Below are 55,893 nucleotides of genomic sequence, written 5' to 3' on the forward strand. Positions count from 1 at the left end.
TTCGACGCCTGAGGTGCCGAAGCACTGGGGCGATTGCAGCGCCGCGGAAAAGACCTGCCTTGCCCTACCCAACGGTGTGCAGGAGCGCCTCGGTCCGGTCGAAGCGCCGCCGCCGGTCATGGACCTCGTGACCTTCTATTCGCAAAATCTTGCCGTGCCGGCCCGGCGCGATCTCGACAGACCGAACGTGCTCGCCGGCAAAAAACTATTCTACGATATGGGCTGCATCTCCTGCCATACGCCGAAATTCGTGACCCGTCGCGGCACCCCGAACAAGGCGCAGGCCTTCCAGCTGATCTGGCCTTATTCCGATTTCCTGCTGCATGACATGGGACCCGGCCTTGCCGACGGACAGGCGGTGGGCGAGGCCACGGGAAGCGAATGGCGCACGCCGCCGCTGTGGGGCATCGGGCTCACCCAGACCGTCAGCGGCAACACCTTCTTCCTGCATGACGGGCGCGCACGCAGCCTGGCCGAGGCGATTCTGTGGCATGGCGGCGAGGGCCAGAAGGCGCGTGACCGCTTTGCCGCTGCCGAAGCGGCCGACCGCGCCGCGCTGATCAAGTTTCTGGAGTCGCTCTGATGCGGAAGCGTCTTGCATTCGCTCTGATGCTGGTCCTCGCCGGTGCGCTGCCGGCATCCGCGGCGGTGAAGGCTTCGGATGTGGTCCAGCGGGCGATCGAAGGGTTCGTCCGCCCGGCCTATGCCAGGCTGCATGACCATGCGGACAGCTTGACCGAGGCCATGCACACGCTTTGCCAGACGCCCTCGCAAGACAATCTCGATGCGGCGCGCGCCGAATTCTCGGGTGTCGTGGATGCCTGGTCGGTGGTGGAAATCATCCGTTTCGGGCCGATCGCGGAAAACAACCGGCTTGAGCGCATGCTGTTTTGGCCGGACCGCAAGAGCATCGGCCTGAAGCAGGTGCAGGCAGCACTTGCCGGTAAGGATCCGACCGCCGCCGATCCGGCCCAGCTGGCGACAAAGAGCGTCGCCATGCAAGGGCTCGGCGCACTGGAATTCGTCCTCTACGGCGACAGCGCCGGTCAATTGGCCGGCAGGGACGACGCCTATCGCTGCGCCTACGGTGCGGCCATCGCCGGCAATGTCGAGGCAATCGCCGGCGAGGTCAGCGACGCCTGGAACAAGCCCGACGGCTTTGCCGCGTTCTGGGCCAATCCCGGTCCGCAGAACGCGCTCTACCACAACGGCACTGAAGCGGTGACGGAACTGGTCGGCGTCTTCATCAACGAACTGGAAATGGTCCGCGACGTACGCCTGAAGGGCTTCCTGGGTGCCAAGCCGGAGGCCGATAAACCGAAACAGGCGATCTATTGGCGCTCGCAAAACACCGCCCGCTCGCTGACCGGGAATCTGGCGGGCATGGACGCGCTGTTCCAGGCCTCGCAGCTTGGCGACGCGCTGCCGCCCGATGCGCGCTGGATGGCGGAATCGGTTCACATCCAGCTCACCAACGGGATCGAGGCGGCCAAGGCGATCAGAGGACCGATCGACAAGGCACTTGCCGATCCGGCGCTGCGCCGGAAGCTCGACTATTTCTCACTGGTGACATCCAGCCTGACGACCCTGATCGGCACCAGGCTGACCGCCGAATTCGGCCTGACTGCCGGGTTCTCGTCACTGGATGGCGACTGATGATGAGGACGCCGCTGATCGATCGGCGCGATTTCCTGAGGGCCGCGGGCGCTGGTCTCGTCGCGGCGATGGCGCCGTCGGCATGGGCAAAGACACTCGACGCCGAGGCGGTCTTCGCCACCGCTTTCGTCAAGCGCGACGGCAGCTATGGCGCGGCCGTCCTGTCCGAGGCCGGCAAGTTGTTGCATACGATCGATCTGCCCGATCGAGGCCACGACGTTACCTTCGACCCGGTGTCCAAGCATTCGGTGGTGTTTGCCAGGCAGCCGGGCACCTTTGCTGTCGTCTTCGACCATACCGGCCGCGATGAACCGCACACCATTGCCAGCGTTGCCGGCCGGCATTTCTTCGGCCATGGCGTGTTTTCGCCCGATGGCACGCTGCTCTACGCAACCGAGAACGATTTCGACAATGCCGCCGGCGTCGTCGGCGTCTATGACGCGCATGCGAAATTCAAGCGCATCGGCGAGTTCCCGACCTACGGCACGGGCCCGCACGAGCTTTTGCTGCTTTCCGATGGCAGGACGATTGCTGTGGCCAATGGCGGCATCGAGACGCATCCGGATTATGGCCGCGCCGAGCTCAACATCGCAACGATGAAGCCTTCCTATGTTCTGGTCGACCGCCTTACCGGCGATCTCATCGAAAAGCACGAATTGCCGCCGGCCCTGCACCAACTGTCGATCCGCCATATGGATGCCGACCGCTCCGGCACCGTCTGGTTCGGCTGTCAGTACAGGGGGCCGGGTACCGATCGTCCCCCGCTGGTCGGCCGCGCGGCGCGCGGCATGGACTTGAAATTGCTCGACATGTCGCAGGACGTGCTCTCCGGCTTCAGGAACTATATCGGCTCGGTCGCCGCCAATCCTGCCGCCGGCACCATCGCCGTGTCTTCGCCTGAAGGGAATTCGCTTGCCGTGATCGACGCGGCCAGCGGCCGCATCGTCGCCACCAAGGCGCTGGTCGAGGTCTGCGGCGTTGCACCCGATGCGGAAAGTTTCATGGCGACGACCGGCGCCGGCGAAATCGTCGAGGCCGGTGGCTCGATACGTTCCGAGCCGGACTATGTCTGGGACAATCACGTGGTGCGTATCGAGCAGGTCGGCTAAGTCCCGATACTTATTGTGGCGATTGCGTGCGTTGAAACTTACATTTTGGCCCGCGCCGAAGCCAGGTCGCCTGACGATTTATCCATTATTCCCTTGCGGGGATCAGCCCTGGCGGGCAGAGGGAACTTGTTTCGAAACTGTCTCAACCGGCCGCTTCATGAAATTGCTTGCCATCGACTGTGCCGCCAATCTCTGCGCCGCCTGCGTCTACGACGCGGCGGCCGGGAAAGAGCTCGGCCGTTCGGTGCACGATCTCGGTAAGGGTCATGCTGAGCATCTAATGGGTGTCATCGAAGGGGCATTGAAGGCGGCGGGAACGGAATTTACCGGCCTCGGCGCCATTGCCGTTTCCACCGGTCCGGGCTCCTTCACCGGTCTGCGCGTCGGCGTCTCGGCGGCGCGCGGCCTTGCGCTGGCGCTGAAAATCCCGGCGATCGGCGTGACGACTCTGGAAGCACTGGCGGCGCAAGCGAGAGTAACGTTTCCCGGCCGCGCCGTTCTCGCCGCGCTCGATGCAGGGCGCGAGGAAATCCATGCGGCACTTTACGATGAAGCATCCGTTTTGATTTACGGTCCCTCGGTGACCACGCTTTCGCAAGCCGCCGCCATCGCGGTCGACTGCTCTGCGGTTCTTGCCGGCACCGCGACGTCGCAAATTGCCGCCTCGGTCGGGCGCGCTTTTGACACCGGCCCGGTAGGGGCCACCGCCGACATCGCCGTCTATGCCCGGCTGGCGACTGCTAAAGACGATGGTGAAAAGCCGAAGCCGTTGTATTTGCGCGGCGCGGACGCCAAGCCGCAGGCCGGCTTTGTTTTGTCGAGGCAAAAAAACTGATGCGCATTCCCTTCCTCCAGCCGCGTCGCAGGGACTACGCGATCGAGCCGCTGACGATTGCCGACAGCACGGCAATGTCGGTGGTGCATCGCGAGGATTTCGCGCGGCCGTGGACCGACGACGAATTCGCCGCGCTGCTCGAGCAGGACACGGTGTTCGGCTATGCCGCGCGCGAGACCGGACAGGGCGCCAAGCCGCCGGTCGGCTTTGTGCTGGCGCGGCTGGCGGCCGGCGAGGGGGAGATCCTGACGGTCGCGGTGGCACGCTCGCATCGGCGCCGGGGGCTCGGCTGGCAATTGATGGATGCGGTGCTGCGTGAACTGCACGCACAGCGCGCCGAGGCGCTTTTCCTCGAGGTCGACGAGATCAATGTCGCCGCGATTGCGCTCTACCGGCGGCTCGGCTTCCGCGAGGTCGGCAAGCGCGCCAACTATTACAAGTCGCCGGAACACGGCCCGACCGGCGCGCTTGTTATGCGCCGCGATCTTCGCTAGCCAAACGCCGGGGTGGTGCGGATGATCGGAAAAATCAGGATTTTCCTGGCGCTTGGGTTGGTTGTCGTCGGCTCCTTGGTGCTTGTGCCGCTGCAGGTCCTGTCGATGAAGACCGGGTTCTGGCGCGAGACCTTCATCCTGAAGATCTGGCACAGGATGATCGTCAGGGCGCTGGGGCTGCGCATCCATGTCAAGGGGGCGCTGTCCGGCCAGCGCCCATTGCTGGTTGCCGCCAACCACATCTCCTGGACCGACATCATGGTGCTGGGGTCGATGGTCGACGTGACGTTCATCGCCAGGGCCGACATGGCCGGCTGGCCGCTGATCGGCATGCTGTCGAAGCTGCAGCGCACCGTCTTCATCGAACGTGAGCGCAAACGTTCATCGGGCGACCAGGCGAGCGAGATCGCCGCCCGCATGGCCAAGGGCGACGCCATGGTGCTGTTCGCCGAAGGCTCGACCGGCGACGGCAACATGATCCTGCCGTTCAAGAGCACGCTGTTCGGCGCCGCGACAATGGCGATTGCTGAAGGGGCGGCCGAACAGGTCTTCATCCAGCCGGTGGCGATCGTCTATACGCGCCTGCATGGCGTGCCGCTCGGCCGCCGGCATCGGCCGGTTGCCGCCTGGATTGGCGATGAGGAGCTGATGCCGCACCTCAAGGTGCTGATGGCCGAGGGCGCTCTCGACGTCGAAGTGCATTTTGGCGAGGCGATTGCTTTCTCCAAGGGCTCCAGCCGCAAGGAGACGGCAAAGCAGATGGAACGCCAGGTGCGCGAGATGGTGCAGGCGGCGCTCGCCGAACCGCTCCCGAGCCGGTAGTCTGCGCGGGTTCCGGGCAGATTCGTCTGTTTTTTGTCGGGGAAAGGCGCTAGAAGCCGCGAAATGGAATTGAACACGATAGAACGCGACGACATCGGCGCTGCCGCCGAAGACCTGGTCGTTCCGGCTGCCGCGACTAGGAAGGTCTTCGTCAAGACCTATGGCTGCCAGATGAATGTCTACGATTCGCAGCGCATGACCGATGCTCTTGCGGCCGACGGTTATGCCGCGACCGACGCCATCGGCGAGGCCGATCTGGTGCTGCTCAACACATGCCACATCCGCGAGAAAGCGGCGGAAAAGGTCTATTCCGAACTTGGTCGCATCCGTGAGTTGAAGGCGGAACGTGCCAAGGCCGGGCGCGAAATGCTGGTCGGGGTCGCCGGCTGCGTGGCGCAGGCCGAGGGTGCCGAGATCATCCGCCGCTCGCCGGCCGTCGATCTGGTCATCGGTCCGCAGACCTACCACCGGCTGCCCGGTGTGCTGGCGAGGGCGCGGAGCGGCGAAAAGATCGTCGAGACCGACTATGCCGTCGAGGACAAGTTCGAGCATCTGCCGCTGCCGAAGCGCGCCGAGCTGATCCGGCGCGGCGTGACGGCGTTCTTGACCGTTCAGGAAGGCTGCGACAAATTCTGCACCTTCTGTGTCGTGCCCTATACGCGCGGCTCGGAAGTCTCACGGCCGGTGGCACAGATCGTCGCCGAAGCCGAGCGCCTGGCGAATGCCGGCGTGCGCGAGGTGACGCTGCTCGGCCAGAACGTCAACGCCTGGCACGGAAGAGGTGAAAACGGCGAGGAATGGGGCCTTGGCCGGCTGCTGTTCAGGCTGGCAGAGATTCCAGGTCTGGCGCGGCTGCGCTACACGACCAGCCATCCGCGCGACATGGACGATGAATTGATCGCCGCCCATCGTGATTTGCCTACACTGATGCCCTATCTACATTTACCGGTGCAATCCGGCTCCGACCGCATACTTAAGGCGATGAACCGCAGGCATATGGCCAAGGACTATCTGACGTTGATCGACCGCATCCGTGCCGCACGGAACGACATCGCACTGTCCGGCGATTTTATCGTCGGCTTTCCCGGTGAGACGGAAGCGGATTTCGAGGCGACGATGCAGTTGGTCGAAGACGTCAACTATGCCTCGGCCTTCTCGTTCAAATATTCTCCGCGCCCCGGCACGCCGGGCGCGGAGATGAGCGATCACGTGCCGGAGTCCGTCAAGGACGAGCGCCTGCAGCGGCTGCAGGCGCTGCTTCTGAAACAGCAGCAGCATTTCGGCGCAAGCCTGGTCGGCAGGACTATCGACACGCTGATCGAAAAGCCCGGCCGCCAGGCCGGCCAGAAGGTTGGCCGCTCGCCCTGGCTGCAGCCGGTTATTGTTGATGAAAAGGCCGGCGAAATCGGTGACATTATCCAGGTACGAATCACGAAGACGGGCTACAACAGCCTGTTCGCCGAATTGGCCTGAAGGCCTCGGCAGATGAGGAGAGACGGTTGAGCGCTGCTGAAGTCAAGAACCTGCCCCAGAATCTACCCTCCGGGGCCTCGGATATGGCGCACATCGTACTGACTTTCGACAATAACAAGCTTGCCAGCGCCCTTTACGGCCAGTTCGACGAGAATCTGGCCAGGCTCGAGCAGAAGCTCGGCGTCGACATCCGCTCGCGCGGCAATCAATTGACCATCAAGGGCTCCTCTTCGGCCGCTGAGCAGGCGCGCCGTGCCTTGGACAATCTTTACGGCATTCTGCAGAAGGGCACCGATATCGGCCAGTCCGATGTCGACGGCGCCGTACGCATGGCGATCGCCTCCGACGACCAGCTGACGCTGCCGACGCTGGAGCGCAAGGGCAAGGTGTCCGCCGCCCAGATATCGACGCGCAAGAAGACCATCTATGCCCGCTCGCTCAACCAGGACGCCTACATGCGCGCGCTGGAGCGGTCGGAACTCGTCTTCGGCATCGGCCCGGCCGGCACCGGAAAGACCTATCTGGCGGTGGCGCATGCGGCAATGCTGCTCGAACGCGGCATGGTCGAACGCATCGTGCTGTCGCGCCCCGCGGTCGAGGCCGGTGAACGGCTTGGCTTTCTGCCGGGTGACATGAAGGAGAAGGTCGATCCCTATCTGCGGCCGCTCTATGACGCGCTCTACGATATGATGCCGGCCGACAAGGTCGAGCGGGCGATTGCCGCCGAGGTCATCGAGATCGCGCCGCTGGCATTCATGCGCGGCCGTACGTTGGCGCACGCCGCCGTCATCCTCGACGAGGCGCAGAACACCACGCCGATGCAGATGAAGATGTTCCTGACCCGGCTAGGCGAGAACTCGCGCATGATCGTCACCGGCGATCCGACCCAGATCGATCTGCCGCCGAACACCAAGTCCGGCCTGGTCGAGGCGCTGAGAATCCTCGACGGCGTCACCGGCATGGTGACCGTACGCTTCAATGAGGGCGACGTCGTCAGGCATCCGCTGGTCGCCGAGATCGTCAAGGCCTACGACCGTGACGGCAAGCTGGCCAGGGGCTTGGGTGTCGAAAGCTGATATGATTATGCGGCCGCATGGCTGAGGAGCAAAAGGCGGGGGGACTGCTTTCCGTCGAAATCGATATGGCGATCGCGGCGGGCGACTGGCCCGACGAGGCGGCGCTGATGCGGCTTGTCGACAGTGCCGTCTCGGCCGCCTTTGCCGAAACCGGCGCGGACGGCCGTTCCGAACTGAGCATCGTCTTTTCCGACGATGCGCATATCCGTACGCTCAATGCCGGCTGGCGCGGCAAGGACAAGCCGACCAACGTCCTGTCTTTCCCGGCTTTTCCGTTTGCCAGGGGCGGGCCTCTGCCGCCGATGCTCGGCGACATCGTCCTGGCCGCCGAGACTGTCGCGCGCGAGGCGGCACTGGAAGACAAGCCCGTCGAGGACCATATCTCCCATCTCGTCATCCATGGCCTGCTGCATTTGCTCGGCTATGATCACGAAACGGATGCCGAAGCGGAACTGATGGAAGCGACAGAGCGCGCAGCACTTGCGAGGCTTGCCATTCCCGATCCCTACACGTAATTACAAAAGACCAATTGACCGGACGATGATGAACGACAAACCAGAGACTGCCGCCCGCTCCGACGCCGGCAGTGCGATCAAGCCTTCCGAAACGACGGAAGAGGGCTCGAGTCCGAGTACCACGACCGGCAGCTTCGCCAGCGAGGCATCGCCTGCCGGTCCTTCCCTGTTCGATCGCGTGCTCGGGCTTTTCAGGCACCGCAACGGCACCAGCCTGCGCGAGGAGATTGCCGGTGCGCTTGCCGAAACGGCGAGCGATGCAGAATCCTTCTCGCCCGGCGAACGCGCTATGCTCAACAACATCCTGCGCCTGCGCGAAGTGCGGGTCGAGGACGTCATGGTGCCGCGCGCCGACATCGAGGCGGTCGAGATCACGACGAAGCTCGGCGACCTTCTGGGGCTGTTCGAACAGTCCGGCCACTCCCGCATGCCGGTTTATTCGGAGACGCTCGACGACCCGCGCGGCATGGTTCATATCCGCGACGTGCTGGCGCACATTACCAAGGTCGCCCGCGTCAGAAAGGGCAGGACGACCAAGAAAACTCCGGTCGCGACGGTTCTCGATCTCGCCCAGGTCGATCTGGCGCGCACCATCGGCGATCTCAACCTGATCCGACCGGTGCTGTTCGTGCCGCCGTCGATGCTCGCCTCCGACCTGATGGGGCGAATGCAGACGACGCGCACCCAGATGGCGCTGGTCATCGACGAATATGGCGGCACCGACGGTCTCGTCTCGCTCGAGGATATCGTCGAGATGGTGGTCGGCGACATCGAGGACGAGCATGACGAGGACGAGCCGATGATCACCCAGGCCGGCGACGGCGTCTTCATCGTCGACGGCAAAGCCGAGATCGACGACGTCGCCAAGATGATCGGCGAGGATTTCGCTGCCGGCGAGCACGGCGAATATGTCGACACGATCGGCGGCATGATCTTCAACACGCTTGGCCGGGTGCCGGCGCGCGGCGAAGTGGTGCAGGCCATACCCGGCTTCGAGTTCCATGTGCTCGACGCCGATCCGCGCCGCGTCAAGCGTGTGCGCATCGTCGAGACCTTGAAGGGCGAGCGGCGCCGCCGCGCCGTCCGCACCGAGCAGGCTTAGGGTTTGTTTGGAGCCAAGCCCGCGGCCTGATAAATCTTGCTTCCTGATTCGCACGACTCGGAAGCATTGATGGAGCGCCAGGCCGGCCGGATAATTCTGCTTTGGGGCTGGCGGCGCGCGCTGGTGGCGTTTCTTGCCGGGGCGCTGGCGGTTCTTGCCCAGGCGCCTTACGATTTCTTCGCCGTCTGTTTCGTTTCGTTCCCGCTGCTGGTGTGGCTCCTCGACGGCGCGACCGGCGAAGCCTCGGACGGTTTTCTGCGGCGCTTGCGGCCGGCTTTCGCCACCGGCTGGTGGTTCGGTTTCGGCTACTTTCTTGCCGGTCTCTGGTGGGTCGGCTCGGCGCTGCTGGTCGAGGCCGACAGCTTTGCCTGGGCCTTGCCGTTCGCGGTGGTCGGCATCCCCCTCGCGCTGGCCTTCTTTTACGGTTTCGCTGCCGTGGTTGCCCGGCTGTTGTGGAGCAACGACATTGGCCGCATCGCCGCGCTGGCCTTCGGCTTTGCGCTGGCGGAATGGCTGCGCGGCTTCCTGTTTACCGGTTTTCCGTGGAATGCCGTCGGCTATGCGGCGATGCCGGTGCCTTTGCTGATGCAGAGCGTATCGGTGACCGGCATGGTGGGCATGAACGCGCTTGCGGTCTTCGTCTTCGCGCTGCCGGCCCTGCTTGCGGCGCGCCAGCATCTTCGCCTCGGCGCGGCATTGCTTGTCGTTCTCGTCGCCGCCCATGCCGGCTTTGGCTATATCCGGCTCGCCGCCCCCGAAAAGCCGGCTGCCCGCAGCCTCGACGTCCGTATCGTGCAGCCTGCCGTCGACCTTACGGAAAAATGGGATACCTCGGTGCGTGACCGCATCTTCGCCACCATGATGGGGCTTTCGGCCAAGGCGCCGGAACCCGGCCATGACAGGCCGCAATTGATCCTGTGGCCGGAGACGTCCGTGCCGTTTCTGTTCACCGAACGTCCGGATGCCCTGCCTGCCATCGGAGAGATGCTTGGCGATGGCCAGATGCTGGTCGCTGGCGTCGTTCGCGAGGAAGGCGGCTCGGCGGCCGGCAGCCGTTACTACAACTCTGTGGTGGCGATCGACGAAAGGGGCGAAATCGTCGATGCCGTCGACAAGGTTCACCTGGTACCCTTCGGCGAATACCTGCCTTTCGCCGATCTGCTCGGCCGCTTCGGGCTTGAGCAGCTTGTTGCCGGTCCGATGACCTTCGCGGCGGGCAATGACCGGCACCCGATCGCGCTGCCCGGCGGTATCCGGGCGCTGCCGTTTATTTGCTATGAGGTCATCTTTCCCGATCTCGTCGCGGTTGACGCAACGGCAGCCGAGCTTATTGTGAACGTCACCAATGACGCCTGGTTCGGCGACACGCCGGGGCCGTACCAGCACTTCAGGCAGGCGCAGATCCGGGCGGTGGAGAATGGGGTACCCCTGTTGCGCGCGGCTAATAACGGCATTTCGGCCGTTGTCGACCCGCGCGGTCGCATCGTCGACGCGCTGGCAATCGATGCACGCGGTGCCATCGATGTGCGTGTGCCGATCTCCAACCAAGCCATCGTTTCCTCCAGCCAACGACGCATTAACGGAATGCTGATCATGTTTTTGCTTGCCGTTGCGGCATGCATTTTGAACGTAAGGCAAAGGCTACGGGCGAATTGACAGCCGACACATTAGAAACTCATACTGTAAGCGCCTGAAAATTTTCGAAGTCGATAAGGTCGTTCTGTTGGGGCACGGGCCGCGGCGTCGTTTGGGCAGCAAAATAGAAAAAGCCGGATAAATTCGGCGAGGAAAAAATGACAGAAGAAAACAAGAAAAAGCCGAATCCGATCGACATCCACGTCGGAAGCCGCATCCGGCTTCGCCGCAATATGCTGGGAATGAGCCAGGAAAAACTGGGCGAAAACCTCGGCATAACGTTCCAGCAGATCCAAAAGTACGAAAAGGGCACCAATCGCGTCGGCGCCAGCCGTCTGCAGGCAATCGCCTCCATACTCGGCGTGCCCGTCGCCTTCTTCTTCGAGGATGCGCCCGGTCAGGAGCCCGCGGGCACCCGTGGATTTGCCGAGGATGCGTCGATGACCTCTGCCGTCGAATTCTGCGGCAGCCCGGAAGGGCTCCAGCTGAACCGCGCCTTCGTCAAGATCGCCGACGTGAAAGTGCGCCGCAAGATCATCGAGCTGGTGAAGTCGCTCTCCGCCGACGAGGTCGATTGACCGGCCCGTGAAGAGATTGACTGGCCCGTGAAGTAGCTGGGCATGCAATTTCTCGCCGCTACACGTATCGAGGGATGTGTATTCCGCAGATACGCTAAAGCGCGGATCGATTTCGCTCGACACGCTTCCTCGAAGCCGTTTTCCTCAGTCTGTTGGTGCAACGGCTGATCGCAGTGCGCCCTGCCGCCGTCTCGGGATGCAAAGATAATAACGTCAAAATTCACGCCAGAACGGCTGCATGGCTTGACGAGCGGCGCCCGGCACCGTTAACAACTGGCGCGCCAAAATCGGCGGCCTGCCGATATTTTTTTCAAGAGGGGACACCCGTGACGCGGCACAATTACTTCTTCACCTCGGAATCCGTTGCCGAGGGCCATCCCGACAAGGTCTGCGACCGCATCTCCGACGAGATTGTCGATCTCGTCTATCGCGAAGCCAGAAAGACCGGCATGGACCCGTGGAAGGTCCGCGTTGCCTGCGAGACGCTTGCGACGACCAATCGCGTTGTCATCGCCGGCGAGGTGCGTGTCCCCGAGACGCTGCTCAAGAAGGACAAGGAGGGCAACGTCCTGAAGGATGCTGCCGGCCATCCGATTGTCAACCCGGCCAAGTTCAAGTCGGTCGCCCGCAAGGCGATCCGCGAAATCGGCTACGAGCAGGCCGGCTTCCACTGGAAGACAGCCAAGATCGAGGTCCTGCTGCACGGCCAGTCGCCGGATATCGGTCAAGGCGTCGATAACGCCTCCGACCGGCAAGGCGAGGAGGGAGCCGGCGACCAGGGCATCATGTTTGGCTATGCCTGCCGCGAAACCCCGGACCTGATGCCGGCGCCGATCTATTACAGCCACAAGATCCTCGAATTGCTGGCGGCTGCGCGCCATGAAGGCAGCGGTGATGCCGGCAGGCTCGGACCGGATGCCAAGAGTCAGGTCACCGTCCGTTATGTCGACGGCAAAGCGGCGGAAGTGACGCAGATCGTGCTGTCGACCCAGCATCTCGATGAGACGTGGGATTCGAAGAAGGTGCGCAACGTCGTCGAGCCCTATATTCGCGAAGCACTGGGCGACCTGAAGATCGCCGACAATTGCAACTGGTACATCAACCCGACCGGCAAGTTCGTCATCGGCGGGCCCGACGGCGACGCCGGCCTGACCGGCCGCAAGATCATCGTCGACACCTATGGTGGGGCTGCGCCTCATGGCGGCGGCGCCTTCTCCGGCAAGGACACCACCAAGGTCGATCGCTCGGCCGCCTATGCGGCGCGTTATCTCGCCAAGAACGTGGTTGCCGCAAAGCTCGCCGATCGCTGCACGATCCAGCTTTCCTATGCAATCGGCGTTGCCCAGCCGCTGTCGATCTACGTCGACCTCCACGGCACCGGCAAGGTCGATGAGGCAAAGCTCGAGCGTGCGCTGCGCACCGTGATGGACCTGTCGCCGTCCGGCATCCGCCGCCACCTCGATCTCAACAAGCCGATCTATGCCAAGACGTCGTCCTACGGCCATTTTGGCCGCAAGGCCGGCCGTGACGGATCCTTCTCCTGGGAGAAGACCGATCTCGCCAAGGCGCTCAAGGACGCTATCGCCGAACCAGTCGCCGAAGCAGTCGCCGCCTAACCGCGGCGCCTATGGACCCGAAGGACCGGCCAAGCCGTGCGACCGAGGCATTTTTCGGTCGCCGGCGCGGCAAGACCATTCGACCACAGCAGGCGGCGGCGCTGGAGAGCGGCTTCGCCGTTTACAGGCTTGATCTGACGATTGAACCGCCGGCCGATCTGCGCAGCCTTTTCGAAGCCGAAGTTTCGGCTGTCCACCTCGAAATCGGTTTTGGCGGCGGCGAACATCTTCTGCACCGTGCCACGGCCAGCCAGGCGACCGGCTTTATCGGCGTCGAGCCTTTCGTCAACGGCATGGCCAAGATGATGATGGCGGTCCGGGAGCGGCCGCTTGCCAATCTGCGCGTCTATGACGACGACGCCACACGCCTGCTGGACTGGCTGCCGCAGGCTTCCCTTGACGGCATTGATCTTCTCTATCCGGATCCGTGGCCGAAGAAGAAGCACTGGAAGCGGCGCTTCGTCAGCCCGGTCAATCTCGACCGCTTCGCGCGCGTCCTGAAGCACGGCGGAAAGTTCCACTTTGCGTCCGACATCGACAGCTATGTGAACTGGACGCTCCTGCATTGCCGGGCGCACGGCGCCTTCACGTGGCAGGCAAGCGAAGCAGCCGACTGGCATCGGCCCTATGATGGCTGGCCGGGGACGCGCTATGAGGCCAAAGCCATTCGCGAAGGCCGACGGCCCGCCTATCTCACCTTCGTGCGGAAATAAACGGGAAATCCGAGCTGGGCACAAGGCGAGCGGGCCGAAGGCCCTCGGCGCTCACCTGGCTCAGAAGCGACGGATCTTGTCGAAGGCTGCCGGCTCCATGCCGAGATTGCGCAAATCATGCGCACGCGGCTTGCGACCGCTTTCCACAGCCCGCGACGCTGCTACGGCGCTGCCGAACACGCTAAAGACATTGCCTATGGCTGAAAAAAATCGACGATCGTTCATGATGGTACCCTTTCGAGCGCAGCGAGCGCTCCAATTGTGCAATGCAACATGGATAGTCGTGCGTTGCCGGTGCTCAAAGGAGGATTACTGCATGGGCGCCATGCATTTGCGCAGCGCTGCGGACTCGGAGCCTTGCCGTCATGCACGACGGTCATGCGCCACCGGACTGTCGACACCGGGCTGTCGACAGCTGCTCGCTCGAAGGGCTACCCAGGTGATCGGCCGCATGCTATTTTAGGCGCCTCTAAAGGACAGGCGATGCGCGGCTTGCTTGCAATGGTCGGTCTGGCTTTCGCGGTTGTGACGGCCGCTGCAGACCCGTTGTTCGATGCCGTTGCCGCAGGAGACCCCAGCGCCGCCAAGGAGGCTCTGGCCGCCGGCGCCGCCGTCGACAGTCGCGCGCGCGACCAGGCAACGCCCCTCATCAATGCCGCGCTTGCCGATCAGCTGGCGATCGCCGAATTGCTGATCGCCAATGGCGCCGACGTTATGGCGCGCAATTCCGGTGGCTTCACGCCGCTTCATGCCGCTGCCTATTCCGGCAGCCTGCCTGTTGCCAAACTCCTGCTCGGCCGTGGCGCCGTGCTCGACGATGCGGCCAACAAGGCAGGCGTCACGCCGATGATGGTGGCGGGCGAGGAAAACCATCTAGAGGTGGTCGAGTTCCTCATCTCAAAGGGCGCTGACGTCGCCCATCCCGAGGTCCACGGCTACGCGCCGATCAGCCGCGCCTTCTGGAAGGGCAACTTGGAGGTCGTTCGCCTCTACAAGCGCCACGGCGCCGCTTGCCAGAAGCCGGAAGTGATCAAGGACACAGAAGAGAACTACAAACGGTGCATGGACATTCACGATTGACAGGAGACGCGCGATGCACGCAGCAGACGCAAGCAGATCTCTGAGCAACTTTATCCTGGCGGGCGCTTTAGCCTTCTCGGCTGTCGGCGCGGCCCCCGCGCATGCCGACGGCACGGTGAACACCGGCTACTTCGGCGGCGTGGCTATCATGGGTTATGATCCGGTCGCCTATTTCACCGACGGCAAGGCGGTCAAAGGTTCGGAGAAAATCGCTTACAACTGGCTCGGCACACCTTGGAATTTCGCAAGCGACGAGCACCGTAAGATGTTCATGAGCGAGCCTGTCAAATATGCTCCGCAATATGGCGGCTATTGCGTGGGCGAGGTTTCGCTGGATTCGGTGACGGTCAACGTCGATCCCGAGGCTTTCAAGATCATCGACGGCAAGCTCTACCTAGCCTACGACAAGCCTGACATGGAAAATATCGCCGCCCACGCCGACGAAGTTTTGCCAAAAGCGCAAGCCGCTTGGCCGGCGGTCAAGGCAAGGCTGGAGCGCGACCAGATCAATTGATCCGACCGCTCGGGCGCTTTGATGTCATGTCGCCCGACGTGTGCAGCGGTTTTGGTCTTCGCGCGACATGCTTTAGTCGAGCGGCGAGAAGTGAAAGACGACGCGCGAGTTCACGAAGCTGAACGCGAACTCGCCTTGGCGCCTATAGATCGGGCCGCAATCCGGTCGCCCAAATGCGTTTTCGCTTTGCTCGCAAAGCAGGCTCCCTTTAACGGATACGGTCTCGGTGATGAATTGGGCGGTAGAGCGGAAGGCCGCCCGGCCATCATTGCCGATCTGCATGATTGCCGGCCGCGGGCCCGGCTCCGCGACGCCCTTCAGCGTGTGGCCGATCACCAGGGCGCTGATCTCCTCACCCCTAAGCCGATCGCGCTCGTCGCCCTTGAAGGCATACGGCCATTCCGGCAGACCCGCCTGCTGCAACGCGCGGATCAAGGTTTCCAGATCATGCGGATTGCGAAAATGCCATCCCATCCTGATCGCGGCAATAGAGTCGTTGTTGGGAAGAAGTCGCAGCCCCTGGGTCACCGCCGCCCGCGCGTCTGCGATGCGGCCGGTCTGTGCATAGGCAGCGCCGAGCGAGATTAGGATGTTGCCGACCCCAGGCGCTTCGTCGCGAGCGCGTTCCAGCGCCGACACCGCGCGTTCACTATCGCCGTTGAAGAAAAAGACGGTGCCGGCGATCTGGCGATTGATCGGCGACATGTCGGGGTCGAGCCGCAATGCCGTTTCGACCGCCGCGGTGGCTTCAGGAAACTTGCCGTCAAATAGGTAGACGTACCCTAGCGCGACCTGCGCTTCGACGTCGCCCGGTCCGAGCGCCACGGCTTGCCTGGCCGACTCGATCGCTTCGTCGAAGCGCCGGTCCACGCTCTGCAGGATGGCAAGCATCGCGTAGGGCAGCGACAGATCGGGATTGAGCTGCAGGGCTCGCCCCGCGCTCTCATAGGCGCGCTTTCGCGCCGGGGCGGACTGCAACACGTCGTCATAGGCATTGCGCCAGACGTAGACGGCAGTGCGCGCATCGGCTGCGAATGCCGCGGCGAACGAAGGATCCAGCGCGATCGCCTTTGCATAGAAGTCCAGTGCGTCCCGCATGCCCGGCGGGCGGCCGGTGAAAGCGGCGTGCTCGCCGCGCAGGTAGTAGTCATACGCCTCGAGATCGGCGGTGGACGGGCGCTCCATCCTCTTGGTTTCCGTCGCCGAGGGCTCGACGTCGAGCGCGGCGACGATCTCTTTGCGCATCTCGTCCTGGACAGCGAACGTTTCGGCCGCGCGCCGGTCGAAGCGATTGGCCCACACATGCTCACCGTTTGCCGTATCGATCAGTTGCGCGTTGATCCGAATTAGGTCACCCGTCGGCCTGACGCTGCCCTCGACGAGGAAGTCGACGGCGAGCTCGCGCCTGATGTCGGCGAGATTGGGCGGCTTGCCCTTGTAAGCGGCGACCGAGTTGCCGGCGATCACGTCGAGGGCCGAAAGTTTAGCGAGGTCGGTGATCAGGTCCTCGGTTATGCCCTCAGCAAAATAGTCCTGCGCAGGATCGCCGCTCAAATTGGCGAACGGCAGTACCGCGACGGAAGGCCGTTGCGGCGCCCGCAGCCACTGCCAGGCAATCACGGTGCCGGCAACTGCGACGGCAACGAGCAGCACCGCCCCCGCCGCCAGGATCGTCGGCCGCAGCGGGCGGCGCGGGCCGCTCAGAACCTTGCCCGCCTTCGAAGGATCGAGGAGAACGCGATAGACGCGGACAGGGTCGGCGATGTTCTTCAGGCGCTGGTCGCCAAGGCTGGCGAAGCCGACGTCGCATTTGTGCACGGCGTGGTCGAAGGCCGTGCCAGAGATGCACACGCCGCCGGGCTCGGCCTGCGCTTCCAGCCGCGCGGCAATGTTGACCCCGTCACCATAGATGTCTTCGCCTTCGACAATGATGTCGCCGAGGTTGACGCCGATGCGAAAGCGGATGAGCCGGTCGTCTACTATACCCTTGTCACGCTCGGCCATCTTGCGCTGGATGTCGGCCGCGCATTGCACCGCATCGACGACGCTGCCGAATTCGACCAGCGCACCGTCGCCCATAAGCTTGATCATACGGCCGTGATGCCGGGCGATCGATGGATCGATCAACTCGCGGCGACAGGCCTTCAGCCGCTCCAGCGTGCCGACCTCGTCCTCGCCCATCAGCCGGCTGTAGCCGACCACATCGGCCGCAAATATGGCAGTTAGTCGCCGCTCCATGCGTCGCCTGTGTTCCGTTGAGGGCGCGTGATGGGTCACCCGACGCACTCTACACCGGCAACGCTCGCAACGCACCCGGTCCGAGCGGAGCTGCTACACGGGACGGAATGTGATCCGCTTTGGCCTGGGCGGGCCGTCACTTGGCCCGGCCGGTCCTGACTCTAGCCGATTCTTCTTCCTCTACCGACCTCTCCTTCTGAGCTTCTGATCTTGCATCGCGATTTAGAATCAGAACTTGCGCAGACCGGCGGCTCACGATGGAAGTCCAACTGCATGCCAGTATGGGCGCGTAGCAGTCTCCGCGCGCGCGACCGGTGAGATTTGTCTGCGCGGACGCCGCTTCTCAGTCAGTCGGCGGACTGGTCTGTATCGCCACACAGATGCCGTGAAGGGGCCCGAAAGGACCCGGGAGCTTTTTGACCGGGGGATGGCCGTGCTAGCATCGCAAGGATGTTGCGGGGACCGCCGCTGTCGATCTTTGAGGGGGTACAAGGCGCCATTGTCCCGCCGGCGCTCCCCAGGCGCTCCCCGGAAAACGCTCCAAATGGCTACTTTCCAGGTAATCCGGTCTTTTGCGCGCCGGCACCCTAACCTTTGTTGGGAGTATGCTGGGCATAGCGGATGGCCATTGGACTCGTCGCCGTCCTAGCTTGCGCGGTGCCTTGGCAGCCAAGGATCTGCAACGCCGGCGAAGACTATGGAATCGGCCAACCTACCACGATAAAAGCCGCTCAAACAGCTGGGTCTCTCTCTGTCGCCTTCAGCCCCCGCATTGCGAGTGCAAGAGCTGTCTCGGCTCCATTAGCATTGGTCGCTCCGTTTTCAAATTGCTTGCTCATTTCGGCCGCGAAGAGAGCCATCAAATCGCGCGTTCCAGCGTCGCTGACGGCCCAGAGGCTTACTACGACCTGGGACGCTCCAGCTTTCAGCCAAAAGTCGGTATATACGCCTCCCGGGAAAACCTTCCCTAGTCCCGAAAAGCAGGCGCTCATTACTACAATTGGCCCCTGGACGAATTTCAGCTTCATTTTGCGCAGGGCAGCGCCGGTGAGGTGACTTTTTGTCAAAGCCAAGAAGCTTCCATCCGCCGGGTTTTCTGGATCGGTCATCCCATTGGGTAGCGAAGTAAATCAGCCGAAGCGTCTTTTGCCCGGATTTCAGACTGGTCTTGACGAGATTGAAATCTGCACTCGCCCCCGTGGTGGCTTTGGTGCCCAGTTTGTCAGCTAATAGGGCAGCTTCCTTGCGCGCATGCGGCAGCTTTGGCCAGCAGAAGCTCTTGTCCCCAGAAAGGTCAGGATCACCGACCACCATAAACGTTGATTTCGCCTTGGCGCTGACATGCTCCAGTTGCGCGGCGATAATTATCCTCTGCGGCAGGCACGATCATTAGAGAATAGAGGTCAATCAAAGATTGATCACGCATCGGGAAAGCAGCAAATGGAATCTTTTGCGCAGATCGGGACGGTATGATCAACAGGCGTGCACCCGATGTTGATTCGCGCTCCAATTCCGATGCAATGCTGTCGGGTAGCAGGTAGGACTTTGCTTGCTGCAGAGACGTAAGTTCAGCGGCGATTTGAGCATCCGTCGGCGTGATGTCCGTGGCTGAACCATCGTCTTCGCATCAGTATCGCCCTCACGCTTGCGAGGCGCACGAGACGCTGAGCGTACGTCCACGCGCAAGCCGTTCCAAAAATGTAGCAAATCATCGTCGGCGACGTTGTCGGAGACCCTGATTTCGCGGCCTCAATTCGGTGTAAGCAACGAGGCCGGCAGAACTCGCGAGCCAAACGCAGGTGTAGAGCTGTCGACGGGCTTGAAACGAGGGCCATGATCGTCTATATCAGCTTCAAATTCTTGGTCGGTATGGCGAAGAGTGGGTCCACCCGGTCCCGCTCTTTTTTATTACCTGCCGACCAAACAGGAATCGAGCGACAGAGACCGAATGACAATGACGTCAAGCGAAGGCGACGACCGCATCATCCGCGAAAGCGGCATCGATGCGCGCATCGCGCTGATCGTTCAGCCGGTACTGCGCGCCATTGGCTTCCGCTTGGTACGTGTGCACCTGTCGGGCCAGAACGGGCTGACGCTGCAGATCATGGCCGAGCGCGAGGACGGCACCATGACGGTCGAGGATTGTGAAGAGGTCAGCCGGGCGGTGTCGCCGGCTCTCGATGTCGATGATCCGATTGAGAAGGCTTATCATCTCGAAGTATCGTCGCCGGGCATCGACCGGCCGCTGGTCCGCAAATCGGACTTTGCAGCCTGGACCGGCCATCTGGTGAAGATGGAAACGTCGGTTCTCGTCGCCGACCGCAAGCGCTTCAAGGGCAAGATTGCCGAAAGCGACGCGGACGGTGTGCTGATCGAGCGTGACAAGGCCGCTTACGGCGAGGAGCCGACGGTGCGCGTTCCCTACGATGCGATTGCCGAAGCGCGGCTGGTCCTGACCGACGATCTTATCCGCGATGCGCTTTCGAAGGACAATCGGGCGCGCAAGGAAGCCAGGAAACGCCGCGGCGAACCCGAAGACGCACCAGAGGGTGCGGAAGACGAAACCGAACAGGAAATGTGATTGGGCTGCCGGCCGTAAGGTCGGCAACAAGCTCGGGAGAAAGAAGATGGTTGTAAGCGCCAACAGGCTTGAACTGCTGCAGATCGCCGATGCGGTCGCGCGTGAAAAGTCGATCGACAAGTCGATCGTCATCGCCGCCATGGCCGATGCGATCCAGAAGGCCGCGCGCTCGCGCTACGGCCAGGAAACCAATATCCGCGCCGACATCAACGCCAACACCGGCGAGATGAAGCTGCAGCGGCTGATGGAAGTGGTCGAGAAGGTCGATGACTACGCGACCCAGATTGCCATTTCCTCGGCACGCGAGCGCAATCCGGACGCCCAGCTCGGCGATTTCATCGCCGAACAGCTGCCGCCGATGGATTTTGGCCGCATCGCCGCCCAATCGGCCAAGCAGGTCATCGTGCAGAAGGTGCGCGAGGCCGAGCGCGACCGGCAATATGACGAATACAAGGACCGTATCGGCGAGATCGTCAACGGTACCGTCAAGCGCGTCGAATACGGCAACGTCATCGTCGATCTCGGCCGTGGCGAAGCGATCATCCGCCGCGACGAGCTGATCCCGCGCGAGAACTACAAATATGGCGATCGCGTCCGCGCCTATGTCTATGACGTGCGCCGCGAACAGCGCGGCCCGCAGATCTTCCTGTCGCGCACCCATCCGCAGTTCATGGCGAAGTTGTTCACCATGGAAGTGCCGGAAATCTACGACGGCATCATCGAGATCAAGTCGGTCGCCCGCGATCCGGGTTCGCGCGCCAAGATCGCCGTCATCTCGCGCGACAGCTCCATCGATCCGGTCGGTGCCTGCGTCGGTATGCGCGGCAGTCGCGTCCAGGCGGTCGTCGGTGAATTGCAGGGCGAGAAGATCGACATCATTCCGTGGTCGCCTTCGGCCGCGTCCTTCATCGTCAATGCGTTGCAGCCGGCGGAAGTCGCCAAGGTCGTGCTCGATGAGGATGCCGAGCGCATCGAGGTCGTCGTCCCCGACGATCAGCTGTCGCTGGCCATCGGCCGCCGTGGCCAAAACGTCCGTCTTGCCTCGCAGCTCACCGGCTGGGACATCGACATCCTGACCGAGCAGGAAGAGAGCGAACGGCGCCAGAAGGAATTCGTCGAACGGTCGTCGCTGTTCATGGAAGCCCTCGACGTCGACGAGATGGTCGGCCAAGTGCTCGCTTCCGAAGGCTTCACCAGCGTCGAGGAGGTCGCGTATGTCGACTCCGGTGAAATCGCGTCGATCGACGGCTTCGACGAGGACACGGCTTCGGAAATCCAGACCCGCGCCCGCGAATATCTGGAAAAGATCGAAGCCGAGCATGACGAGAAGCGCAAGGCGCTCGGCGTCAAGGACGAATTGCGCGAGATTCCCGGCATCACCACCGCCATGATGGTGACGCTTGGCGAGGACGGCGTGAAGACGATCGAGGATTTCGCCGGCTACGCCGCCGACGACCTGACCGGTTGGAAGGAACGCAAGGACGGCGAGACGAAGGTATTCCCGGGTGTGCTCGCCAACCACGGCGTGTCGCGCGCCGATGCCGAGCAAATGGTCTTGGCCGCTCGCCTGAAGGCTGGCTGGATCACCGAAGACGAGCTTGCCGCCGAGGGCGCGCCGGCTGACGAAACCGTCGGTGCGTGAGGTGAAACCGCATCGCACCGAACCCGCCCTTGGACGAGATGAACGATCGCACCTGCATCGTCACCCGCAGGCAAGCCGAACCGGATGAGCTGATCCGTTTCGTCGTCGGCCCGGATTCGGCCGTCGTTCCGGACATCAAGAGAAACCTGCCCGGCCGCGGTTGCTGGGTGACGGCCGACCGCCTACATATAGAAAAGGCAGCGGCCAAAAACCTGTTTGCCCGCGCTTTTAAGGCGCAGGTGACCGTGCCGGCCGATCTTGGTGGTATGGTCGACGCGCTGCTTTCCAGGTCCGCTCTGGGCATGCTTGGCCTGGCCCGCAAGGCGGGCGCCATAGCGCTCGGAGCGACCAAGGTCGAGAGCGCCGTGCGCGGCGGACTTGCACTTTTCGTGCTCCACGCGACCGAGGCTTCCGACGATGGCGTCCGCAAGATAAGCCAGGCGCGACGGGCAACCGTCCACCTCGGCGGGCCTGCGATCCGCGCTTACAAACTTTTCTCCGAGGCCGAGTTGAGCTTGGCATTGGGGGGTACAAATGTGATACATGCTGCCGTTCTCGCGGGAGACGCGGGCAGGGCGGTCCAGAAGCGCATGGTTGCGCTCGACCGATATCGGGGCGGTTCCCCGGACGATCTGGCAATGCTTGCGGCCGTTGCTGACGAAGATGATGCCGCAGAGGATATGGAATGAGCGATACGAAATCGGGCGACGACAAGACGCTGAGTGTTACGCCGAAGAAGACCTTGACGCTGAAGCGCCCCGGCATGGAGCAGGGCACGGTGCGCCAGAACTTCTCGCACGGCCGCACCAAGTCGGTGGTCGTCGAGACCAAGAAGCGCAAGTTCTCGCTGCCCGGCGACAAGCCGGAGCCGGCGGCAGCGCCTGTGTCCGTCTTCACGCCGAAGCCGGTCGCGGCAGCGCCTGCCGTGCAGGAAGCTCCCAAGGCGCCTCCGCCTCCGCCGCCGGTCGAACGCGGCGGCATGGTGCTGAACGAGTTGTCGCGCCAGGAAATGGAAGCACGCCGCCGGGCTCTCGAGGGCTCGAAGGTCCGCGACGTCGAGGATCGCCAGCGCGCCATCGAGGAAGCCAAGCGCCGCAGCGAGGATGAAGAGCGCCGCCGCCGCGAGCGCGAGGAATCGGCTCGCCGTCAGGCCGAGGAAGAGGCACGGCTGCAAGCCGAGGCCGAATCCCGCCGCCGTGCCGAGGAAGAGGCGCGCCGCCGTGCGCCGCTGGCTGCCGAACTGGCGACAGTGGATGACGAGGAAGAGGTCAAGCCGAAGCGGACCGGTGCCGGTGCACCAGTGCGCCGTCTGGTCACGCCCGAAGTGGCGCGTCCTGCCAAGCCGACCAAGGGCGAGGAAGACCGCCGCCGCGGCAAGCTGACGCTGAATTCGGCTCTTTCCGACGAGGATGCGCGCGCCCGCTCGCTCTCGTCGATGCGCCGCCGTCAGGAGAAATTCAAGCGCGCGTTGCATAACGAGCCACGCGAGAAAGTCATGCGTGAAGTGATCCTGCCCGAAACCATCACCATCCAGGAGCTGGCGCAGCGCATGTCCGAGCGCGCTGTCGACGTGGTCAAGTTCTTCATGAAGCAGGGCCAGATCCTGAAGCCTGGCGACGTGATCGACGCCGACACGGCCGAACTCGTCGCCACCGAATTTGGCCACACGGTCCGCCGCGTCGCCGAGTCCGACATCGAAGAGGGCTTGTTCAACATCGCCGACCGTCCCGAGGACCTGCAGCCGCGTCCGCCGGTGGTAACGATCATGGGCCATGTCGATCACGGCAAGACCTCGTTGCTCGATGCCATCCGCAATGCCAACGTCGTGTCCGGCGAAGCCGGCGGCATTACCCAGCATATCGGCGCTTATCAGGTCGAGAAGAACGGTCACAAGATCACCTTCATCGACACGCCCGGCCACGCCGCCTTCACCGCGATGCGTGCCCGCGGCGCCCAGGCGACCGATATCGCCATCCTCGTGGTGGCGGCCGACGACAGCGTCATGCCGCAGACGATCGAATCGATCAATCACGCCAAGGCGGCCGGCGTTCCGATCATCGTGGCGATCAACAAGATCGACAAGCATGACGCCGACCCGCAGAAGGTGCGCTCGGAACTGCTGCGCCACGAGGTGTTCGTCGAATCGATGGGCGGCGAGGTGCTGGATGTCGAGGTGTCGGCGACCAAGGGCATCAATCTCGACAAGTTGCTCGAAGCGATCCTGCTGCAGGCCGAAATCCTCGACCTGAAGGCCAATCCGGACCGCACCGCCGAAGGCGTTGTCATCGAAGCCCAGCTCGACAAGGGCCGCGGCCCAGTCGCTACCGTGCTGGTGCAGACCGGCACGTTGATGCCGGGCGACATTCTCGTCGCCGGCAACGAGTGGGGCCGGGTGCGCGCGCTGGTCAACGATCGCGGCGATCAGGTCAAGGAAGCGCCGCCGGCAATGCCGGTGGAAGTCCTCGGTCTGCAAGGTACGCCGCTGGCCGGCGAACGCTTCGCCGTTGTCAACAACGAAGCCCGCGCCCGCGAGATCACCGAATATCGCCAGCGCCTGGCGCGTGAGAAGGCGGTGGCCAGGCATGCCGGCCAGCGCGGCTCGCTTGAACAGATGATGTCGCAGTTGCAGACCAGCGGATTGAAGGAATTCCCGCTGGTCATCAAGGGCGACGTGCAGGGCTCGATCGAGGCGATCAACGCGGCGCTCGACAATCTCGGCACCGACGAGGTGCGCGCCCGCATCGTCCATGCGGGGGCTGGCGGGATCACCGAAAGCGACGTGTCGCTGGCGGAAACTTCCGGGGCTGCGATCATCGGCTTCAACGTTCGCGCCAATGCGCAGGCCCGCGCGGCCGCGGCTGCGGCAGGCATCGAGATCCGCTACTATTCGATCATCTACAATCTGGTCGATGATGTGAAAGCGGCTCTTTCCGGCCTGCTCTCCCCGGAGCGTCGCGAGACCTTCATCGGCAATGCCGAAATCCTCGAGATCTTCGACATCACCAAGGTCGGCAAGATCGCCGGTTGCCGTGTTACCGAAGGCAAGGTCGAGCGTGGTGCGGGCGTCCGCCTGATCCGCGACAACGTCGTCATCCACGAAGGCACGCTGAAGACCCTGAAGCGCTTCAAGGATGAGGTTTCGGAAGTTCCGGGCGGCCAGGAATGCGGCATGGCCTTCCAGAACTACGAGGACATGCGCGTCGGTGACGTCATCGAGTGCTTCCGCGTCGAGATGGTGACCAGGACGCTCTGAGCTCGAACGTTCGAGTTCGGGCATCCATCGAGACCGGGCGGTGGTCGAAAGACCGCCGCCCAAACCATATGAGACATGTGGTGCGGTCCTATCCCGCGCCCCACGATTTCAGGATAGAGAAAAATGCCCCGTTCAACCATATCAGGCCCATCCCAGCGCATGCTGCGCGTCGGCGAGCAGGTGCGCCATGCGCTGTCCGAGACCTTGCAGCGCGGCGAGATCCTCGATCCGCTGATCGAGAATGCCGTGGTCTCGGTCTCCGAAGTGCGCATGTCGCCCGATCTGAAGATCGCCACCGCCTTCGTCTCGCCGCTTGGCGCCAAGGATGCCGGTGCGGTGGTCGAAGCGCTCAACAAGCATGCGAAGTTCGTCCGCGGCCGCGTCTCCGGCGCGCTGCGGCAGATGAAGTACATGCCGGAATTCCGCTTCCGGCTCGACACCAGCTACGACAATTTCCAGAAGATCAACGAATTGCTGCACTCGCCCGAAGTGGCGCGCGATCTCAGCGCCGACGACAAAGACAAGGACGACCGGAAGGACAGCGAATAGTGGCGCGCCGCGGCAAGAAGAAGGGCCGGCCGATCTCGGGCTGGCTGATACTGGACAAGCCGGTCGGCATGGGCTCGACCGAAGCCGTCTCCAAGATCAAGTGGCTGTTCCAGGCGGAGAAGGCCGGTCATGCCGGCACGCTCGACCCGCTGGCGTCCGGCATGCTGCCGATCGCACTTGGTGAAGCGACCAAGACGGTGCCTTACGTCCAGGACGGTGCCAAGGTCTACCGCTTCACGGTTGCCTGGGGCGAGGAGCGTTCGACCGACGACCTCGAAGGCCCGGCGACCAAAAGCTCGGACCGCCGTCCGGCGGAAGCCGACGTGCTGGCGCTGCTTTCGAAATATACCGGCGTGATCATGCAGACACCGCCGCAATTCTCGGCGATCAAGATCGCCGGCGAGCGCGCCTATGACCTTGCCCGCGATGGCGAGACGGTCGACATTCCAGCACGCGAGGTCGAGATCGGCCGGCTCGACCTGGTCGAGCATAAGGCCGATCGCACCATCTTCGAGGTCGAATGCGGCAAGGGCACCTATGTCCGCTCGCTGGCCCGCGACATGGGCCGCGACCTCGGCTGTTTCGGCCACATCGCCGAGCTGCGGCGGGTCGAGGTCGAACCGTTTACGCAGGAAGATTTCGTCACGGTGGCCGAGTTGGAAGCCGCCCGCTTCGGCGAGCAGGGCGAGCCGCAAGCCGCAGACGCCCCGATCGACTTCGGTGCCATCGATGCACTTCTGGTTGACACCGCCGCGGCACTCGAATGCCTGCCACAGGTCGCGATCAGCGATGATGCGGCAACCAAAATCCGCCTCGGCAATCCGGTCATCATTCGCGGCCGTGACGCGCCGGTGGAGGCAGAGGAGGCCTGCGCCACCGCGCGCGGCAAGCTGGTCGCCATCGGCGCCATCGAGCAAGGCATGTTCAAGCCAAAGCGGGTCTTTATCGGGTAACAGCTGTCTCTCGGCGTATGATCTCCAAACCGGATTCTATTTTGGGAAAGGATCATGCGCTAAATCAACAAGGCTACGGCGTCGTTTGCCGTCGGAAGGGATGCGCGGCGCCGTAGGGCCATCCGACGCTGCACTCGAGGGGGCACATGGCAAAGGCTGAGACGGGCCGGAAGCGGGCGGTGCTCAATACACGGCGGCCGCCGGTCGGGGCTTCGCCCGGCACGCTGATCGCCGACCCGGCGGCACGCCGTTCCGAGCTCAGGCTGACGTTGATCTCGCCCGAGAAGTTCAAGACGATCGACAATGCCAGCATCGACGACGTCAACACCCATTGCCACAATTGGCCGGTCATCTGGCTCGACTGCACAGGCCTCGCCAACATTCAGCTGATCGAGGAGATCGGCCGGATTTTCAACCTGCATCCGCTGGCGCTGGAAGATGTCGTCAACACGGGCCAGCGGCCGAAGGTGGATTTCTTCGAGGACCATGCCTTTGTCGTCGTCAGGATGATCGACGATGTCACCGCGCATCGCTACGAACAGATCACGGTCTTCTTCGGCAAGAACTTTGTCGTCACCTTCCAGGAGCGTGAAGGCGACCCATTCGATCCCGTGCGCAAGCGGATCGCAAGCTCGGTGCCTAACCGGTTACGCTCGCGCGGCGCCGACTATCTCGCCTACGCTTTGATCGACGCCATCGTCGACAGCTATTTCCCGCCGATCGAGGCTGCCGGCGAATTGGTCGACAGCATCGAGGACCAGATGCTGAACCAGGCGCACAAGCACCAGATGCGGCAGCTTCACGAATTGCGGCGCGATGCCAATGTGCTGAAGGGCGTGCTTTGGCCGATGCGCGATGCACTGGCGACCATGATCCGCAACGACGTGCCCTATGTGAAGGCCGAGACCAAGATATTCCTGAACGACACGCTCGATCATTCGCTGCGATTGATCGAACTGGTCGAAACCCAGCGCGACATGCTGACCGGCTTGATCGAGATGCACTTGTCGCTCAGCCAGGCGCGCACCAACGACGTCATCAGCTATCTGACGATCGTCTCGGTGATCTTCATGCCGCTTACCTTTCTTGTCGGCGTATGGGGCATGAATTTTGACCCCGACACCTCGCCCTGGAACATGCCGGAGCTGAAGGCCTATTACGGCTATCCCCTGTCGCTCGCCTTCATGGCGGTTGTTGCGGTCGGGCTCTTTGCGTACTTCAAATGGAAGAAATGGCTCTGACTAGGCGGAAGTGCCCGTTTATGCAGCAAAAAGCCGGCTTGTGAATTAGGCTGGCCTTTTTGTCGGAATTGCACTATATGCGCCGCAGCTTCGCGCTTTGACGCGTGGCTTGCACCGGCCCCTGCTGGACGACATCCCGGCTGAGGGCGTCCCGTTTCCTCAAACAGACAAGGAAAAACACGATGTCGATTACTGCCGAACGCAAGAAGGAATTGATGGGCGAATTCGCAACCGCCAAGGGCGACACCGGGTCTCCGGAAGTCCAGGTGGCTATCCTTTCCGAGCGCATCAAGAACCTGACCGACCATTTCAAGGACCACAAGAAGGATAACCATTCCCGCCGTGGTCTGCTCGCTCTCGTTTCCCAGCGCCGCAGCCTGCTTGATTATCTCAAGCGCAAGGACGACGCGCGCTATCAGACGCTGATCGAGAAGCTCGGTCTGCGCCGTTGACGAATTGACCGGCGGGTTCTTTCGAGAGCCCGCCGGTCGCGCATTGGAGCATAGGATCATCCAAGGCTCCAATGAAGGAAGTAGAGCGCCGCGCATCGGTTGGATGCGCAAAGGACGCTCGGAAGTTTAGATTTGCGCAGGATATATTCCGAAAACCTGGTTTTCGGGTTCACGCGCAAGGCCAGTCGGATCGATTGGCCAACCCGGTTTCGAAACAGCAGAGGGCCGCTCGAAACCGCCCATGGACGGTCATGGGGCAGGATTGCAGGACGCTCGTGCGGCACCGCGCCGAATAAGCCGAGCCTCCCGTTGTCTTGCCCGTGGCTGCCCGAGAAAGGAAGCCAAGGGAAAGGGGCATCCGCGCACGCTGAAACGGCGCGGCCCTTTCCGCATACGAAGGACAAGACATGTTCAATTACCACAAAGTGGAAATCGAATGGGGCGGCCGTCCGCTCATTCTCGAAACCGGCAAGATCGCACGTCAGGCTGATGGCGCCGTGCTGGCCACCTATGGCGAAACCAAGGTTCTCGCCACCGTCGTCTCGATGAAAGAGCCGAAGCCCGGCCTCGACTTCTTTCCGCTGACGGTCAACTACCAGGAAAAGACTTACGCCGCCGGCAAGATCCCGGGTGGCTATTTCAAGCGTGAAGGCCGTCCGAGCGAGAAGGAAACGCTGGTTTCCCGCCTGATCGACCGCCCGATCCGCCCGCTCTTCGCCGAGGGCTACAAGAACGACACCCAGATCGTCGTCACCGTCGTCCAGCACGATCTCGAAAATGACCCGGACATTCTGTCGATCGTCGCCACATCCGCCGCCTTGACCTTGTCCGGCGTGCCGTTCATGGGCCCGGTTGGCGGCGCCCGCGTCGGCTACATCAACGGCGAATACGTGCTCAACCCGCATGTCGACGAGATGCAGGAATCGAAGCTCGACCTAGTCGTCGCCGGCACCGCCGACGCCGTGCTGATGGTCGAGTCCGAAGCCAAGGAACTCGGCGAGGACCTGATGCTCGGCGCCGTCATGTTCGGCCACAGGGGCTTCCAGCCGGTGATCGACGCGATCATCAAGCTGGCCGAAGTCGCCGCCAAGGACCCGCGCGACTTCACCGCGCCGGACTATTCCGCACTTGAAGCCGAGATGCTGAAGATCGTCGAAGGCGAGCTTCGCGACGCCTACAAGATCACCGACAAGCAAAAGCGCTATGCCGCCGTCGACGCTGTCAAGGCGAAGGTCAAGGCCGCGTTCGCGCCGGCAGAAGGCGAAGAGGCTAAATACACGTCCGAACAGATCGGCACCGTGTTCAAGGAACTCCAGGCCAAGGTCGTGCGCTGGAACATCCTCGACACCGGTTCGCGCATCGACGGCCGCGACCTGAAGACGGTCCGCAAGATCGTCTCGGAAGTCGGCGTCCTGCCGCGCACGCACGGCTCGGCGCTGTTCACCCGCGGCGAGACCCAGGCGCTGGTCGTCGCCACGCTCGGCACCGGCGAGGACGAGCAGTATGTCGATTCGCTGACCGGCATGTACAAGGAGAAGTTCCTCCTGCACTACAACTTCCCTCCCTATTCGGTCGGTGAAACCGGCCGCATGGGTTCGCCGGGCCGCCGCGAAATCGGCCATGGCAAGCTCGCCTGGCGCGCCATCCGGCCGATGCTGCCGACCGCCGACCAGTTCCCCTATACGTTGCGCGTCGTTTCGGAGATCACCGAGTCCAACGGCTCGTCGTCGATGGCTACCGTCTGCGGCACCTCGCTGGCGCTGATGGACGCCGGCGTGCCGCTGGCCAAGCCGGTCGCCGGCATTGCAATGGGCCTGATCAAGGAAGGCGAGCGCTTCGCCGTGCTCTCCGACATCCTTGGCGACGAGGACCACCTCGGTGACATGGATTTCAAGGTTGCCGGCACCGCCTACGGCATCACCTCGCTGCAGATGGACATCAAAATCGAGGGCATCACCGAGGAGATCATGAAGATCGCGCTCGACCAGGCCAAGGAGGGCCGTCAGCACATTCTCGGCGAAATGGCCCACGCGCTGTCCGGCGCACGTGCCGAGCTCGGCGAGTTCGCGCCGCGCATTGAGGTCATGCACATCCCGACCGACAAGATCCGCGACGTGATCGGCTCGGGTGGCAAGGTCATCCGCGAGATCGTCGAAAAGACCGGCGCCAAGATCAACATCGAGGACGACGGCACGGTCAAGATCGCTTCGGCCAATGCCAAGGAGATCGAGGCGGCGAAGAAATGGATACACACCATTGTTGCCGAGCCGGAAGTCGGTGAAATCTACGAAGGCACGGTCGTCAAGACCGCCGACTTCGGCGCTTTCGTCAATTTCTTCGGTCCGCGTGACGGCCTCGTCCACATCTCGCAGCTCGCCAATGACCGCGTCGCCAAGACCTCCGATGTGGTCAAGGAAGGCGACAAGGTCTGGGTCAAGCTGATGGGCTTCGACGAGCGCGGCAAGGTTCGCCTGTCGATGAAGGTCGTTGACCAGGCCACCGGCAAGGAAATCGTGCGCGACAAGAAGAGCGAAGGCGAAGAAAACGCCGCCTAAGCTGATCTAGCGATGCAATCGAAGCGGGCGCGCCGGAAGGTCGCGCCCGTTTGCGACTCAACAACAGCCTTGCAGTTCAAGAGTGGTGAATGTCCGCCGAGCCGCTGAAGACGCTTTTCCATCCATTCGAGGCCGGGGCTGTTTCCCTGCCAGGAAAGGATGAACGCATTCTCTTTCTCGGTGCCGAGCCCGGCTTTCGCCTGCCTGAGGGGTTTGATGCCAGGCTTCATCTCGTCCAAGGCTTCCGGCCGCATTTTCGCGCCTTGCAGGCATCCGGCTTCACGGTCACGCCGCAGGTCGAAGGCGAGACTTTCGACGCGGCATTTGTGCTCGCCGGCCGCCATCGCGGCCGAAACGAGTTGCGCGTCGCCGAAGCGGTCGAACGCGTGGCACCAGGCGGGTTGATCGTCGTCGCCGGCGGCAAGGACGATGGCGTCGCCAGCCTGCGCAAGCATATCGGCGCCCTTGTGCCGATCGAAGGCCACCTGCCGAAGCATCACGGCATTGCCTTCTGGTTTCGCAGGCCGGCCGATATCGTTGCCGCGGCAACGCTTCGCGCCGCCAATGCGGACTTGGTGGTCGAGGACCGCTTCCGCACGGCCCCAGGCATGTTTTCGTTCGACAAGATCGATGCGGGATCGAAGCTGCTGGTCGAAAATCTGCCCAACGATCTGCGTGGCAGCGTTGCGGATTTCTGTGCCGGCTGGGGCTATGTCGCCGCCGAAGTCGCCGCCCGCTCACCCGGCATATCGGCGCTTGACCTTTACGAAGCGGATTTCGAAGCGCTGGAGGCGGCGAAAGCCAATGTCGGCAACACAGGCGTGGAGCCAAGTTTCTTCTGGATAGATCTTTTGAGCGAGCCGGTCGAGCGCCGCTACGATGTGGTCGTCATGAACCCGCCCTTTCACCGCAGCCGGGCGACTGAGCCGGAAATCGGTGCCGGCATGATTCGCGCGGCAGGCAAGGCGTTGAAGCCGGGCGGCCGGCTGTTCATGGTGGCAAACCGTCAGCTTCCCTACGAACCGGTGCTGGCGGCCGCCTTCTCCAGCCATGCGGAGTTCGCCCGCGACGGCATGTTCAAGATCTTCTCGGCGAGACGCTGAGACGCTGCGGGGCCAGCCGGCGACACGTCGCTCGCGCTATTCCCGCCCGCCGTCGGTCTGCTTCAACTCGTCAAGCGTCGGCATGGACACGATGTGATAGCCGGAATCGACATAGTGGATTTCGCCGGTGACGCCGGAGGACAGGTCGGACAGCAAATAGAGCGCGGAGCCGCCGACTTCGTCGATCGTTACCGTGCGACGTAGCGGCGAGTTGCGCTGCTGGTAGGAGAACATGTGGCGTGCGTCGGAAATCCCGGCGCCCGCAAGCGTCCGTACCGGTCCCGCCGATATGCCGTTCACCCTGATGCCGCGCGGGCCGTAGTCGTTGGCGAGATAGCGGACGCTGGCCTCCAGCCCGGCCTTGGCGACACCCATGACGTTGTAGTTCGGCATGACACGGACCGAACCGGCATAGGTCAGCGTGATCATCGAACCGCTATCCTTCATCAATGTGGCGGCGTGGCGGGCGACCTCGGTGAAGGAGTAGCAGGAGATCACCATGGTGCGGATGAAGTTGTCACGACTGGTGTCGGCGTAGAGGCCTTTCAGCTCGTTCTTGTCGGAAAAGCCGATGGCATGGACGACGAAATCCAGCCCGCCCCACGCCTTGCCCAAAGTCTCGAAGGTCGCGGCGACCGACACGCTGTCCTCGACGTCGCAAGGCACCACCAGGGATGCACCCAATTTCTCGGCGAGCGGCTTGACCCGGCGCCCGAAGGCCTCACCCTGATAGGTGAAGGCGAGGTCCGCGCCATGTTCGGACAGTTTGCGGGCGATACCCCAGGCGATCGAGTGATCGTTGGCAACACCCATGACAAGCCCGCGCTTGCCCTTCATCAATCCGTCCATGGTCGGCAAATCCTTATGCGGAATAGCGCTGGAAAATCAGCGTAGCGTTGGTGCCACCGAAACCGAACGAATTGGACAAAACGGTGTCGATCCTGGCTTCGTCGATGCGCTTGCGCACGATCGGCATGCCTTCGAATTCCGGATCGAGGTTGTCAATGTGGGCGCTCTCGCCGATGAAGCCGCCTTGCATCATCAGGATCGAGTAGATCGATTCCTGCACGCCGGCCGCACCCAGCGAATGGCCGGTCAGCGATTTGGTCGACGTGATGAAAGGCATCTTCTCGCCGAACACCTCGCGGATGGCGCCCATTTCCTTGGAGTCGCCGACCGGCGTCGAGGTGCCGTGTGTATTGATGTAGTCGACCGGCGAGGACACCGTTGCGAGCGCCTGCTTCATGCAGCGCGCCGCGCCTTCGCCCGATGGCGCCACCATGTCGTAGCCGTCCGAGGTCGCGCCATAGCCGACGATCTCGGCATAGATCTTGGCGCCGCGGGCCTTGGCATGCTCGAGCTCTTCAAGAATCAGCACGCCGGCGCCGCCGGCAATGACGAAACCGTCGCGATCGACGTCGTAGGCGCGGGAGGCGACCGATGCCCTGTCGTTGAACTTGGACGACATCGCGCCCATGGCATCGAAGAGATCCGACATCGTCCAGTCGAGATCCTCATGGCCGCCGGCGAAGACGATGTCCTGCTTGCCCCACTGGATCAGCTCGTAGCCATTGCCGATGCAATGCGCAGACGTCGAGCAGGCCGATGAGATCGAATAGTTGACGCCGTGGATCTTGAACCAGGTGGCAAGCGTCGCCGACGCGGTCGACGACATCGCCTTTGGCACCGCGAACGGCCCGATCCGCTTGGGACTGCCGTTCTTGATCGTGGTCTCGGCCGCTTCGACGATTGCTCGGGTCGACGGTCCGCCGGAGCCCATCACGATGCCGGTGCGCTCGTTGGTGATGTCGGTCTCGTCGAGGCCGGCGTCTGCGATCGCCTGGTCCATTGCGACGTGGTTCCAGGCAGCACCCTGCGACAGGAAGCGCATGGCACGACGGTCGATCATGCCCGATGGATCCAGCGTCGGCGCACCCCACACCCGGCAACGGAAGCCATGCTCGGCGAAAGAGTCGGAGAAGCTGATGCCGGATCTGGCATCGTGAAGCGAGGTCTGCACCTCGTTGGCATTGTTGCCGATCGACGACACGATGCCGAGACCTGTGACTACGACCCGTCTCATTCGCAACTCCTTCCAGCGCGGACCCCGAACCTGAAATCAATTTCCGGAACGGAACCATGCGCAAATTAAAGTGCTACAGCGTCCTTTGGACGTCCAAGACGTGGCACTGTAGGGTCTTCGTTCAGACGGCGGCCGGTTGCTTGGACAGACCGACCTTCAGATCCGTTGCCGCGTATATGGGCTCGCCATCTGCCTTCAGCCAGCCATCGGCGATGCCAAGCACAAGCCGACCGCGCATCACTCGCTTGAAGTCGACGCCATACTCCACTTTCTTGACCGAGGGCGTGACCATGCCTTTGAACCTCACCTCGCCGGTCGACAGCGCCATCCCCTTGCCGGGTTCACCGAGCCATCCGAGATAGAACCCCGTCAACTGCCACATGGCGTCCAGGCCCAGGCATCCCGGCATGATCGGATTGCCGATGAAATGGCAGGCGAAAAACCACAAATCCGGCTTGATATCGAATTCCGCGCGGATGAAACCCTTGTCGAACGCACCGCCAGTTTCGCTGATCTCGGTGATGCGGTCGAACATCAGCATCGGCGGATAGGGCAGCTGCGCATTTCCCGGTCCGAACAGCTCGCCGCGGGCGCAGGCAAGCAATTCCTCGTAACCGTAGCTGGATTTCGAACCCGCCATCAATCTCGTCCCCGTGATCGTCCCGGGCGATAGGCGCCCTTCTCGGTGGTTTCCTAACACAATCTGTTTCAGGCCGGAAACCGGCGTTTGCGCTTAACCTGCCCGTCTGCCCGGGTCAATGCGCGCTATTGATCGCATTCGGTCGACAGAATATATGTCACGACACGTTCAGTTTCGGCAGATGCTCTATTTCTGCCATTTTGGGCGTGTCTGAGGCGGAACTGTGAGCGCGACGGGTAGATGGATCTGGGTTGCCGGAAGGATAATGTCGCTGTGGACAAGCGGGTTCGCGAGGCCGGTCTGAGGCCGACACGCCAGCGCATCGCGCTGGCCGATCTGCTTTTCGCTAAGGGCGACCGCCATCTTTCGGCCGAGGAACTGCACGAGGAGGCGCTTGCCGCTGGCGTGCCGGTGTCCCTGGCCACCGTCTACAATGCTCTGCACCAGTTTACCCAGGCCGGTCTTCTGCGCATCCTTGCCGTCGAGGGATCGAAGACTTATTTCGACACCAACACCTCCGATCACCATCATTTCTATATCGAGGGCGAAAACAGGATCTTCGATATCGACAGCGGCCCGGTGACGGTTTCCAACCTGCCGGAACCGCCGGAAGGCATGGAGATCGCCAATGTCGATATCGTGGTGAGACTGCGTCCGAAACGCTGCGACTGACCGGCGCCTTATGAAATTCCTGGATTTGACGCTCCGGCTCGAATGGGTCGCCGTCGCGGTGGCGGCTCTTGTCTTCTATGCAATGGCCGGTGTTTCCTGGTGGCTATTTGCAGCGCTCATTCTGGCGCCCGACCTGTCGATGCTTGGTTACATGGCGGGGCCGCGCGTCGGGGCCGTCGCCTACAACGCCTTGCACATTCTGATCTTGCCCGTTCTGCTGGCGCTTGTCGGCAGCGTCTTTGACAATGCAATGGCGATAGCTGTTGCGCTGATCTGGATCGCCCACATCGCCATCGACCGCGCTCTGGGCTATGGCTTGAAGCTGTCGAGCAGTTTTCAGGACACCCATCTCGGCCGCATCGGCCGCTAAACCATCCCCGAACCGAAGATCAGCGAAACAAATGCCGGATCCGTGCTTGCAGCGCTGGTCCGACCTCCGGTTCGGAAAAGTCAGTTCTTGACCTTTTCGCCGGGATAGGCACCCCAGACCAGCGACTGCGCGAGCCAGCCGGTGTGGCCGTCGAAGGTCATTTCGCACCACTGGCCATCGCAGGACTTGATCGTGCCCATCACCCCCGGTTCGAGGATCGCGATGACGCCTGCATCTTTTGCCGGGTCGTCGAGGAGGTTGACGCGAGCGTCCTTGCCGCGCTGCCAGGGGGCGACGATCGCCGTGCGGCGGCCCGATAGCAGCGACTGATTGATCCAGCCTTCCGAGCCGTCGGCATCGCGCACCCGGCGCCACGTATCGAACTCCTGGATGATCTCCATCGGCAGGCCTGGCTTCATATACATCCAGTCGACGGAATAGTTGACGCCCGGCCCAACGCGCGAGTTGACGCGGCCGGATTTCAGGCTAACGAAGCGCGGCAGCGGCAAGCCGCTTGGTCCGAGCGTGACGCTCTGGGCAGGTGCCGCGGCACTTTGCGCCATCACCAGTGGGCTATGGATGAGAGCGCCGAGGAATGCTGCACTGAGGGTCAGGCGGAGCGACGCGAAACCAGACACTTTCGTTCCTTTCGGCGCCGGCCCATCGGCCTTCGCCCCTTTTTCTTTGTCTTCGGCGGAACCGCTTGTTACATGGATGACCGGTACCGCGATCGGCTCTCAGTTTCGCCGTTCTTGGTTAAAGAGGTCTCAACGAGATCGGGTTCGAGGAAACAATGGCAGGCAAAAAGAAGCCCCTCGTCATCATCACGCGCAAATTGCCCGACCCGGTCGAGACCCGCATGCGCGAATTGTTCGACGCCCGCTTGAATGTCGAGGACAGGCCGATGACGCAGCCGGAATTAGTGGCGGCGGTCAAGGAGGCCGACGTGCTGGTGCCGACCGTGACCGACAATATCGATGCGGCGCTGATTGCCCAGGCTGGCGACAACCTCAAGCTGATCGCCAATTTCGGCAATGGCGTCGACAAGATCGATGTTGCGGCAGCGGCCAAGAAAGGCATCACCGTCACCAACACGCCGAACGTGTTGACCGAAGATACGGCCGACATGACCATGGCGCTGATGCTGGCCGTGCCGCGGCGGCTGGCCGAAGGCGCCAACGTGCTGACCGGCGATAAGAAATGGGCGGGCTGGTCGCCGACCTGGATGCTCGGCCGGCGCATCTGGGGCAAACGGCTCGGCATCGTCGGCATGGGTCGCATCGGCACCGCCGTCGCCAGGCGCGCCAAGGCCTTTGGCCTCTCGATCCACTACCACAACCGCCACCGCGTGCTGCCGGCAATCGAGGACGAGTTGGAGGCGACGTATTGGGAAAGCCTCGACCAGATGCTCGCCCGCATGGACATTATCTCGGTCAATTGCCCATCGACACCGGCAACCTTCCACCTGCTTTCGGCGCGGCGGCTGGCGCTTCTGCAACCGTCAGCTTACATAGTCAACACCGCGCGCGGCGATATCATTGACGAGGAATCGTTGGTCAAGCTCATCCATGACGGCAAGATCGCCGGCGCCGGCCTCGACGTCTACGAGCACGAGCCGGCGCTGAACAGCAAGCTGCTGAAGCTCGCCCACAAAGGCAAGGTCGTGCTGTTGCCGCATATGGGTTCGGCGACGCTCGAAGGCCGTATCGACATGGGCGAGAAGGTGATCATCAACATCCGCGCCTTCTTCGACGGTCATCGCCCGCCCGACCGCGTGCTGCCGTTGCGGGCGTGACCTGCCGTCACGCCGGCACGGTCTTGCCGCAGCAACCGCGCTCGTCGTTGGATAGCATTGGCTTACGAAAGCGCCTTGCGCATGGTGATTGAGGTCGGCCGGTCGTAGCCCCTGTGCGCTGTCCGTTCGGTTTCTCGAAAACCGAGGCGGGCAAAGGCTGCGTGATTTCCGGTCAGCTCGATCCGGGTCTGGAGCTCGATGGCGGTCCTGTTGTGGCTGCGGGCAAGATCTTCGACGGCCTGCATCAGCTGTTTTCCAACGCCTTGTCCCTGAATAACCGGCTCGACCGCGAGCTTTCCAATATAGAAGTCGTCTGCCCGCTTCAGGACGAAGACGCAACCGACGATCTCGTTTTCCTTCAGCGCCAGGAATGCTGTCTCCTCCAGGGCTCTAGCCCTGAGATTTTCAACGGTGAGCCGATGCGCCGAGGACAGCGGGTCAATAACCCCGTCCATGAAGGCGAAGGCGCGCATGACCAGCGCCAGCACCTCGTCCCAACGGTCGAAATCGGCCGCAAGCTGCACGATGGAAACGTCGGCAGGCAGGCTCACCGGCTGGTTCGCTTGTAGCGGATCGTGTCGAAGCGTGCCGCCAGCGCATCGTAGAGCAGCAGTCGTCCGACCAGCGGCTCGCCAATCCCGGTGATCAGCTTGATCGCTTCCATGGCCTGCAGCGTGCCGATGACCCCGGTCAGCGCGCCGACAATGCCGGCCACCGCACAGGATGGCACCAGTCCCGGCGGCGGCGCCTCGGGAAAGAGATCGCGGTAGCTTGGGTTCAACGTGCCGTCCGGACCGGTTTCGAACGGCTTCAGCACGGTGACCGAGCCGTCGAAGCGGCCAACGGCCGCATGCACGAGCGGCCGGCCCTCGGCGGCGCAGGCGTCGGCTACAGCGTAGCGTGTCTCGAAATTGTCGGAGCCGTCAACGACGATGTCATAACGGGCAATGAGAGCAGGGGCGTTGTCCACGGTCAGCCTGAAATTGTGCTCTTCCACGACGACGTTTGGATTGATGCGGACGATCGCCGCCCTGGCGCTGTCGGTTTTCGCCACGCCGACATCGCCCGTGGCGTGGATCACTTGTCGTTGCAGGTTGGAAAGCGAAACGATGTCGTCGTCGACGATACCGAGGGTGCCAATCCCTGCGGCGGCGAGATATTCGAGCACCGGCGCTCCCAATCCGCCGGCGCCGATGACCAGCACCCGCGCCCGCTTCAGCCGCTGCTGGCCGGCGCCGCCGATTTCGGGCAGCACGATGTGGCGGGCGTAGCGTTCGAGTTCTTCATCGGTGAGGGCGGCTGTGATCATCGCCGGACCATATAGCGGAGGAGAAAGCTTGTCAGCGCCATCCATGCGGCTCAGAAATGTGCCATGGAGGAAGTTCAAATGGTCGGCCTGACCGTACCGTGATCGACGGTCAGGAACTGCGCGCGTCCCTTGAGGCTGTCAAACAATGCGGCATCGGTCCCGGTCATGAAAGCCTGGCAGTTCAGCTCCTCCAGGATCGAGAACAAGGCCGCCCGTCGACCGCCGTCGAGATGGGCAGCAATCTCGTCGAGCAGCAGGATCGGCGTCATGCCCGACATCTCGCCGGTTAGCCGCGCATGCGACAAGACAATGCCGACCAGCAGCGCCTTCTGCTCGCCGGTCGAACAGAGCTCGGCCGGCATCGCCTTGGGCCGGTGGCGCACCACAAGGTCGGAACGGTGCGGACCGTCGAGCGTGCGTCCGGCGGTGCGGTCGCGGTCGCGCCCCTGGGCAAGCGCACGACGGAACCGTTCCTCGACGTCGACGGCCGGCAACATACCGATTTCGCCTTCCAGTTCGCCCGAGATGCCGATGTCAGCTTGCGGGAACGGTCCATCGCCGGGCAGCCGGTCGATCATGCCGGCGAGCAGGCGCACCAGTTCGGCACGCGCCGCGGCAATTGCCACGCCGGTCTCGGCCATTTGCATCTCGATCGCATCGAACCAGGCACCGTCACGTGAACCGTCGGCGAGCAGCCTGTTGCGGCCGCGCATTGCCTTTTCGTAGTCAAGCGCGCGCTGGCCGTGGCCGGGATCGATCGCCAGCACCAGCCGGTCGAGGAAGCGCCGGCGGTCGGCCGCCGGCCCGGGGAACAGCCCGTCCATGGCCGGTGTCAGCCAGACCACGCGCAGCCATTCCAGCATGTCTTCGGCTGAGCGCGCGGCTGCGCCGTTGATCCGCACCCGCCTGCCGCCTTCGCTGTCGCTGCCAGCAATCCCGGTACCGATCTCGACCTGGCCTTCCGGTCCGTCAAGCCGGGCATGCAGCGCAAAGCCACCGTCGCCGCCTTCGCGCGCCACCTCGGCATAGGGTGCGCGGCGCAGGCCGCGGCCTGGCGTGAGCAGCGAGATCGCTTCAAGCAGATTGGTCTTGCCGGCGCCATTGTCGCCGGAGAAAACCACAGCGCCGGGATCAAGGTCGATTGCCAACGCCGCATAGTTGCGGAAATTCGTAAGTGTAAGCTTACTTATGTAGGTCTGCTGCGGTTTTGCAGATCTGGTCACGACAGCAAGATGGCCCCGTTCGGGCCCTACACCCGCATCGGCATCAGCACGTAAAGCGCGGTCTCGTCGGCCATGTCGTGGATCAGCGTCGGGGAACCGGCATCCGCCAGCATGAACTTCGCCTCCGTGCCGGTCAGTTGCGCGGCAACGTCGAGCAGGTATTTGGCGTTAAAGCCGATCTCGATCGGATCGGACGAATAGTCGGCCGCCAATTCCTCGGTGGCACTGCCCGAATCCGGGTTGTTGACCGCAAGCGTGACCTGCCCTTCGGCGATCGTAAGCTTCACCGCCCGGCCGCGTTCGGACGAAATGGTCGAAACGCGATCGACGGCAGCGGCGAAACTCTGGCGATCGATAATCAGCTTCTTGTCGTTGCCGGTCGGAATGACGCGCTGGTAGTCCGGGAAAGTGCCGTCGATCAGCTTGGAGGTCAAGATGACGCTGCCGATGGTGAAACGGATCTTGGTGTCCGACAGCTCGGTCGTCACTGCAACATCGGGATCGTCGACCAGCTTTTGCAGCTCGCTGACCGTCTTTCGCGGGATGATGACGCCAGGCATGCCCTCAGAGCCTGCCGGCGCATCGATCTCGGCGCGCGCCAGCCGGTGGCCATCGGTCGCGACCGAGCGCAGCTTCAGCTTGCCGCCGGCTTCGTGCGTGTGCAGATAGATGCCGTTCAGATAATAGCGCGTCTCCTCGGTCGAGATGGCGAACTGGGTCTTTTCGATGAGGCCCTTTAGTCCGACGGAATCGAGCCGGAAAATATGCGAGAACGACCCGGCTGAAAGCTCGGGAAAGTCGGACTGCGGCAAGCATTGCAGGCGGAAGCTCGAGCGTCCCGACGTTACCGTCATGGCGTTGCCGTCTTCGTCGGTCTTCAGCGCCACCTCCGCGCCGTCGGCAAGCTTGCGCACGATGTCGTAGAGCAGATGCGCCGGGACCGTCGTCGCCCCGCCACGCTCGACCTTTGCCGGCGTTGCTTCGGTCACCTCCAGGTCGAGGTCGGTCGCCTTCATTTCAAGGCTGGCCCCCTCGGCGCTGAGCAGCACGTTCGACAGGATCGGAATGGTGTTGCGCCGCTCGACCACGCGGTGAACATGGTTGAGCGACTTCAGGAGATTTGACCGTTCCAGGATAACACGCATGACGAAACAGGCTCGCTTGAATGAATGAACGGGTCTCCGGCAAGCGGCGCCCCGCGAAAGGTCTGAACAGGCTCAGAATCTGCGTAAACTGACAGGAAAAACCCGGCAAACGCAAGCCCGCGCCACCGGTTCGGGCCGGCTGCACGGGCTTTCTGGGGATAAAAAGGCCGAAGTCCGCGAGCCGGCGTTTTTCGGGCCGTCAGGCCTGGTCGTTGATCAGCCTTCTCAGCAATTCGAGTTCCTGCGCCAGTGTGTTGTCGGCACCGGAAAGATCCTCGATCTTGCGCACCGCATGCAGCACGGTCGTATGGTCACGGCCGCCGAACCGCCGCCCAATCTCCGGCAGCGAGCGCGGCGTCATCACCTTCGACAGATACATGGCGACCTGCCGTGGCTTGACGATGGTGCGTGTGCGCCGGTTCGACAGAAGTTCGGTCTTCGACACGTTGTAGTGGCGCGCGACGATGCGCTGGATGTCCTCGATACGCACCCGTTTGGGTTCGCCCGAACGATAGATGTGGCCAAGGATCTCGTCGATGCGGTCGATGGTGATCTGCGGTTCGAAGGATTGGCGAAACAAAAGCTGGTTGAAGGCACCTTCGAGTTCGCGTCCGCTGCCGGTCACCGTGCGGGCGACGTGGTTGAGGATCTCTTCGGAAATATCGAGCGACTCATCGTCGATCTTGGCGGTGGCAAGCCTGAGCTTGAGCATACCGATACGCATGGCGAAATCCGGGGCTGACATTTCCAGCGCGACGCCGCCGTTGAGGCGCGAGCGGACGCGAGGCTCCAGCGACTCCAATTCCGACGGCGGCCGGTCGGCAGCGACCACCACTTGCTTGGCGCTGTCGAGCAGCATGTTGATCAAATGGCAGAATTCGTGCTGGATCGACTTGCCCTGCAGGAACTGCATGTCGTCGATGATGAGGAGGTCGATGTCGCGCAGCTGTTCTTTCAGCGTCAGTGCGTTGTTGTCGCGGATCGCGGTGGCGAACCGCCACATGAAATACTCAGCCGTCAGATAGACGACCCGCGATTTCGGATTCTGCTTCAGCGATTCTGCGGCGATCGCCTGCAACAGATGCGTTTTGCCCAGCCCGACCGTCGCGTGGAGAAAGAGTGGATTGAAACGCACCGCGCTCGACTGCGATTCCGCGACCGCCTTGGCGGCGGCAAAAGCCACTCGGTTCGATGGTCCTTCGATGAAGGAGGTGAAAGTGTAGCGTGGATCGAGCGGCGAACCGAGAACATTGTGCCGGAACTCGGTTTCTGCCGGCATCCCCGGGCGGGGTGCCGGGACCCGTTCGACCCTGCTGGGGCTCGCCGTGCCGGCAGAGAGCGCGGTTTGCGTCTGCCTGGTCATCTTGCGCGCCGGGGCCACTTCTGGCTCGACGCTGTTGCGGCCCTGGCGTGTGGCGGTACGAACCACGATTTCGATCTTGAGGATCTCCGGATCCTCGTGCTTCCACAACTCGGTGATAAGATCGAGATAGTGGCCGTTGATCCATGAACGCAGGAATGCGGTTGGCACAGAGATGCGGACAATGCCCTTGGAGGATTCAGCGACCTTCATGCGCCCGAACCAGCTCGAATAGACCTCGGTTCCCAGACGAGCCTTCAACTGGGCCTTGACCCGATCGAACTTCTGTTCAGCTTCATTGGAAGCCGCCATGTCGTTCCTTCCGATTAACGTTCCAGGAAATGGGAGGTCGCCTGTAAGCTCCCTTTCGATGCCGCCGCTCTGCATGATCGAGTTCCTTGTCTCTTGTACCTGTTTTCCGCCGGGGATGCGCCTCCTGCATCCATGTTTCCGGCGACCGTGTCTTCGCTGCGACACCATCGCCGCCGCCGGCCGATGAATCGCCTCGTTGTCGGTCCGGCGCCGAAGAGCCGATCCGCCTTGGTCATGTCAGGGCAACAAAATGCCGTCCGGCGAAAAACCGCCGGCGCACCGTCGACCTGCCATGTACAATTACGCCAGTCCCCTACCGTATCGAAAAGACAAACCAACCCCGTCCGCGGAGTTGAATCCGCGCTGTAAACTCTGCCAATTTGAGCTGGCCGGTTTCAGGCTGGTCAAGGGCCAAGGGCCCGTCCCTTCGATGGACAGACATTACCGAAATCGCTGTGGATAGGGCAAGGCCACCCCTAACGGATTTTTAAGGAATCTGCCTAGCAAGGGACGTTTCGGATGCCGTGCTGCAACAGTTGATTTTGACAAAGCCATTGTGATTCAAACCCTTTTCCGCCGAATATGAAAAAGGCCACACAACGCGAAATTTTCTGAAATAATTCACTTGACAGCCAATTGTCGCCTATCGGCTGCAGCTGATGTGAACAAGCTGTGGATCACCATCGGTAAGCTCCTGAAAAGAAACGGTAATCTGTGGCGCTCGGAAATTTTCGTATGGGCGGTTTCGGAGGCTCCGAATATGAGCGGGCATGTATATGCCGGCAAAGCATTTCGAACTTTGAAATGCTCGCGGAGCGCCGTTTTGCGGGCTTTCTTTTAAGTACTTGCCGGCAAACGAAAAAACCCGGCGCGATTGGCCGGGTTTGAAGAAGCGCAGTTCAGGATGGATATATTAGGCTGACAGCACCTTGACCCGTTGGGCCAGCCGCGACACCTTGCGCGATGCCGTGTTCTTGTGCACCACGCCCTTGGTCGCGGCGCGCATCAATTCCGGCTCGGCCACCTTGAAGGCAGCCTGTGCGGCCGCCTTGTCGCCAGCCGCGAGCGCCTCTTCGACCTGGCGGATGTAGGTCCGGACGCGGGAGCGGCGGTTCTTGTTGATCGCTGCGCGACGGGCGATCTTGCGCGTTGCCTTTTTGGCCGAGGAGGTATTGGCCATGGTGCCTCTCTTCTGATCTGGTGGGCGCTTGCGGGATACCGCAGGGCGCAAAAAACAAACGGGCAGCCACAGGGCCGCCTCGGTTGGTGCGGCTTATAGTTCAGCTTTTCCGGCGCGTCAACGCTGCAGCGCTTTCTTTTTGACCGGCGCCTTCGTCATCTCATCGGTTCGTGAAATTCGGCTTCCGCTTGCCAGTAAAGGCCGCCATGCCTTCCTTCTGGTCATCCAGCGCAAACAGCGAATGAAACAGCCGGCGCTCGAACCGCAGACCCTCTATCAGCGTCGTCTCATAGGCGCGGTTGACGGCCTCCTTTGCCATCATCACCGACGGCAAGGAAAAACCGGCGATCTTGGCGGCTGCCTTAAGCGCTTCCTCGATCAACTCGCCGGCTGGTACGACGCGCGAGACAAGGCCGGAACGCTCGGCCTCGGCTGCGTCCATCATTCGCCCCGTCAGGCACATATCCATCGCCTTCGACTTGCCGACGAAGCGGGTCAGGCGCTGCGATCCACCCATGCCGGGCATGACGCCCAGCGTGATCTCGGGTTGGCCAAACTTGGCGGTGTCGGCGGCGATGATGAAGTCGCACATCATCGCCAGTTCGCAGCCGCCGCCCAGCGCATAACCCGCCACCGCCGCGATGATCGGCTTTCGTGCTCGCGTAAATTCTTCCCAGCCGACGAAGAAGTCCTGCAGATAGGCATCCACATAGGAGATCGACTGCATTTCCTTGATGTCGGCACCTGCCGCGAAAGCCTTTTCCGAACCAGTGATGACCATGGCGCCAATGTCGGCATTGGCGCCCATGCTATTCACCGACGCGACCAGTTCCGCCAGCACTTGTGAATTCAGCGCGTTGAGCGCCTGCGGCCGGTTCAGCGTAATGAGCCCGACCTTGCCGCGGGTTTCGACGATGATGGTTTCGTAGCCCATGCTTTGCTCCTCCTCCTCGCTTCTGGTTCAAGCCTGACAGGTCCGGCAGTGGAAAGTCGAACGACCGCTTTGCACGATACGCTCGATGTGGCCGCCACAACCAGGCTTGGAGCAGGCTTCGCCCTCGCGATCGTAAACCGCGAAGGAATGCTGGAAGTAGCCCAGCGATCCATCGGTCTGCATATAATCGCGCAACGACGAGCCGCCGGCGGCGATCGCATCGGCGACGACCGAGCGGATTGCTTCGGCCAGGCGTTCGCTCTGCTCTTTGGCTTTCTTGCCGGCTCTCGCGAGGGTGCCCGCTTCGCGCAGCGGCGACAGGCCGGCCCGCCAAAGCGCTTCCGAGACGTAGATATTGCCTAGCCCGGCGATCAGCCTCTGGTCCAGAAGTGCCGCTTTCAGCGGTGACTTGCGACCTTTCAGCAACGAAGCGAGCAGCGCGCCGTCCAGTGCATTGCCTGTAGGCTCGACGCCCAATCCCGCCAGCATCGGATGCATGTCGGGCTCGCCTTCCGCAAACAGCATGAACCCGAAGCGGCGCGGGTCGTTGAAGATCACGCGAGAGCGGACGCCGGCAGGTGATGCGATGTCGAAGACCACGTGATCGTGAGCGCTATTTTTTGAACGTTCGTGGTGGAACGCGCCGGGCGTTGCGCTCTCGTCGGCCGTTTCGATGCGAAACGAACCCGACATGCCGAGATGGCAGATCAAAACCGGGCCGTTGTCCACGTGGATCGTCAGATATTTGGCACGGCGGCCGAGCGCCGCAATCGTCTTGCCGGTCAGCCGCTCCGAAAATCTCTCGGGGAACGGAAACCGCAAATCCGGCCGGCGTGCCTCGACACCGACAATGCGGGCACCTTCAAGGGCCGGCTGCAGACCGCGCCTGACTGTTTCGACCTCCGGCAGCTCAGGCATGGCCATCTATCGTGGCATGGAAGGAGGTGCCGTAACGGCCGCGCGCCAGCCCGAGATGTTCGGCCACGGTTTCGCCGATGTCGGCAAACGTCGTCCTCAGTCCGATGTCTGCGCCTTTGAAACCCGGCCGTGTCCCGATAACCGGAATTCGCTCGCGTGTGTGATCGGTGCCGCGCCACGTCGGATCGTTGCCGTGATCGGCGGTCAAAATGAGCAGATCGCCTGGCCTCAGCCGTGCGAATGCCTCGGGCAGGCGCCGGTCGAAAGCTTCGAGTGCGGCGGCATACCCCGCAACGTCGCGCCGATGCCCGAACTCGGTGTCGAAGTCGACAAAGTTCGCGAAGACGAGGTCGCCGTCGCGGGCATCTTCCATGGCGCCAAGCGCTTTGTCGAACATTGCCATGTTGCCGGCAGCCTTGCGGACTTCCGAGATCCCACGATGGGCGAAAATGTCGCCGATCTTGCCGACCGCGATAACCCGGCCGCCGCGCGCCGTCAGCCGGTCGAGCAGCGTCGGTTCCGGCGGCGGTACGGCATAGTCGCGACGATTATGCGTTCGCTCGAACGTGGCGGCTTCACCGATAAACGGCCGCGCGATGACGCGGCCGATATTCAGCTGATCGACGAGCCTGCGCACCACCTTGCAGAACTCGTAAAGCCGTTCCAGGCCGAAATGAACCTCATGCGCGGCGATCTGCAGGACGGAGTCGATCGAGGTGTAGCAGATCGGCTTGCCGGTGCGGATATGGTCTTCGCCGAACCGTTCGATGATCTCGGTGCCCGGAGCATGGCAATTACCGAGGATGCCGGGCACCTTCCCTTCACGCACCATTGCTTCGGTCAATTCGGCTGGAAAGGCGGGAATCGTGTCCGGGAAGTAACCCCAGTCGAAACGGACCGGCAGGCCGGCTATTTCCCAATGGCCCGATGGCGTGTCCTTGCCGCTCGAAACCTCTTGGGCCGCCCCGTGAAAGGCGGTGGCAAGCGGGGCACTGCCGCCATTCTCGAACCTGAAACCCGTCGCCGTTGCCGCGGCCTGGCCGAGGCCGAGCGCGAGCATGTTTGGTACAAGAAGGGGCCCGTCACGCAGGCCTTCGCGATCGGCGCGGCCTTCCGCGCAGGCCCGCGCGATGTGTGCGAACGTATTGGAGCCGGTATCGCCATAACGTTCGGCATCGGCCGCGCCGCCGATGCCGAAGGAGTCGAGGACAAAAAGGAAGGCGCGTGCCATCGAATGGTTCATCATTGCCTGTGTGTTGGCTCAGACATAGGGTTCCGCGCCGCCATTGGCAATTCGGAAACCCGAACGGCACGGATTGGCGTGCTGGCCCGGGAGAGACGAATCGCGGCATGGTCGATCTGCCGATGGAAATGCGCGGCGTGAAGCTCGCATGATGCCTGCCCTGAACGCATTCGCCGCCGTACTGGCTTTGCTGCTGGATGCGTCTTGCGCAAACCTGGCGCGAGCCGATTGGCGCGATGTTATCGGAACGTTCCGTATCGATATCGTCGCCGAACCGTTGCCGGTCCGAGGGACGATGTGTTGGCCGCTCTAGTCTCGGCCCGCGGTCGCAAGCACTAGCAACAGCCCGTTAGCGGGCTTCAGGCGTCAGCAATCGCTGCACGGAATGGTCGGGCTCCTGCGCGGCCGCAGATAGTAAGTTTCCGCCATCGATATCGAATTGAAGACCGAGGTCAACCCGAACCGGCTTTGGCCGTCCGCCGACCAAGTGATGATTGGCTTGTACGCGAGATCGCTTTCGACCCGAATGAGGAAAGTGCCTTTGATCTTGAGCGCGCTCGGGACCGTTGTGGTGGAATCCTTGACCGCGTCGACGCTAGAGACGCCATCGACCAGTTTGCGCGACCACACGACCAGGACTTTCGGCGTCGTCTCGTTCGTAACCTGTATCGCCGTGATGATGATCTTCGGTTTCGAGCGGTTGTAGGGCTGCAGCGTGGAACTGCCGATCGCCATGATGGCATCGACATCGGCCGCCTTGACGGTCTGCTGCTGCGTGACGAGATCCGCTACCATGCTGCCGATGCGGCTGACCTTCTTGCTGCTCTCGATGGCTTGCGAGGCCTCCATTGTCATAAAGTACATGATCAACAGGACGGGCACGATGAGGGCAAACTCGACAGCCGCAATACCGCGGCGGTCCGAGCAAAGCCGGACTGCTCTTGTACAAATCCCTGCGATGCCCAGCTGTGCCCCCGCACGAATCATGGCTTTGCCCTTTTCAAGCGACTACGTGGTTCAGTTGTCGAACGGCTCGTTCTGCCAAGTGATCGAAGCAAAATGCAGCGTTTTGCCGTCCTTCAGGTTGGCCATCGATTTGGCCATGAAGTCGGTCATCACCGGCCATTTGTAAAAAACCCGCAGCATGTTTCTCGACTCCGCCAGGCCAGGTGCGACGGTGAAGGTCTGTGTGCTCGTGCCCTTGGTCAGCACGACGTCGCCATCCTGAATCTTGAAACCGGCCAGCGCCGCATCGGCGAAGGTCGGATATTCGCGCAAGTCCACCAGCAATCCGGGACAGGTCTTGGCGACCATGATCTCCAATTTGGTGCAGATCATATCCCGCAGCTTGGTACCGGACACATCGGTCGGTCTTAGTTGGCCGGTACGCAGCTGGCGCGCGATGTCGTCGGTGGCGTTTGCCATCACTTCCTGTGCGGCAAAAGAAATGCAGCTCTCCAGGATGGCGAAGACAAGAAGCGCGAAAGGAATTGCAAGCATGGCGAATTCGATCGCCGTGCTCCCGCGGCGGTCGCCCAGAAACCGTCTTGGAAAACCTGCTCGTCCTGCGTTGCTCATGTCCTCTGCCCGCCGATGCCGCTTCTGTATCGGTCCCACCCTTAGTCGGAACCGATTGAAGTCCGGTTGGAATGACCGTTAAATTCAATGGGAAGGCCTTAACCCGGCGATAACCGAAGCACGTTCCCGTCAAAGGCGGAGACGTCGGCTAGCTAATGCCCGGCGCTCATTTCGGCTTCAGAGGCCTTCTCGGCATCGCTCTTATACGAGCTTTCGCAATATGGCGCGCAGGACATGGTCTGTACTTCGGAACGCCGATAGATGCGCACCGACGATGCTGCCTGGCGCACGACGGTTATTTGCTCATCGACGATCGGGTTACCCTCCTGGTCGAGGACGACGAGATTGGTGACGCCAAATCCCTTGCCGGTCAGTACGATCGTCGATGCGTCCTGCACGGAGGCGTCGGCGATCGCCGGATTGCCGACGACAATCGTATCGGCGGCGCGCGACAATTTGATGATCTTTGCCTGGTTCATCGTCACCTCGATGCCGGCGCCGGCCTTGGCTGGAAAGGCGAAAGCCGCTGCGGCAAAAAGCACGGCAACTGGAAATGATGATCTCGGCCCGGCCATTGAGGCGCCCCCTGGCAAACTGTTCAACAGAACATGAACGAGATTGGTGAACCAACCGTTAAGCGGCTGGAGTTCAGGATCAAGCCGGAACCGACATTGGGCCTAGCCGGCACGGCTGGAACGTCTTTGCCGAATTGCGCCTTTTGCGCCTTTTGTCAGCCCGTGGGCCCAGCGGCGGGTATTTTAGTTCTAGGTTAACCACGCAAGGTCGTCGAAGCGGGAAAGGAATCGGTAAGCCTGTTTATTAAGCCGATTGAAACAGCTTCTCCTTAGATTCGCAGCATCCGATCAGCCACCAAGAGAAGTTGACGGAAGTGCTGTAACAATTGGAGTAGGAGCTCGAATGTCTAACCTCATCGCACGTTTTGTGAAGGACGAATCCGGCGCGACCGCTATCGAATACGGTCTGATCGCCGCCCTTATCGCGCTCGCCATCATGGTCGGCGCCGGCTCGCTCGGCAACGCGCTGAACGCCAAGTTCAGCACCATCTCCACTAAGGTGAGCGGTAGCTGACCGTAACAGGTTCGCTTGTTCTCCAAATAAGGGCCGCCGCACTGGCGGCCCTTATTTAGTCTTCAGTCCCAGCACGATTTCAAATTCGGGCCTTATCAATCGTTAAGCGAATGTGACTAGGCTAAGGGCCAGATGCAATTTGACCACAGGCGCCGCGCTGATGCTTGAAGCCGTGATCTTCGTCGTGTTTCCGTTCTGCATGCTTTTTGCCGCGATCTCCGATATGCTTTCGATGACGATCGCCAATCGCGTGCCGGTGTTGCTTGTGGTTGTCTTCGCCTTGGCTGCGCCTTTGACCGGCATGGACTGGGTCACCTATGGCTGGCATTTCGCCGCCGCCGGCCTGGTTCTCGCGGTGACGTTCGGCCTGTTCGCGCTCGGCGGCATGGGCGGTGGCGACGCCAAGCTTCTGGCTGCCACTGCTATGTGGATGGGACTGAACATCCATCTCATCGAGTACCTCGTCGCCTCGACATTCATCGGCGGCCTGCTGACGCTAGCCATCCTCGCCTATCGAAAGTCGCCGCTTGCCGCCGTCACAAGCCACAATCCGTTCCTGCGCCATTTCGCCGATGAGGCGACCGGCGTTCCGTACGGCATCGCGCTTGGCATTGGCGGTCTGCTCACCTATTCCGACTCGCCGTTGATGGCCTGGGCACTTACCAGGCTGGCGGGCTGAATTCCGCTTCACGCCGTTGGCGCCGAGCAGGCGAGTTGGCCACGTCTTTCTTTCGGGCCGGGCTTGTCGGTCTAATTTATGTAAACGTTAAATTAATCACGATCGTAAGTATAACATTAACCTTGTTTTGACGATTGCCGCTGCAAAGTCCCGCTTGGCTACGTGGTTTGCCAAGGCGAGGTTCGGACAGATGCCAGCATCCCGATTGATTATTCTGAGCGTGGCGATAGCCGCGGCCGGTGGTGCAGGCTATGTCGCGAAGAACATGGTCGTGGCTCCGCCGCCTCCGGTTGTCGATTCCGGTCCTCAGGCGCCGACGATCGCACTGCAGGATGTGCTTGTTCTTTCCGGCGACGTTCCGATGGGCAGTCCGCTTGAAAACAACATTTCCTGGGAGTCATGGCCGTCCGCCGGCATCAACGCAAATTTCATCACCCGCGCCGCCGAGCCTGAAGCGCTGGACAAGCTGAAGGGCGCCGTCGCCCGCGTGGCGCTCTACGCCGGCGAACCGCTGCGGCGCTCGAAGCTGATCGGTGAGGGGCAAAGCTTCATGTCGTCGATCCTGCCCTCCGGCATGCGGGCTGTTGCCACAAGCATCTCGGCCGACACCTCGGCCGGTGGCTTTATTCTTCCCAACGATTTCGTCGACGTCATCATGACCCGCAGAGCCGATCCCGCCAATGGCGGTGGTTCGGGCTTCACGACCGAAACTATTCTCAAGAATATTCGCGTCCTGGCGATCGACCAGACCATTCAGGAAGACGAGGAAGGCAAGAAGACCAGGGTGGGCCAGACCGCCACCCTGGAACTGACGCCGCAGCAGTCAGAGATCATCACCGTCGCACAGCAGATGGCGGATCGCCTGACATTGGCGCTGCGCTCGATCAAGGATAGCCAGGACAAGAATGTGGGCGAAGCCGATTACCTGGTTTCCGGCAATGGCCGGCGCGGAACGGTGCGGTTGATCAAGTCGGGCGAAGTTTCCGAAGTGGGGGCAAGGAAATGAGTCTAAAAACCAAACTGCCGCTCACGCTGGCTGCGGCGATCGGCCTGTTTCTCCTTGGAACGAATGCATATGGCATCCTCGATGCCAGTGCGGCGGGCAATGCCAGGGTTACGGCTTCGACCGCCACCCAGCGGGTCAAGCTTGGACTGAACAAGTCGGTGGTCATCGACCTCCCGAGTGATGCCTACGACATTCTCGTCGCCAACCCCGCTGTAGCCGACGCGGTGACCCGCACCGCCAGGCGCATCTATCTGTTTGGAAAGGCGGTCGGCGAGACCAATATCTTCGTCTTTGGCCCGAATGGCGAGCAGATCGTCAGCCTTGACCTAGCGGTCGAACGTGACGTCGCCGGGCTGGAGGATTACATCAAGCGCTTCATCCCGTCATCGGAGGTCAAGGTCGAGTTGCTGAACGACAACGTCGTTCTGACCGGAACCGTTGACACTCCTCTGGACGCCAAGCGCGCGGCTGATCTGGCGAACATCTTCGTGTCCGGCGGCGAGGCGACCACGGGTCAATATTCGCAGACCGCTGCCGGCGGTTCGGCTGAAGCCGGCGTCGCGATCGATAACCCGGATGCCGAGCGCCGCGTCAGCAAGATCGTCAACCTGCTGCAGATTATCGGCGACGACCAAGTGACGCTGAAGGTGACGGTCGCGGAAGTCAGCCGCTCGGTGATGAAGCAGCTCGGCGTCAACATGGTGGGCAACGGCAGCAGCAACGGCATCAGCTGGGGCGCGGTAAGCGACAATTTCACTGGTTTGGGCAAGTCGCTGTCGAACTCGGGCCTCGCTATCGGGAGCTCGACGCTGCAGGCCTACATCAATGCCATGGAACAGTCCGGCGTCATGAAAACCCTCGCCGAACCAACATTGACGGCCGTATCCGGCGAGAAGGCGACCTTCAAGGTTGGCGGCGAATACAACATGGTGACCAGCGTTTCCCAAGCCGTATCAAACGATAACCAGACCGGTCTGAAGACGTATTCGATCGAGAAGATCGAATACGGCATTGGCCTGGAATTCCAGCCGGTGGTGCTGTCTCCCGGCCGTATCAGCCTGAAAGTCAGAACCTCGGTTTCCGAGCCGACAACGGAGGGGTCTGTGTCTTTGTCCGAAGGTGTAACAAGCCCGGGCATGAATGCCCTGTCGCTCCGCAAGCGCTTGGCCGACACAACAGTGGAACTGCCTTCGGGCGGCTCGATGATGATTGCCGGCCTTGTCCGCGATGATCTCAGGCAAGCCGTCAACGGCTTGCCCGGTCTGACAAAGATTCCAGTGCTTGGCGCGCTGTTCCGCAGCAGGGATTTCGTTCGCAACGAGACCGAGCTCGTCATCATCATAACGCCCTATCTGGTGAAGCCGGTGGCGCGCAACGATCTTGCCAAGCCGGATGACAATTTCAACGCCGCCAGCGATGGCGCCGGCATTTTCCTTGGCCGCGTCAACCGTGTCTACGGCACCATGCAGACCGACAAGCCCAACGGCCGTTACCACGGCGTTGTCGGCTTTATCTACAAGTAAGCGGGGAAGCGGTCATGTCTAAGGCAACATCGAAGGCGCAGGCGATCACCGCGACGTGGTCAGTCCATTCGCGAATCTGGCGGCCGGCCGTTCCCATTATGGCGATCGCGGTGGCGGCATTGCTGGCCGGCTGCGCCAATCGCGACAGCGTCACGGTAGGTGCCATACCGGACGATTATCGCACCACCCATCCGATCGTCATAGCCGAGAAGATACAGAAGATCGATCTTCCGGTCGGCGCCGGCGACCGTGGTATGACCAGATCCCAGCGTGACACACTCCTGGGCTTCCTGGACGGATACGACAGGAGCGCGGCCCCGGTGCTGACGATTGAGATTCCGAGCGGCTCAGCCAACGAAATCGCAGCGGCAGCGGCCGGCCGCGATTTCGCCAGGCTGGCCATAGCCAGCGGCATCAGCCGGAAGCGGATCGCCTTGCGGTCCTATCAGTCTGTCTCGGCCGAAGCGTCCGCACCGGTCCGTGTTGCCTACGTCTCGGTGAAGGCTCAGACGGATAAATGCGGGCGCTGGCCCGAAGACCTGCTGCAGACTTCGGAAAACAAGCACTATGCCGATTTCGGCTGTTCGTATCAGAACAACCTGGCTGCCCAGATGGCCAATCCGTCCGATCTGATCGGGCCACGCAAGCCGACGCCGATCGACGCGGAAAATCGCGGCGCGGTGATCGACGTCTATCGTGACAGAGGTATCTCGGACGAATTCCTCGGCAATTCGGAAGTCGAATATTAACGAGTGTTGAGGCTCAACAAACCCTAAGCCGCGCAAGTCACGGAAAGTGATGACAATGAGCAATCTTGCCTATGACACAGAGGTACCGGGCGGCGAAACCTCGGAGCAGGATATTGCCGCGATGCAGGCGTTGCGGCCGATCCCGCGCATTTCGATCCAGGCATTTTGCGAGACCGAAGGCGTAGCCAATCCGGTCGAGCGCGCCGGCGAGGATCGCCGCATGGCCAAGGCCCATCTGAAGGTGCATATGGGGGGCATCCCCACCGCCATCGAATTCTATCAGTCGGCGCCGACACCGAACCTGATCCTGCTTGAATCGCGCAGCGAGCCGAAGCTGTTGCTGGAACAACTCGCACAGCTCTCCGAGCATTGTGATCCGACCTCCAAGGTGGTGGTTGTCGGCCACTACAACGATGTCGGCCTGTACCGCGAACTCATCCGTTCGGGCATTTCCGAATATGTCATCGCGCCCGTATCGATGGCCGACATCGTCAGCGTGGTGTCTTCGATCTTCGTTGATCCGGAAGCTGAGCCGATCGGCCGCTCGATTGCGTTCATCGGCGCCAAGGGCGGCGTCGGCTCCTCAACCATAGCCCATAATGTGGCCTGGGCCATGTCGTCCCTTTTCAAATCCGAAGTGGTTGTCGCCGATCTCGACCTCGCCTTCGGAACGGCCAATATCAATTTCGACCAGGACCCGGCGCAAGGCATTGCCGAGGCGGTCTTCTCGCCGGAACGCGTCGACGAGGTCTATCTCGACCGGCTGCTCGCCCAATGCGCCGAGCACTTGTCGCTGCTTGCGGCACCTTCGACCCTGGAGCGGGTCTACGATTTCGATCCTGACGCCTTCACCCAGCTTATCGACATAGCCCAGCGTAGCGCGCCGCTCCTCGTGCTTGATGTTCCCCACGTCTGGGCCGGCTGGACCAAGAACACGCTGGTCAAGGCCGACGAGATCGTCATCACGGCGACGCCCGAACTGGCCAATCTGCGCAACACAAAGAACCTGGTCGACATGCTGAAGCGGCTTCGTCCGAACGATCCTGCGCCAAAGCTTGTAATAAACCAGGCCGGTGTGCCGAAACGTCCCGAGATTACGCCGTCCGACTTCTCCGAATCGCTCGGCCTTTCGCCGATGTCGATCATCCCGTTCGAGCCGCTTTTGTTCGGAAATGCTGCCAATAATGGACGTATGCTCGGTGAAATGGATGCCAAGAGTCCGGTCGTCGCCACGATCAACGAGATCGCCCATGTGCTGACAGGGCGCAGCGAAATCAAGGTGAAGAAAAAGGCTGGCCTCGGCAACCTGATCGGCAAGCTTTCGCGCAACAAGAAGTGATGCCTCAGCGGTGGAATTGGTAAGCGATCATGTTTGGTAAAAGAGGCAGCGACGACGGCAACCGGACCATTCCGGAATTCCGTCAGCCAGCACCCGCACCTGCTGCGCCGGCGGCCGCCAACCCTGTGGAAGCGGCTGTAACTGCCAGGCCGGCGGCGCTGCCGCCATCCGGCGCGCCTGCCGCGCCGGCGGTTCGCCGTGCGGTCGAGCCGCCGCCATTGGCCCCGGAGCCGAAAACTATCCAGCGCCAAAAGAGTGAAACCTACTACGACACCAAAAGCCAGGTCTTCGCCGCACTCATCGATACGATCGATCTGTCGCAGCTGGCCAAACTCGATCCCGAAAGCGCGCGCGAGGAAATCCGCGACATTGTCAACGACATCATCGCGATCAAGAATTTCGCGATGTCCATCGCCGAGCAGGAAGAGCTTCTCGAGGATATCTGCAACGACGTTTTGGGCTACGGGCCGCTGGAGCCACTGCTTGCCCGCGACGATATTGCCGACATCATGGTCAATGGCTCCAAGAACGTCTACATCGAAGTCAACGGCAAGGTCGAGCAGACCGGCATCCGTTTCCGCGACAACCAGCAGCTCCTCAACATCTGCCAGCGTATCGTCAGCCAGGTTGGCCGCCGCGTCGATGAATCAAGCCCGATCTGCGATGCGCGTCTTCCTGATGGCTCCCGTGTCAACGTCATCGCACCGCCCCTGGCTATCGACGGCACCGCACTTACCATCCGCAAGTTCAAGAAGGACAAGCTGACGCTCGACCAGCTGGTCAAGTTCGGCTCGATTTCGCCGCAAGGGGCCGAGATTCTCAAGATCATCGGCCGTGTTCGCTGCAACATTGTCATCTCGGGCGGTACCGGCTCAGGCAAGACGACGCTGCTCAATTGCCTGACCAACTATATCGACCGCGAGGAACGCGTCATCACCTGCGAAGACTCAGCTGAGCTGCA

The 55,893-nt window shown here is 62.1% G+C and carries 55 protein-coding genes and 2 pseudogenes (2 of these 57 only partly in view); 37 read left to right on the forward strand and 20 right to left on the reverse strand.

Features of this window, described 5'->3' with window-relative positions; all coding sequences use genetic code 11:
• The 14 genes from NKI19_RS18350 to trmB all read left to right on the forward strand — a co-directional run.
• A protein-coding gene (locus NKI19_RS18350) for a di-heme oxidoreductase family protein (RefSeq protein ID WP_502899309.1) crosses the window boundary here: on the forward strand, positions 1-583 show its 3' portion. 917 nt of this gene lie to the left of the window's left edge; 583 of the gene's 1,500 nt are visible here — the last part of the coding sequence; its start codon lies beyond the left edge, outside the window; the stop codon is at positions 581-583.
• Positions 583-1,656 (forward strand): imelysin family protein, encoded by a 1,074-nt coding sequence (locus NKI19_RS18355; protein WP_352488140.1) that lies wholly within the window; start codon positions 583-585, stop codon positions 1,654-1,656. The genes NKI19_RS18350 and NKI19_RS18355 overlap by 1 nt, the downstream gene beginning before the upstream one ends.
• A gap of 2 nt (positions 1,657-1,658) precedes the next feature.
• On the forward strand, positions 1,659-2,765 hold the full coding sequence (locus NKI19_RS18360) for a DUF1513 domain-containing protein (RefSeq protein ID WP_352488564.1): 1,107 nt from the start codon (positions 1,659-1,661) through the stop codon (positions 2,763-2,765).
• Between the two features lie 157 nt (positions 2,766-2,922).
• Positions 2,923-3,600: a tRNA (adenosine(37)-N6)-threonylcarbamoyltransferase complex dimerization subunit type 1 TsaB gene (gene tsaB, locus NKI19_RS18365; RefSeq protein ID WP_352566256.1), complete on the forward strand. Its 678-nt coding sequence runs from the start codon at positions 2,923-2,925 to the stop codon at positions 3,598-3,600.
• Positions 3,600-4,094 (forward strand): ribosomal protein S18-alanine N-acetyltransferase, encoded by a 495-nt coding sequence (gene rimI, locus NKI19_RS18370; protein ID WP_352488142.1) that lies wholly within the window; start codon positions 3,600-3,602, stop codon positions 4,092-4,094. The genes tsaB and rimI overlap by 1 nt, the downstream gene beginning before the upstream one ends.
• A gap of 21 nt (positions 4,095-4,115) precedes the next feature.
• On the forward strand, positions 4,116-4,916 hold the full coding sequence (gene olsA, locus NKI19_RS18375; protein ID WP_352488143.1) for a lyso-ornithine lipid O-acyltransferase: 801 nt from the start codon (positions 4,116-4,118) through the stop codon (positions 4,914-4,916).
• A 63-nt stretch (positions 4,917-4,979) separates the two neighbouring features.
• A complete protein-coding gene (miaB, locus tag NKI19_RS18380; protein WP_352488144.1) occupies positions 4,980-6,389 on the forward strand; it encodes a tRNA (N6-isopentenyl adenosine(37)-C2)-methylthiotransferase MiaB in 1,410 nt (469 codons plus the stop codon).
• A gap of 83 nt (positions 6,390-6,472) precedes the next feature.
• Positions 6,473-7,465, forward strand: a complete 993-nt coding sequence (locus NKI19_RS18385; RefSeq protein ID WP_473556448.1) for a PhoH family protein — start codon at positions 6,473-6,475, stop codon at positions 7,463-7,465.
• Positions 7,466-7,482: 17 nt separating this feature from the next.
• Complete coding sequence (gene ybeY / locus NKI19_RS18390) at positions 7,483-7,980, forward strand: rRNA maturation RNase YbeY (RefSeq protein ID WP_352488146.1); 498 nt, start codon at positions 7,483-7,485, stop codon at positions 7,978-7,980.
• Between the two features lie 28 nt (positions 7,981-8,008).
• Complete coding sequence (locus NKI19_RS18395) at positions 8,009-9,082, forward strand: hemolysin family protein (protein WP_352488147.1); 1,074 nt, start codon at positions 8,009-8,011, stop codon at positions 9,080-9,082.
• Positions 9,083-9,151: 69 nt separating this feature from the next.
• Positions 9,152-10,738, forward strand: coding sequence for an apolipoprotein N-acyltransferase (lnt, locus tag NKI19_RS18400; protein ID WP_352488148.1), 1,587 nt, complete (start codon positions 9,152-9,154; stop codon positions 10,736-10,738).
• A 137-nt stretch (positions 10,739-10,875) separates the two neighbouring features.
• Entirely contained in the window at positions 10,876-11,295 is a 420-nt protein-coding gene (locus tag NKI19_RS18405; RefSeq protein WP_352488149.1) for a helix-turn-helix domain-containing protein, read from the forward strand.
• A 326-nt stretch (positions 11,296-11,621) separates the two neighbouring features.
• Positions 11,622-12,911: a methionine adenosyltransferase gene (metK, locus tag NKI19_RS18410; RefSeq protein WP_352566254.1), complete on the forward strand. Its 1,290-nt coding sequence runs from the start codon at positions 11,622-11,624 to the stop codon at positions 12,909-12,911.
• 11 nt (positions 12,912-12,922) lie between these two features.
• Positions 12,923-13,624 carry a tRNA (guanine(46)-N(7))-methyltransferase TrmB gene (gene trmB / locus NKI19_RS18415; RefSeq protein ID WP_352488152.1) on the forward strand — a complete coding sequence of 234 codons (702 nt, stop codon included), beginning with the start codon at positions 12,923-12,925 and terminating at the stop codon, positions 13,622-13,624.
• Between the two features lie 60 nt (positions 13,625-13,684).
• Here the strand turns inward: trmB and NKI19_RS18420 are convergent, their stop codons facing one another.
• Positions 13,685-13,849 (reverse strand): hypothetical protein, encoded by a 165-nt coding sequence (locus NKI19_RS18420; RefSeq protein ID WP_352488153.1) that lies wholly within the window; start codon positions 13,847-13,849, stop codon positions 13,685-13,687.
• 258 nt (positions 13,850-14,107) lie between these two features.
• Between NKI19_RS18420 and NKI19_RS18425 the strand changes: the two genes are divergently transcribed.
• Both NKI19_RS18425 and NKI19_RS18430 read left to right on the forward strand, forming a co-directional pair.
• A complete protein-coding gene (locus NKI19_RS18425; RefSeq protein WP_352488155.1) occupies positions 14,108-14,704 on the forward strand; it encodes an ankyrin repeat domain-containing protein in 597 nt (198 codons plus the stop codon).
• A gap of 13 nt (positions 14,705-14,717) precedes the next feature.
• Positions 14,718-15,218 carry a YHS domain-containing (seleno)protein gene (locus tag NKI19_RS18430; RefSeq protein WP_352488156.1) on the forward strand — a complete coding sequence of 167 codons (501 nt, stop codon included), beginning with the start codon at positions 14,718-14,720 and terminating at the stop codon, positions 15,216-15,218.
• Between the two features lie 72 nt (positions 15,219-15,290).
• On the opposite strand, the gene NKI19_RS18435 is transcribed toward NKI19_RS18430, so the two are convergent.
• From NKI19_RS18435 to NKI19_RS18445, 3 genes and pseudogenes are all read right to left on the reverse strand, one after another.
• Positions 15,291-17,456, reverse strand: a complete 2,166-nt coding sequence (locus NKI19_RS18435) for an adenylate/guanylate cyclase domain-containing protein (RefSeq protein ID WP_352488157.1) — start codon at positions 17,454-17,456, stop codon at positions 15,291-15,293.
• A 731-nt stretch (positions 17,457-18,187) separates the two neighbouring features.
• The gene (locus NKI19_RS18440) at positions 18,188-18,565 is read right to left on the reverse strand and encodes a CHAT domain-containing protein (protein ID WP_352488159.1); all 378 of its coding nucleotides are present in this window, start codon (positions 18,563-18,565) and stop codon (positions 18,188-18,190) included.
• A gap of 19 nt (positions 18,566-18,584) precedes the next feature.
• Positions 18,585-18,836 (reverse strand): annotated as a pseudogene (locus NKI19_RS18445) (hypothetical protein); the annotation flags it as partial.
• Between the two features lie 568 nt (positions 18,837-19,404).
• On the opposite strand from NKI19_RS18445, the gene rimP reads away from it, so the two are divergent.
• The 10 genes from rimP (at position 19,405) to NKI19_RS18495 (ending at position 31,785) form a co-directional block, all read left to right on the forward strand.
• Positions 19,405-20,037: a ribosome maturation factor RimP gene (gene rimP / locus NKI19_RS18450; RefSeq protein ID WP_352488160.1), complete on the forward strand. Its 633-nt coding sequence runs from the start codon at positions 19,405-19,407 to the stop codon at positions 20,035-20,037.
• Between the two features lie 46 nt (positions 20,038-20,083).
• A complete protein-coding gene (nusA, locus tag NKI19_RS18455) occupies positions 20,084-21,679 on the forward strand; it encodes a transcription termination factor NusA (RefSeq protein ID WP_352566252.1) in 1,596 nt (531 codons plus the stop codon).
• 38 nt (positions 21,680-21,717) lie between these two features.
• On the forward strand, positions 21,718-22,368 hold the full coding sequence (locus NKI19_RS18460; protein ID WP_352488163.1) for an RNA-binding protein: 651 nt from the start codon (positions 21,718-21,720) through the stop codon (positions 22,366-22,368).
• On the forward strand, positions 22,365-24,932 hold the full coding sequence (gene infB / locus NKI19_RS18465; protein ID WP_352488164.1) for a translation initiation factor IF-2: 2,568 nt from the start codon (positions 22,365-22,367) through the stop codon (positions 24,930-24,932). The genes NKI19_RS18460 and infB overlap by 4 nt, the downstream gene beginning before the upstream one ends.
• A 123-nt stretch (positions 24,933-25,055) precedes the next feature.
• On the forward strand, positions 25,056-25,481 hold the full coding sequence (rbfA, locus tag NKI19_RS18470; protein WP_352488165.1) for a 30S ribosome-binding factor RbfA: 426 nt from the start codon (positions 25,056-25,058) through the stop codon (positions 25,479-25,481).
• The gene (gene truB / locus NKI19_RS18475; protein ID WP_352488166.1) at positions 25,481-26,434 is read left to right on the forward strand and encodes a tRNA pseudouridine(55) synthase TruB; all 954 of its coding nucleotides are present in this window, start codon (positions 25,481-25,483) and stop codon (positions 26,432-26,434) included. The genes rbfA and truB overlap by 1 nt, the downstream gene beginning before the upstream one ends.
• A gap of 146 nt (positions 26,435-26,580) precedes the next feature.
• On the forward strand, positions 26,581-27,675 hold the full coding sequence (gene corA / locus NKI19_RS18480; protein WP_352488168.1) for a magnesium/cobalt transporter CorA: 1,095 nt from the start codon (positions 26,581-26,583) through the stop codon (positions 27,673-27,675).
• A gap of 104 nt (positions 27,676-27,779) precedes the next feature.
• Positions 27,780-28,127, forward strand: a complete 348-nt coding sequence (rpsO, locus tag NKI19_RS18485) for a 30S ribosomal protein S15 (protein ID WP_502899304.1) — start codon at positions 27,780-27,782, stop codon at positions 28,125-28,127.
• 407 nt (positions 28,128-28,534) lie between these two features.
• The gene (pnp, locus tag NKI19_RS18490; RefSeq protein ID WP_352488169.1) at positions 28,535-30,682 is read left to right on the forward strand and encodes a polyribonucleotide nucleotidyltransferase; all 2,148 of its coding nucleotides are present in this window, start codon (positions 28,535-28,537) and stop codon (positions 30,680-30,682) included.
• Between the two features lie 89 nt (positions 30,683-30,771).
• Positions 30,772-31,785 (forward strand): class I SAM-dependent methyltransferase, encoded by a 1,014-nt coding sequence (locus NKI19_RS18495; protein ID WP_352488170.1) that lies wholly within the window; start codon positions 30,772-30,774, stop codon positions 31,783-31,785.
• Between the two features lie 36 nt (positions 31,786-31,821).
• Here NKI19_RS18495 and fabI read toward each other — a convergent pair whose 3' ends face one another.
• The 3 genes from fabI to fabA form a co-directional block, all read right to left on the reverse strand.
• Positions 31,822-32,634 (reverse strand): enoyl-ACP reductase FabI, encoded by an 813-nt coding sequence (fabI, locus tag NKI19_RS18500; RefSeq protein WP_352488171.1) that lies wholly within the window; start codon positions 32,632-32,634, stop codon positions 31,822-31,824.
• A gap of 13 nt (positions 32,635-32,647) precedes the next feature.
• Positions 32,648-33,868: a beta-ketoacyl-ACP synthase I gene (gene fabB, locus NKI19_RS18505; RefSeq protein ID WP_292654004.1), complete on the reverse strand. Its 1,221-nt coding sequence runs from the start codon at positions 33,866-33,868 to the stop codon at positions 32,648-32,650.
• Between the two features lie 121 nt (positions 33,869-33,989).
• Positions 33,990-34,508 carry a 3-hydroxyacyl-[acyl-carrier-protein] dehydratase FabA gene (gene fabA, locus NKI19_RS18510; RefSeq protein WP_254816277.1) on the reverse strand — a complete coding sequence of 173 codons (519 nt, stop codon included), beginning with the start codon at positions 34,506-34,508 and terminating at the stop codon, positions 33,990-33,992.
• 240 nt (positions 34,509-34,748) lie between these two features.
• Between fabA and irrA the strand changes: the two genes are divergently transcribed.
• The gene (gene irrA / locus NKI19_RS18515; protein ID WP_023676913.1) at positions 34,749-35,180 is read left to right on the forward strand and encodes an iron response transcriptional regulator IrrA; all 432 of its coding nucleotides are present in this window, start codon (positions 34,749-34,751) and stop codon (positions 35,178-35,180) included.
• A gap of 10 nt (positions 35,181-35,190) precedes the next feature.
• Positions 35,191-35,550, forward strand: coding sequence for a DUF4260 domain-containing protein (locus tag NKI19_RS18520; RefSeq protein ID WP_352488172.1), 360 nt, complete (start codon positions 35,191-35,193; stop codon positions 35,548-35,550).
• Between the two features lie 80 nt (positions 35,551-35,630).
• Here NKI19_RS18520 and NKI19_RS18525 read toward each other — a convergent pair whose 3' ends face one another.
• Positions 35,631-36,188, reverse strand: coding sequence for an SH3 domain-containing protein (locus NKI19_RS18525; protein ID WP_023676915.1), 558 nt, complete (start codon positions 36,186-36,188; stop codon positions 35,631-35,633).
• Between the two features lie 155 nt (positions 36,189-36,343).
• Here NKI19_RS18525 and NKI19_RS18530 point away from each other — a divergent pair, with 155 nt between their 5' ends.
• On the forward strand, positions 36,344-37,345 hold the full coding sequence (locus NKI19_RS18530; RefSeq protein ID WP_254816279.1) for a 2-hydroxyacid dehydrogenase: 1,002 nt from the start codon (positions 36,344-36,346) through the stop codon (positions 37,343-37,345).
• A gap of 62 nt (positions 37,346-37,407) precedes the next feature.
• Here the strand turns inward: NKI19_RS18530 and NKI19_RS18535 are convergent, their stop codons facing one another.
• From NKI19_RS18535 to NKI19_RS18575, 9 genes are all read right to left on the reverse strand, one after another.
• The gene (locus NKI19_RS18535; RefSeq protein WP_352488173.1) at positions 37,408-37,896 is read right to left on the reverse strand and encodes a GNAT family N-acetyltransferase; all 489 of its coding nucleotides are present in this window, start codon (positions 37,894-37,896) and stop codon (positions 37,408-37,410) included.
• Entirely contained in the window at positions 37,893-38,654 is a 762-nt protein-coding gene (locus tag NKI19_RS18540; RefSeq protein WP_352488174.1) for a molybdopterin-synthase adenylyltransferase MoeB, read from the reverse strand. The genes NKI19_RS18535 and NKI19_RS18540 overlap by 4 nt, the downstream gene beginning before the upstream one ends.
• Positions 38,655-38,728: 74 nt before the next feature.
• Entirely contained in the window at positions 38,729-39,877 is a 1,149-nt protein-coding gene (recF, locus tag NKI19_RS18545; RefSeq protein WP_352488175.1) for a DNA replication/repair protein RecF, read from the reverse strand.
• A gap of 26 nt (positions 39,878-39,903) precedes the next feature.
• Positions 39,904-41,022, reverse strand: a complete 1,119-nt coding sequence (gene dnaN, locus NKI19_RS18550; protein ID WP_352488176.1) for a DNA polymerase III subunit beta — start codon at positions 41,020-41,022, stop codon at positions 39,904-39,906.
• A 199-nt stretch (positions 41,023-41,221) separates the two neighbouring features.
• A complete protein-coding gene (gene dnaA, locus NKI19_RS18555; protein WP_352488177.1) occupies positions 41,222-42,769 on the reverse strand; it encodes a chromosomal replication initiator protein DnaA in 1,548 nt (515 codons plus the stop codon).
• A gap of 838 nt (positions 42,770-43,607) precedes the next feature.
• Positions 43,608-43,874, reverse strand: coding sequence for a 30S ribosomal protein S20 (rpsT, locus tag NKI19_RS18560; protein WP_023676922.1), 267 nt, complete (start codon positions 43,872-43,874; stop codon positions 43,608-43,610).
• A gap of 160 nt (positions 43,875-44,034) precedes the next feature.
• Positions 44,035-44,808 carry an enoyl-CoA hydratase gene (locus NKI19_RS18565; RefSeq protein ID WP_352488178.1) on the reverse strand — a complete coding sequence of 258 codons (774 nt, stop codon included), beginning with the start codon at positions 44,806-44,808 and terminating at the stop codon, positions 44,035-44,037.
• Between the two features lie 27 nt (positions 44,809-44,835).
• Positions 44,836-45,726, reverse strand: a complete 891-nt coding sequence (mutM, locus tag NKI19_RS18570; RefSeq protein ID WP_352488179.1) for a bifunctional DNA-formamidopyrimidine glycosylase/DNA-(apurinic or apyrimidinic site) lyase — start codon at positions 45,724-45,726, stop codon at positions 44,836-44,838.
• Positions 45,719-46,957: a phosphopentomutase gene (locus tag NKI19_RS18575; protein WP_352488180.1), complete on the reverse strand. Its 1,239-nt coding sequence runs from the start codon at positions 46,955-46,957 to the stop codon at positions 45,719-45,721. Before NKI19_RS18575 ends, mutM begins: the two co-directional genes overlap by 8 nt.
• 160 nt (positions 46,958-47,117) lie before the next feature.
• Here NKI19_RS18575 and NKI19_RS32870 point away from each other — a divergent pair.
• Positions 47,118-47,246 (forward strand): annotated as a pseudogene (locus NKI19_RS32870) (phosphate/phosphite/phosphonate ABC transporter substrate-binding protein); the annotation flags it as partial.
• 89 nt (positions 47,247-47,335) lie between these two features.
• Here the strand turns inward: NKI19_RS32870 and NKI19_RS18580 are convergent.
• The 3 genes from NKI19_RS18580 to NKI19_RS18590 form a co-directional block, all read right to left on the reverse strand.
• Positions 47,336-47,956 (reverse strand): TadE/TadG family type IV pilus assembly protein, encoded by a 621-nt coding sequence (locus tag NKI19_RS18580; protein ID WP_352488181.1) that lies wholly within the window; start codon positions 47,954-47,956, stop codon positions 47,336-47,338.
• A gap of 30 nt (positions 47,957-47,986) precedes the next feature.
• Positions 47,987-48,547 (reverse strand): TadE/TadG family type IV pilus assembly protein, encoded by a 561-nt coding sequence (locus tag NKI19_RS18585; protein ID WP_352488183.1) that lies wholly within the window; start codon positions 48,545-48,547, stop codon positions 47,987-47,989.
• A 152-nt stretch (positions 48,548-48,699) separates the two neighbouring features.
• Complete coding sequence (locus tag NKI19_RS18590) at positions 48,700-49,122, reverse strand: pilus assembly protein N-terminal domain-containing protein (RefSeq protein ID WP_352455128.1); 423 nt, start codon at positions 49,120-49,122, stop codon at positions 48,700-48,702.
• A gap of 343 nt (positions 49,123-49,465) precedes the next feature.
• Here NKI19_RS18590 and NKI19_RS18595 point away from each other — a divergent pair, with 343 nt between their 5' ends.
• The 7 genes from NKI19_RS18595 to NKI19_RS18625 form a co-directional block, all read left to right on the forward strand.
• Positions 49,466-49,636, forward strand: a complete 171-nt coding sequence (locus NKI19_RS18595) for a Flp family type IVb pilin (protein ID WP_352488184.1) — start codon at positions 49,466-49,468, stop codon at positions 49,634-49,636.
• A 160-nt stretch (positions 49,637-49,796) separates the two neighbouring features.
• Positions 49,797-50,315, forward strand: a complete 519-nt coding sequence (locus tag NKI19_RS18600) for an A24 family peptidase (RefSeq protein ID WP_352488185.1) — start codon at positions 49,797-49,799, stop codon at positions 50,313-50,315.
• Between the two features lie 190 nt (positions 50,316-50,505).
• Entirely contained in the window at positions 50,506-51,321 is an 816-nt protein-coding gene (gene cpaB / locus NKI19_RS18605; protein WP_352488187.1) for a Flp pilus assembly protein CpaB, read from the forward strand.
• Positions 51,318-52,844, forward strand: coding sequence for a type II and III secretion system protein family protein (locus tag NKI19_RS18610; RefSeq protein ID WP_352488188.1), 1,527 nt, complete (start codon positions 51,318-51,320; stop codon positions 52,842-52,844). The genes cpaB and NKI19_RS18610 overlap by 4 nt, the downstream gene beginning before the upstream one ends.
• 14 nt (positions 52,845-52,858) lie before the next feature.
• Positions 52,859-53,593: a CpaD family pilus assembly protein gene (locus tag NKI19_RS18615; protein WP_352488189.1), complete on the forward strand. Its 735-nt coding sequence runs from the start codon at positions 52,859-52,861 to the stop codon at positions 53,591-53,593.
• 55 nt (positions 53,594-53,648) lie between these two features.
• Positions 53,649-54,932, forward strand: a complete 1,284-nt coding sequence (locus tag NKI19_RS18620; RefSeq protein ID WP_352488190.1) for a CpaE/TadZ family protein — start codon at positions 53,649-53,651, stop codon at positions 54,930-54,932.
• A gap of 29 nt (positions 54,933-54,961) precedes the next feature.
• On the forward strand, positions 54,962-55,893 hold the 5' portion of the coding sequence (locus NKI19_RS18625) for a TadA family conjugal transfer-associated ATPase (protein WP_352488192.1). The gene runs 577 nt beyond the window's last position; only the first 932 of its 1,509 coding nucleotides appear in the window; it begins with the start codon at positions 54,962-54,964; its stop codon lies off the right edge, out of view.

Source organism: Mesorhizobium sp. M0751 (assembly GCF_040320265.1).
Taxonomy (GTDB): domain Bacteria; phylum Pseudomonadota; class Alphaproteobacteria; order Rhizobiales; family Rhizobiaceae; genus Mesorhizobium.

Bases quoted from the DNA above. Each gene is read 5' to 3' on its own strand.
- NKI19_RS18430 (WP_352488156.1), top strand. From the start codon at position 14,718: ATGCACGCAGCAGACGCAAGCAGATCTCTGAGCAACTTTATCCTGGCG.
- trmB (WP_352488152.1), top strand. From the start codon at position 12,923: ATGGACCCGAAGGACCGGCCAAGCCGTGCGACCGAGGCATTTTTCGGT.
- NKI19_RS18405 (WP_352488149.1), top strand. From the start codon at position 10,876: ATGACAGAAGAAAACAAGAAAAAGCCGAATCCGATCGACATCCACGTC.
- NKI19_RS18520 (WP_352488172.1), top strand. From the start codon at position 35,191: ATGAAATTCCTGGATTTGACGCTCCGGCTCGAATGGGTCGCCGTCGCG.
- ybeY (WP_352488146.1), top strand. From the start codon at position 7,483: ATGGCTGAGGAGCAAAAGGCGGGGGGACTGCTTTCCGTCGAAATCGAT.
- rpsT (WP_023676922.1), bottom strand. From the start codon at position 43,874: ATGGCCAATACCTCCTCGGCCAAAAAGGCAACGCGCAAGATCGCCCGT.
- rimI (WP_352488142.1), top strand. From the start codon at position 3,600: ATGCGCATTCCCTTCCTCCAGCCGCGTCGCAGGGACTACGCGATCGAG.
- fabB (WP_292654004.1), bottom strand. From the start codon at position 33,868: ATGAGACGGGTCGTAGTCACAGGTCTCGGCATCGTGTCGTCGATCGGC.
- NKI19_RS18440 (WP_352488159.1), bottom strand. From the start codon at position 18,565: ATGACCGATCCAGAAAACCCGGCGGATGGAAGCTTCTTGGCTTTGACA.
- NKI19_RS18575 (WP_352488180.1), bottom strand. From the start codon at position 46,957: ATGGCACGCGCCTTCCTTTTTGTCCTCGACTCCTTCGGCATCGGCGGC.
- fabA (WP_254816277.1), bottom strand. From the start codon at position 34,508: ATGGCGGGTTCGAAATCCAGCTACGGTTACGAGGAATTGCTTGCCTGC.
- NKI19_RS18595 (WP_352488184.1), top strand. From the start codon at position 49,466: ATGTCTAACCTCATCGCACGTTTTGTGAAGGACGAATCCGGCGCGACC.
- NKI19_RS18580 (WP_352488181.1), bottom strand. From the start codon at position 47,956: ATGATTCGTGCGGGGGCACAGCTGGGCATCGCAGGGATTTGTACAAGA.
- NKI19_RS18610 (WP_352488188.1), top strand. From the start codon at position 51,318: ATGAGTCTAAAAACCAAACTGCCGCTCACGCTGGCTGCGGCGATCGGC.
- NKI19_RS18355 (WP_352488140.1), top strand. From the start codon at position 583: ATGCGGAAGCGTCTTGCATTCGCTCTGATGCTGGTCCTCGCCGGTGCG.
- lnt (WP_352488148.1), top strand. From the start codon at position 9,152: ATGGAGCGCCAGGCCGGCCGGATAATTCTGCTTTGGGGCTGGCGGCGC.
- NKI19_RS18495 (WP_352488170.1), top strand. From the start codon at position 30,772: ATGTCCGCCGAGCCGCTGAAGACGCTTTTCCATCCATTCGAGGCCGGG.
- NKI19_RS18600 (WP_352488185.1), top strand. From the start codon at position 49,797: ATGCTTGAAGCCGTGATCTTCGTCGTGTTTCCGTTCTGCATGCTTTTT.
- nusA (WP_352566252.1), top strand. From the start codon at position 20,084: ATGGTTGTAAGCGCCAACAGGCTTGAACTGCTGCAGATCGCCGATGCG.
- NKI19_RS18425 (WP_352488155.1), top strand. From the start codon at position 14,108: ATGCGCGGCTTGCTTGCAATGGTCGGTCTGGCTTTCGCGGTTGTGACG.
- corA (WP_352488168.1), top strand. From the start codon at position 26,581: ATGGCAAAGGCTGAGACGGGCCGGAAGCGGGCGGTGCTCAATACACGG.
- mutM (WP_352488179.1), bottom strand. From the start codon at position 45,726: ATGCCTGAGCTGCCGGAGGTCGAAACAGTCAGGCGCGGTCTGCAGCCG.
- NKI19_RS18435 (WP_352488157.1), bottom strand. From the start codon at position 17,456: ATGGAGCGGCGACTAACTGCCATATTTGCGGCCGATGTGGTCGGCTAC.
- dnaA (WP_352488177.1), bottom strand. From the start codon at position 42,769: ATGCAGAGCGGCGGCATCGAAAGGGAGCTTACAGGCGACCTCCCATTT.
- irrA (WP_023676913.1), top strand. From the start codon at position 34,749: ATGGATCTGGGTTGCCGGAAGGATAATGTCGCTGTGGACAAGCGGGTT.
- dnaN (WP_352488176.1), bottom strand. From the start codon at position 41,022: ATGCGTGTTATCCTGGAACGGTCAAATCTCCTGAAGTCGCTCAACCAT.
- NKI19_RS18385 (WP_473556448.1), top strand. From the start codon at position 6,473: ATGGCGCACATCGTACTGACTTTCGACAATAACAAGCTTGCCAGCGCC.
- NKI19_RS18540 (WP_352488174.1), bottom strand. From the start codon at position 38,654: ATGATCACAGCCGCCCTCACCGATGAAGAACTCGAACGCTACGCCCGC.
- NKI19_RS18360 (WP_352488564.1), top strand. From the start codon at position 1,659: ATGAGGACGCCGCTGATCGATCGGCGCGATTTCCTGAGGGCCGCGGGC.
- tsaB (WP_352566256.1), top strand. From the start codon at position 2,923: ATGAAATTGCTTGCCATCGACTGTGCCGCCAATCTCTGCGCCGCCTGC.
- NKI19_RS18460 (WP_352488163.1), top strand. From the start codon at position 21,718: ATGAACGATCGCACCTGCATCGTCACCCGCAGGCAAGCCGAACCGGAT.
- miaB (WP_352488144.1), top strand. From the start codon at position 4,980: ATGGAATTGAACACGATAGAACGCGACGACATCGGCGCTGCCGCCGAA.
- infB (WP_352488164.1), top strand. From the start codon at position 22,365: ATGAGCGATACGAAATCGGGCGACGACAAGACGCTGAGTGTTACGCCG.
- NKI19_RS18565 (WP_352488178.1), bottom strand. From the start codon at position 44,808: ATGGGCTACGAAACCATCATCGTCGAAACCCGCGGCAAGGTCGGGCTC.
- NKI19_RS18590 (WP_352455128.1), bottom strand. From the start codon at position 49,122: ATGGCCGGGCCGAGATCATCATTTCCAGTTGCCGTGCTTTTTGCCGCA.
- cpaB (WP_352488187.1), top strand. From the start codon at position 50,506: ATGCCAGCATCCCGATTGATTATTCTGAGCGTGGCGATAGCCGCGGCC.
- pnp (WP_352488169.1), top strand. From the start codon at position 28,535: ATGTTCAATTACCACAAAGTGGAAATCGAATGGGGCGGCCGTCCGCTC.
- NKI19_RS18615 (WP_352488189.1), top strand. From the start codon at position 52,859: ATGTCTAAGGCAACATCGAAGGCGCAGGCGATCACCGCGACGTGGTCA.
- NKI19_RS18620 (WP_352488190.1), top strand. From the start codon at position 53,649: ATGAGCAATCTTGCCTATGACACAGAGGTACCGGGCGGCGAAACCTCG.
- olsA (WP_352488143.1), top strand. From the start codon at position 4,116: ATGATCGGAAAAATCAGGATTTTCCTGGCGCTTGGGTTGGTTGTCGTC.
- fabI (WP_352488171.1), bottom strand. From the start codon at position 32,634: ATGGACGGATTGATGAAGGGCAAGCGCGGGCTTGTCATGGGTGTTGCC.
- rimP (WP_352488160.1), top strand. From the start codon at position 19,405: ATGACAATGACGTCAAGCGAAGGCGACGACCGCATCATCCGCGAAAGC.
- NKI19_RS18420 (WP_352488153.1), bottom strand. From the start codon at position 13,849: ATGAACGATCGTCGATTTTTTTCAGCCATAGGCAATGTCTTTAGCGTG.
- NKI19_RS18585 (WP_352488183.1), bottom strand. From the start codon at position 48,547: ATGAGCAACGCAGGACGAGCAGGTTTTCCAAGACGGTTTCTGGGCGAC.
- NKI19_RS18395 (WP_352488147.1), top strand. From the start codon at position 8,009: ATGAACGACAAACCAGAGACTGCCGCCCGCTCCGACGCCGGCAGTGCG.
- NKI19_RS18530 (WP_254816279.1), top strand. From the start codon at position 36,344: ATGGCAGGCAAAAAGAAGCCCCTCGTCATCATCACGCGCAAATTGCCC.
- rbfA (WP_352488165.1), top strand. From the start codon at position 25,056: ATGCCCCGTTCAACCATATCAGGCCCATCCCAGCGCATGCTGCGCGTC.